Source organism: Paenibacillus sp. PAMC21692 (assembly GCF_014303795.1).
In the GTDB taxonomy this organism is placed as follows: Bacteria; Bacillota; Bacilli; order Paenibacillales; family Paenibacillaceae; genus Pristimantibacillus; species Pristimantibacillus agaridevorans.
Map to the genome: position 1 here is coordinate 629,043 of NZ_CP060293.1, position 57,671 is coordinate 686,713.

Below are 57,671 nucleotides of genomic sequence, written 5' to 3' on the forward strand. Positions count from 1 at the left end.
CGAAGGCATGCTCCTGAATCTTCTTGATGCGAGCCGTGTCCAAGGTGCCCATGATGGGGAGAATCGCCGTATGTTCATACAACGGAATGACGGGAACAGATAATTCCTCGATCATAACGCGTTGATTCCGCAGCACTTCGTTCTTGAACTCGGCATAGCTGGATGCGAAATGCTTCAGGTAGGTGTCCAGCGTATAGTTGATCTGCCTCTCCAGCTGAAAAAACTCAATTTCGGTCTGTTCTACATTGGCATAGTAGTGGTGCAACAAATCCCAATAGGTTTTGCGGAGCATCTGGATCCATTCCAGCTTCAGTATCAAGTCCAGGTTATGGCTGGCCCAATTCCTCCCATGTTCCTTGGCGTGCGAAATAAGACCTTGCTCGTTGCGTTCATTCAGCAGCATCACGACGGTATTTGCCGATTCCAGTATGGAGGCAGGGCTTATATCGGACACATTAATGAGCTCGAAGATTTCTTTGCCCTGCAGCTTGAGCGTCTCGAGAAACTCAGGCTGATTCGTTAAATAAAATTCCGGAAAGCTATGGTTCTGAACATACTTTACGTTCATAGGAATTGCCTCCCACTGATTCGATGTCGGATGATGAACCGGAAATTCGATAGAAAACTCCGTTCCTGCTCCCACCTCGCTTCTGACCCTTATGATCCCGTTATGCTCGTATACGGAAGCGAACACTTGCGTCAGTCCCATCCCGGTGCCCTCTGATTTCGACGTATAGAATGGCGTGCCCAGCAGCTTGAGCTTCCCCTCCGGGATCCCGACGCCCGTATCCGAAACCTTCACGAACAGTTTGTCGCCCGATTTATAATGCTTGACGGTTATGGTTCCGTTGTCGCCAGTGGCTTCGAAGGCATTTTTGAGCAGGTTAAAAAAGGCTTTTTTCAACTGATTCCGTTTGCCATAAATTCTCGTATCGCAATCCGAGAATTGTTTTTGAATGGATACCTCATAGGATCGTTCTTGAAAGAGGTACAGCAAGGCTTCCAGCTCGGAACACAGTTGGATGTCATCGAAGGGCTCCTCCTCCAGATCCGGCTTCGAGACATGCAATAAATTTTGCATGGTATCGATAGCGTTTTCCAGCTCCGCGTAGGCGAAGTCCAAATACTTATGCGGCGCTTCGTGTTTAAGCAATTGAAGAAAGCCTTTAACCGCGGTCAGGGGATTCTTTACCTCATGGGCGATGCCCGCGGCGATCTGGCCGACAGATGCCAGCCTGTCCAGTCTTAGATCGGACTCGCTGACTTGATGTTGCTCGCGTTCTTGAAATGAAGACAATTATTGTACCTCCTTCTTAAGGGATATAGACAAAAAGGCCCAAATAGCAGCTCTCTTGTTCGCAGAGCTTCTATCCAGGCTTATGTCCAGCACTGTCTCTGGTACATTAATACCTTTTATGTTATGGGTTGCAGAGCGAAGACGATGACGCTCTTAGCGAGATGCGCATCCCAATCTACGAACACATCGTTAATCCTGGCGCGCAAGAAAGGCCCCAGCCGATTGCTGTTATTACTGACTTCACTTGCTCACCTAGGGATCATCCTTGCCTGAAGGCCAAAGCGTGTTGTCTTTCGCCCATTTTTATTGTACTCATACTGGGGATGGCGTTCAACCACTTCTCGCTCATTTTGTCACATTTGACAACGCTTTTTCCGCGACAAGACGCATATGGTTTCATCCGCGCCTTTAAACAACAAATAAATCCCTACTGCCGGCCTCGGGATATTTTTTATTGACAACCCGCCGATAAGACTATATATTTTATGATTATGATAATCATTATCGTTAATAAGCTTTATTATCCCATGAATTAGCGTTAGCTAAAATATATTTCAAGATAAGGAAGGTACACAAATGAATTCCAAACGCAAGTACTCATTATCCACGTTGTTCGTTGCCGCATTGCTTGCCATCGCGCTGGCAGGCTGCTCCAGTCAAGCCTCTAATTCCACTCCGTCGCCTTCCCCGACAACAAGCGCTGAAGCGCCTGCCGCTGCGACTGAAACACCGGCTAAAGACGATACGCAATATCCGATCGTCATCAAGCATGCTCTCGGCGAAGCGGTTATCGAAAGCAAGCCTGAGCGAGTTGTAACCATCCAATGGGCGAACCATGACGTTGCTCTTGCCTTGGGCGTCGTTCCCGTCGGCTTCTCGGCAGCGAACTACGGCGTTCAAGACGACAGCGGGTTGCTACCTTGGACAGCCGCGAAGCTCAAGGATCTCAACGTTACGGAGCCAAATATCTTCCAAGATACAGACGGCCTGGACTTCGAAGCCATCTCCGATGCGAATCCGGACGTCATCCTTGCCGCTTACTCCGGCATTACTCCGGAAGACTATGAAACGCTGAGCCAAATCGCTCCGGTTGTCGCTTACCAATCCAAGCCGTGGGCAACAACATGGCGCGAGCAAGTTCTCTTCTCGGCGGAAGGCATGGGCATGAAGGCAGAGGGCGAGCAGCTCATCAAAGACACCGAAGCTTTGATCAAGGAAAAAGCGGGCAAATACCCGCAAATGCAAGGCAAAAAAGTCGTTTGGGTCAACTTCTCGGCTAAAGATATGTCCAAGCTGCACCTGTATACGCCTGCAGACCCCCGCGGCGCATTCCTGATCGAGCTTGGCATGGAATATCCGGAGAGCGTCACGAGCCAAATCACAGACCCATCTGCCTACTCGCTGTCTTTGAGCGCCGAGAATGCCGAGGCGCTGAACGATGCCGATATCATCATCGGTTATGGCGACGAGAGCTTATATGAAGCAGTAAAAGCAGACTCCCTGCTGGGCAAAATCCCTGCGATCCAACGTGGATCCGTCGTGTTTATCGGCAACGGTACGCCGCTGGCCGCATCCGGCAACCCGAATCCGCTCTCCATCGCTTATACGATGGACGAATACTTGGCATTAATCGGCGGAGCAATCGACAAGCTCAATGAGTAGCTCTTCGATTCCGAACACGGGCAAGCTTAATTCGCATATGCCCAAAAACTTCGCCCTGGTTCTGGTCGCTTGTATAGCCTTGCTGGTCGTATGCGTGTTGGCTTCGCTGGCCCTGGGCTCCAAGCCCCTGAGACTCCACGAAATAATGGACGGATTATTTCGTTCCGACGTGGACTCCTACTCGGCCAACATCGTACGCAAGCGAATCTCCCGCACCGTCTTCAGCTTATGCTGCGGAGCGGCGCTCGGAGTGTCCGGAGCGCTGATGCAAGCCGTCACGCGCAACCCCATTGCGGATCCCAGCATTTTGGGCGTCAACATGGGAGCTTCGTTATTCGTGGTGTGCGGCATCGCGTTCTGGAACATAAGCACGGCGAATCAATATATATGGCTAGCTTTGGCCGGCGCTGCGATTACTGCGGTGTTCGTGTTCGGAATCGGCTCAATGGGGCGTGGCGGTGCCACGCCCATTAAGCTTGTTCTGGCAGGGGCGGCCACAAGCGCCGCTCTCGGCTCTCTGGTTACCGCTATCATGATTCCGCGCTCTTACGTGATGGACCAATTCCGGTTCTGGCAAGTCGGCAGCGTGGGCTCGGCCAGTTGGAGCGGAATCGGCACATTCGTCCCGTTTTTGGTCGTCGGGCTCCTGATCGGGTTCCTTGCGGCTCCCGCACTCAATGCATTGGCGCTGGGGGATGACACGGCGACCGGTCTCGGCGTTCGAACGGGAACGCTCCGCTTTACCGCGGCGCTCGCCGGCGTGTTATTATGCGGGGCGACTACCGCGCTGGCAGGACCGATAGGATTTATCGGACTGTTATCCACTCACGTCATCCGCTTAATGATAGGACCCGACCTGCGTTTTGTTATCCCGATGTCAGCCATTGCCGGCGCCGGTATTCTTACCATAGCGGATGTGGGCGGCAGGCTGATCGGCAGACCCGGGGAGCTTGAGGTTGGCGTCGTGACGGCGTTTATCGGAGCCCCCATACTAATCATAGTCGCTATGAGATCGAAAGTGCGTTCATTATGACCAATAACAATTCGACGATTACTCTAATTATGGCAGGCCGGCGACAGAGACGCGGCCGATGGATGCTTGTGACGGGTTTGCTTGCGGTGCTGGCATGTATGTTGTGCTGCGCTATGCTTATGTTAGGCAACACCATCTACCCCGTACAGGACATTATCCGAGCGCTGTCGGGCGAACAGCTCAAGGGCGTATCCTTTGCGGTTAGCACGATTCGCCTGCCGAGAATGCTGGCAGGGCTTTTTGCAGGATTTGCATTCGGCATTGCGGGATATACGTTCCAAACCATGCTGCGCAACCCGCTGGCCAATCCCAACGTGATCGGCATTACGTCAGGCTCCAGCGTGGCAGCCGTCTTCTGCATCGTTATTCTTCAAGCCAGCGGGGCCGTCATATCGATAGCATCCGTCATTGCGGGACTTGCCACCGTCATCTTGATCTATGTATTGTCCCGAGGCAGGTCGTTCTCGATTGGAAGGCTCATTTTAGTCGGGATCGGCATACAAGCCATGATCGATGCCATCATCTCTTACCTGATGCTGGTCAGCGCGGAACAAGATCTCCCCGCGGCAATAAGGTGGCTTACGGGCAGCCTTAATGGCGCCCAGATGGACAGGCTGCCGCCCCTGATGATAACCGTATTGATCTGCACGCCTATCATCATGGTGCTTGGCAAGCAGTTGAATCTATTGGAACTCGGTGAACAAGCGGCTACTTCCCTTGGCGTCGCCACGGACAAGACCCGGATCGCGCTTATCGTGGCCTCCGTCTGCATGATTGCTATCGCGACCGCCACTACAGGTCCAATTGCTTTCGTCTCCTTTCTTGCCGGACCGATAGCAAAGCGCTTAGTCGGAATCGGCTTCTCGAACATCATTCCCGCCGGGTTGGTAGGCATTAACCTGGTACTGGCGGCGGATCTCATCGGACAATTCGCTACCCCTTACAGATTCCCCGTAGGCATCATCACCGGATTGCTCGGAGCGCCTTATCTCATCTTCTTGTTAGTCCGAATGAATCGGAAGGGAGAATTATAATGAAGCCGACACATCACTTCCAGGTCGAACGGATTGTAGCAGGCTATGAGAATCGAACAGTCATTCACGGCGTGGATCTTGTCATACCCAGCCATAAGATAAGCGTCATTATCGGCTCCAACGGGTGCGGCAAGTCCACGCTGCTTAAGACGATGGCGAGGCTGATCAAGCCCGAGTCCGGCACCATCACGCTCGACGGGAAACCGCTGAGCAAAATTCCGCCCAAGCAATTGGCCCGGGTGGTTGGACTGCTGCCGCAATCCCCCATCGTCCCTGAGGGTATTACCGTGACGGACTTGGTCGGGCGGGGGAGGTTCCCCCATCAGTCCTTGTTCGGCAACTGGACGAAGAAGGACTACGCGGCGGTAGCCGAAGCGATGGAAACGATGCGGATTACCGAATTCGCCAACCACAATATCGACGAGTTGTCGGGCGGTCAGCGGCAACGCGTCTGGATTGCGATGGCATTGGCGCAGGAAACGGATATTCTATTCCTGGACGAGCCGACGACCTTCCTGGATATTACTTATCAGGTCGAAATTCTGGACCTGCTCACCGACTTAAACCGCAAGGCAGGCACAACGATCGTCATGGTCCTCCATGACATCAACTTATCCGCGCGATATGCCGATCATATTGTCGCCATGCACGAAGGCAACCTCGTGGCCGAAGGCATCCCGTCCGAGGTCGTGACCAGCACGCTCGTAAAGGACATCTTCGGACTGGACTGCACGGTTATACCGGACCCGATATCGGGATCCCCTATGGTCGTGCCAAAGGGACGGTATCATGTGCAGGCGGACTATCCTGTTTGAACAACTTAACAACATATCCCCATGGATGGAGAAGAATCGCCTCTTAGCACAAAACAAATCCCCGACCTCAGGGTCGGTTAGACCTTTTCCAAGCCTACGCGGGCATACTGCCAATCCGGCGCATGGTATCTCTCCATCAGCTCGCGAAGCTTGGCTTCATACTGCTTATGAAGCTCCTCTTCGCGAACGGGCTTGCTTTGCTCCGGATCAGTCTCAAGATCGTATAACAGATGTTCGTCGGTTGCGTTATGATGCGACTGTGACGGTCTGGGTACCCGGTAGACCGGCATCGTCGTCTGCGGCAGGAAACGGTCGATCTCGCAGACCTCGTATTCGGTCGGCTGTCCGCCCGAACGAACCGGCACTGCCGTGTGATGGTACGCCAGGCTTCCGGGAAGCGGCTTGCGGCAGTATGTAAAACGGCCATCCGACAAGTTGATGTCTTTGCCGAAGTAACCATACAGCACCGCATCGTGATGAGGCTCGTCGCGTTCGAACAGATGGAAGAACGATTGGCCGTGCACATGGGCCGATGGCTGCGCTCCATGGCATTGAAGCAAAGTGGGCATGATGTCCATCGTCGAAGTTAATGCGCTCACTCTGCCTCCGTTCATGGGGGCGCCAGGCATATAAGCGATTAATGGAATGTGGACGAGCTCCCGGTAATCGAACATATAATTTTTGGCCCAGTATCCGTGCTCGCCAAGCAGATGCCCGTGATCCGTCGTCAAGATGACCGCCGTATCCCGCCACATATCAAGCTCGTCCATCTTGTCGAGCAGCTTGCCAAGCCAAGCATCCGCCATCGTCAGCGTGCCGGCATAACTCTTGCGAATATGCGCGATCGCCGCCTCGTCCTCCTCCTTCGCGTCCACGGGAGCATACGCCGGCCAATCAAAGTGATAGCGGTTGTTCCAAGTATCGTTGTAAAGCTCGCGATACTTGGACGGGCACATGAACGGCTCATGAGGGTCGAATACCTCCAGATGCAGATGCCAGTTATCCTCTTGGCGATTGCGCTCAAGGAACTTGATGGCCTGCGAGAAGCATTGCGGCGTCGGATAGTCTTCGTCGCGTTCGGAATCCATCCGGCTGCGGTTGACCCAGTCCTGCCGCTTGCTCTTGCCGCGGAACTTCGGCACTTCCGGCTCCTTAACCCCGGGATGCCAGGGATCGCCTTCCTGGCCTCGCATGAACTCCCAGGTATGGAATGGCGTGTGGTAGCCCCAGCCATTGGACTCGAAGTAATGATAATGATCCGTAATCAGATGGCTGTAGACGCCCGACTGCCGACGCAGCTCCTCGGGATACGCTTCGTCGAACGGCTGCAGCGGGCTCCATTGCGATTCGAGAAAGTTGAGCCGTCCCGTCATCAGCTCTCGCCGCGCGGGCATGCAAGGCAGCGAACCGCTGTAATGCCGGTCGAACACGATGCCCTTGGCCGCCAATCGATCCAGGTTGGGCGTCTGCACCCAGCTTTCCCCGTAACAATTAAGATAATGGCGATTAAGGGAGTCCATTAGTATAAAGATCGTCTTCATCACACATCTCCCGGCTATAGAATTTTATTTTTTCCTGGAATGCAGTCAGACTTTATAGACAAGCTATAAAGTCCGACTCGTACTTCTATTCGATTATAGTCCTTCTTGTTGTTTTACGAAATCATAGATGTCTTTGGCCAGGAATGCCGTATCCTGGTTCTCTGCATACCAGTTCTTCATCCATTCCTCGGCTTCCGGTCCTCTGCCTTTCTCCCATACCTTTTGCGCTTCCTCCAGGGCCTGCGCCACCGAATACGAGGAGCCGCTGACGATCGCCTTGACCCACAGCTCGCCGATCGTTTTGTTCGTCTCGCCAAGCGTAATGCTAAGCTCGTTAGGCAGCTGCGGCATATGCTCGGAATGCGTAATTTCCGCATATGGACGGTTCAGATCGAAGTAGATATCCTTGCCCAGCTCGAACATATCGAGCCCTTCCTTCTCAATCGGGATCTCCGGGTTGAACATATTGGCGGTGCCGCACTTGCCCTCCAGCACCAGCATGGACGATGACAGCATCGTAGCATCCGTCATGTAGCCAACTTCACCCTTCTTGTCGCCTTCGGTCAAGACCGGGCAGCCGGCGGTGTCTAGCTCATGATGTACGCCTTCCAATCCGAATTGCAGCGCTGTTCCTGTAGACGGCTTCGCCAGGAAATCGATGTAATCCATAACCGCTTTCGGATCTTTTGTGCCTCTGTTCACGGCCGCCGTCATTTGCACCGGATTCTGGAACGTCGGGTTAAAGGATCCTGCCGGGCTTTCCGGATAAGCGATCGGAATGATTTCCGCATCGGGAACATTTTGCTTCAAGGTGACATATTCGTTCTTCATGAACTGTTCCCACTTCAGGAGAACCGGATAGATGCCCAGCTTCCCTGTTACGAAGTCTTGCTTGGCCTTTTCGCCGTTCTTGTCGTTTAGATAATCGCGATCAATGATGCCTTCATCGTACAAGCTCTTCCGGAATTCGGCAGCCGCTACTGCGCTGTCCCAAGCGCGTACGACCTCGCCGTCCCGCACAACAAAGCCCATGTTCTGGAAGATTTGGTCTACCGTAATGGCAGACTGATGGCTTATCGCCATACCGTAAGTGTCGTCCTTGCCATTGCCGTCAGGGTCCAGTTTCGTGAAGGCCTTAGCGACTTCGAACATCTCTTCGGTCGTGGTCGGCACCTCCAGATTGAGCTTCTCCAACCAATCCTTGCGGACGAAGATGGCGCGGATTGGCGTTACCTCGTTCAGGCGGCCGACGTAATAGAGCTGGCCGTCGCTTAATGTTCCGGCTTTCTTGAGATAAGGATATTTCTCGAGCAGCGCCTTATATTCGGTGCTGTGTTCATTGATGAGATCGTCAAGCGGCATTAATTGCTTCTGTTGATACCAGGTATCCTTCGGTCCGGCAGCGTATTCGAACAGCAAATCCGGCGCCTTGCCGGAAGCGAACAAGGTATTGAACTTCTCCGTCGATTCCCAGCGCGGTATAGGCACGTACTTGACATTGGCAGGTCCGTTCTCGTTCAGCCACTTCGTCCAGCGGTTATCCTCCATCGTGCCTTCCGCCGCTGGAACGCTGCCGCGGTCGTACAGCGAGCTTGTAATATTGCCTCTAGCTTCTCCGGAATCTTGTTCTCCTGCTCCCGCGGCGTTATTATTATCTTTTGCCGAGCATCCTGCCAGAAGCGCGCCCGTCATGCAGGCCGTTGCCCCCATGATTAACCATTTACGTCCTGTTGCCATATGAATCCCCTTCCCTTTGTTGGAATGTTATATATCACAGACAATCCGCTCGGTCAAGCCAGGCCATTCCCCCTCTCATTAACCTTTGATGGAACCAATCAGCACGCCTTTCACGAAGTACTTCTGCAGGAACGGATAGACGAGAAGCATGGGGATGACCATGACCATAACCCCTGCCGATTTGATGGATTGCGGCGTAATGTTCTGAATATCCTCGAGCTGCGTGTTGTTCAGATCCTGCATAACCGACTGGCTTTGCACCATCTGCTGTACGAGAACGGATAGATTGTATTTGCCCGACTCATTAATGTAGATCAATACATTCATGAACGCATTCCAGTACGTCACCCCGTAGAACAAGGACAGCGTTGCAATCATGGGCAGCGATAGCGGCATTATGATCCGGGTCAAAATATTAACTTCGTTGCAGCCGTCAATCCGTGCCGCTTCTTGCAGCTCCTCCGGCAAATTCTCGAAGTAGCTCTTCATCACCAACATATTGTAGGTGCTGATCAGGCCAGGCAGCCAGAGGGCGAAGTACGTATCGACCAGGCCCAGGCTCTTCACGACCAGGTAGGTCGGAATGATGCCCGCTCCGAACAGCATGGTGAACACCATAAAAAGGGTGAATGCCTTTCTGGCGTAGAAGTACTTGCGGCTAAGCGGGTACGCGGCGAGAATCGTAAACAGCATGCTCATCACGACGCCAACCAATGTAATGATCAAGCTGTTCTTGAACGCGCCCATCACATTGGTCCCCTTTAATAGCGCTTCATAGGCCTCGAGCGAGAATCCTCGCGGCCACAGCGTGACGAGACCCGACATAATCGAGCTCGAATCGCTTAACGATAAGGCGATAATATGGATCAGCGGGAACAAACAAGTTAAGGCTATAATCGTAAGAACGATATAATTGACCGTGTAGAATACTTTGTCGCTGTAAGTTGCTTTCATGTCATCGTCCCCCTAGAACAATCCTTGATCGAATCTGCGAGCCAGCCAGTTGGCCGACAATACGAGTACCAGTCCGACCAAAGCTTCGAACAATCCCATGGCCGAGCTCAGACTGAACTGAGAGCCCTTGATGCCCACCCGGTAAATATAAGTGCTGATGACCTCCGATATATTGGCGACGACCGGATTCTGCAGCATGAACACCTGATCGAAGCCGACTTCCATAATATTGCCGGTTGCCAGGATGAATAAGATGATGATCGTCGGGCGAATGCCGGGAAGCGTGATATGCCAGATCTGCCTGAACTTGTTGGCTCCGTCCAGACTTGCCGATTCATAGAGGCTGGGATTGATCATCGTAATGACCGCCAGATAGATGATCGTTCCGAAGCCCATCTCCTTCCAGATCCCCGATGTAATGAAGATGCTGATCCAGGAGAATGGTTTGTACAAGAACGGATATGGCGATCCCGCCATCTTCTCGATCCAGTGGTTAATAAAGCTGGATTCCATGGAGAAGATCGTCAGGACGATGCCTCCGATAATGACCCAGTTGAAGAAGTGGGGCAAATAAACGATCGTCTGGACCGTCCGCTTGAAGATCATCTTCCTCGCTTCATTGAGCAAAATGGCGAGAATGATCGGCGCGGGGAATCCGAATATCAGTTGCAGGATGCTTAGTACCAAAGTGTTGCGGATAATGGCCAGCGTCTGGGTCTGGCTGAACAGCAGCTCGAAGTTATGAAACCCTACCCACGGACTTCCGAAGACGCCGTCGAAGAAGTTGTAATCTTTGAAGGCGATGATGTTGCCCGCGATCGGCGCGTATTTGAAAATGGCGTAAAAAAGGACAACCGGCAAAAACATCATCAGTAGCGGCAAGTTCTGCTTAAACCTTCTCTTCCGGTGCAGCTTCCGCGAGTACTTGCCGAGTTGTTCCGCATCTATCGGATTAGGCTGTGCTGGTTGCATGGCTGTCATCAATCCACCTCTCCACTATGTCGAACACGGAATGTCTCGTGCTTCGCATCAAATTCGATAAGGTAATTGTATTGGTTCGCATGACCGAATTCCTTGAAATATTATCTCTAGAACTAGAGAATTTATCGTTTTTGCCCGCTGAACAGCAATAACCCGCCATCCGGGTATGAGGGATGGCGGGTTATTGTTCCCTATTGATTATTGGAATGCTTGCGATATTCTCTTGGAGAATGTTTGACGAATTGCTTGAATACCGTCGTGAAATAATTGGGATCGTCGTATCCGACGGACTCGGCGATTTCGGCGATTTTCATATTGGTATTGCTTAACAATATTTTGGCTTTATCCATTCTGACGCTCGTCACATAGTTGACGAAGCTTTCGCCTTTTTCCTTTTTGAACAGGTTGCTGAAGTAGTTGTGGCTTAGATGCACGACCCCCGCAACTTCCGTCAAGCTGCAGCTCTCCATGTAATGGTCTTCGATATATCGAATCGCCTTGGCGATAATATTCTCGTTCTTGTGCTGAAGCCAGCTCCCGAACTCGCGGTAGAACAGCTCCGCCTGCCCCGACGTCCACGTCAGCACATCATCCGGCTCGTTCATGAGCCGAAGGGCGCTCAAGGGCTCGCCGATATCAAGGATGGATTGCTCCTGGCTGAATTCCTTCTGAATGATGACATACAAGGACAGTACGAGCGTCAATGCTTCCAGCTTGGCCTTCTCGATGGGCAGAGCCTTCAGACCTGCCGTATAGTCGGCCACATACTCCTTCATCAGATCGGACTGGCCCAGCATAATCTTGGACATGATCTCGTCCTGCACGGCTCTCACTTTATTTTGATTAACCGTCTGCAATTCCAGCGTCGAATCGGGCAGGGCATCCGTACGGCTGCTCTCGCTCGCGACGGCCTCGTAACAGGCAGGCAATTGGGCCACATTCTCGATATAGCCCACGGGATGGATGACGTTCGGAATGCCCAACACCTGATCCAGCGCATCCCCCAGCGACCCGGCGAACTCCGGTATCGAGGGGTGAGCTTCCAGGAAGACGGCGTATACATCATGGATAACAGGCAGCAGCTTGCCCTTCAGCCTGAACGTTCCTATCAGCTCTTCCACGATATTCGTAAGGGCGAATTGCAATAAAGGCAGATCGCTTTTCCTGTAGGACTTGGTATCTGGCAAATAGGTCGTGACCTTCAGCATTAGCAATTCCTTGCGCGCGAACTTCCCGTGAATGTCCTCCAGCTTGTTCGGATCGTAAGGCAGCCTCAGCATGAGAGAACGGACGACATGTTCTTCGATTAATTGCTGCTCCAGCAAGTGGACTTCCCTCTTCTGCAAATCCTGCATGATCAACCGGCCAGCCTTATCGAGAACCTTGAGCAATTCCTGCTCCGGGCAAGGCTTTAGCAGGAAGTCCAGGACGCCGTATCGGATCGCGGCTTGCGCATACTCCAGATCCTTGTAGCCCGTCAGGATGACGACCCTCGTTCCGGGGAAGGTTTCATGAACATGCCGGGACACCTCTATGCCGTCCATATGCGGCATGCGCACATCCGTCATCACCAAGTCGGGGCTTAGCGTCCGAATCTGCTCGATAGCCTCAACGCCATTTCTCGCTTCCCCGATGACGCTCCAGTTCGGAGCATTTTTTTCGATTAATTTGGTGAGTCCTTTGCGAATCGTAATTTCGTCATCGACAATCAATACTCTGCAGATTTTCATCGTTGCTCTCCTTTGTCGACAGTCTCCGTCTGATACGGCAGGATCAGCTTCATCGTGGTTCCCGTTCCAAGCCCGCTGACCAGCTCCAGACCGTACGGAGCCCCATAGACAAGATCAATGCGCCGCAAGACGCTCTTTACTCCTAGCCGCTCGCGTCGCTGTTGTTCCGCCGTGCCAGCGCTTCTGAGCATGATTTGCTCCGCGGTATCCGAATCGATTCCGCAGCCGTTATCCGTGATTTCGATTCGCAGCTGATCGGCATGCCGGTAAGCATGGATTTCAATAAACTTGTCGAGCTCCTTGTCTCGGAAAGCATGGACGAACACGTTCTCCACGAGCGGCTGAAGCAGCAGTCTGATCAACAGACAATGCTCCACGTCTTCGTCGATGCGAATAACCGTTTGTAGATCATCCTTTAACCTTGCTTTCTGGATATTTAAATAATTTTCAATTTGATGAATCTCATCCTTCACGGTGATCATCTCGTTGACGGGCTCCAGCGCGAACCGTAAAATTTCCGACAATGACAAGACCAGCTTCGCGGTCTCCATATCATCCTTAAGATAGAGCTCCCAGTAGATCGTATCCAACGTATTGTACAGAAAATGCGGATTCAGCTGCGCCTGCAAGGCCTTGAGCTCCGCTTCCCGCTCGTTTAATTGCCGCTCATATACTTCGTGGATCAAGGAATTGATATTAGCGGCCATCGCGTTAAAGCTTTGTCCGATCAATGCCAGCTCGTCTTTGGTCTGAATCTCGATATGCGTCTCGAAGTTCCCTTGCCGGAGCTGCTGCATGCCTCTCATCAACAGCTTCAACGGCCGCAGCAATTGCTGGCTGGTGACGGTGACAAGAATCCAGGCAAGGATGATGCTCAATATAGCGGAATAAACCGCCACTTCAACAATCTTCTGGCTGTCCTCCTGCATATCCTTCAGAGAGACGGAGCTGACCAGCGAGAAAAAAATTTCTTCGGAGCGGCTCTTGGTAAACAGATGCGGATTCTCGTCCACCGTAAGGATATCCGTCTGGCGCAAATCGAGCAGGTCGGTTGCGGCTATGCGATCCAGTTGGGGCTCATCGGTGTAGAGCAATTGATTTCTTGGATCAAACAAGTAGACTCTTCCGGTCTCCTTCTCCTTCAGCGAGGTCAGAAATTTGGAAAACAACGTCTCGTCGAAGATCATCACCATGACGCCATAAGTGACCAGATGCGGCGTCTTCATCAGACGGGAGGCGACAATTACATCCCTGAACCCGCTTTCTTCTACGGAGCTGGGCAGCGCCACCCTGTCCCATACGATCCCACCGTCGGTTCCCTCCAGATTGGCTGCGATGATCCGGTATTTCTCATCTCCCAAAATGTTGACGGCTAGGCTGTTGTTCGTGTAGATAGGCTGACCGTTCAGATTGTACAAGTATAAGGACCGGAGCTGGGGAGCGTCGAGCTTGACTTTGTTCAAGAGCTCGTCCAGCTCTATCCGATCCAGATATTGCTGATATTTTGCATCATCGCGTTCGCTCATCGAATTCATGATGATTTCCTCGACGTAGGGATTAAAAACAACGTAATCGGATATGCGATAGATATCTTGAATCCGAAGCTCCAGTCTGAGCAAAGCCTGCTCATTCGCCTTAGCGAATTGTTTGCTTAATTCCGTCTCGAAGATGTCAAGATGGATACGATAGGAAATATAGCCGCTCAAGCAAAAAACGATCAAAATGACTGCGGATAAACTGGCAATCAGCTTCATTTTGAAGCTTCTGCGCGAACGAAAGCCTTTGGGTTGTGCTTGTGCCACAGCTCACACTCCATTAATCGCGGTTAATCCTAATCCCTCTCCGTTTTCATCAACGCCTCCTGCTCCCGAAAAGCCGAAGGGGACAGGCCGTACTTTTTCTTAAACAATGTCGAGAAGTATGTCGTATTGTAAATACCGACCGATTCGCTGATTTTTGCGGCCGTCTCGCTCGTAGAAGTCAGAAGTTCCTTGGCCTTCTCCAATCGGATACAATTCAGATATTCACTAAACGATTGTCTTGTCGATCCCTTGAACAACTTGCCCAGATAACTTGGAGACAAGTCTGCAATATTAGATACGAGCTCCAGGGACAAATTGGGTTCCGCGTAATGCTCCTGAATATAGTTTTGAACCTTCTCAATAACAATGTTGTGCTTTTGCGCGTTTATCCAGTGGTTTTTCTCCTCGATCAGACTGCGAATATTGGCGCAATATCTATTGAAGAGGTTCTTGATTTCCTCCAGGTTCCCGGCAGCCTCGATTTCGGTAACCGCGTCCAGATACTCCGTGAAGTTAGAGTCGGGAATATGCCGCAAATAATCAAAATGTTTGAGCAAGGAAAGCATGATTTGCGTGCTGTACGTAATCACCTGATTGACCGAGCCGTCTGAAATTTGCTCGATAAACTGTTCGGCGGCTTCCCGAATGGCGTCCGGTTTGCCGGATTGAACGGCTTCGATCAGTCTCTTCTCGCAATCGGTCGGATAGCTTGTGGTCGTCATAATATGCGGGCGGGTTATCTGGGCGTCCAGAATCGACTCTTTTCCATAGATCAGTCGATACTTCACGTACTGCTGTGCCGAGTTATAGGAAAACGAGATGTTTTTTCTGCCATAGCTTATATCGCCAACCCCTATAGAGACCGTAAGCTTAAAGTATCGCTTCAGGAAACTCTGTACGTTGCGCAAGGCGGGTACCAGCTCCTCTGGCCGCTCGTTTTTTGCATACTGGCAAATGGCTACCCCTTCGTTCTCCCCTGTAGTCAGATAATCGCATGTACCGAGAGACTCCAGCATCTCCTTCGCAATATTGCCCAGGGCGAAGCGCAGCAGCGACTTCTGTCCGCTTTCCGCCCCTCCTCTCGCCGGCTCCAAATCATCGAACTTGAACACGATCACGCAGAAATAGGACCCGGCAAGCTCCTCGTCGATGTCCCGAATGAGTTCTTCGGGCACGGAGGTATCGGGCGATTGGCTTCTGAGCAGCGAATGCAGATAATGGTCTCGAATCGTTCGCGACGATCGGTTAATCACGAATTGCATCGACTTTTCTCTTTCCTCCTGCGAAGCGAACATATCGGCCATGACCTGGTATTCGTCGATAAACGATGACTGCGGAGCGGATGTTTTCTGCATGATTTTCTCGAACAACGCGGATAGCGGCCTATAGATGCTTTTGCTCAGAAAAATGGATACAAGCAAGCCGATCAGCACGATTACTCCCGTCACAAGCAGCGTAACATTGCGAAGATGGTTAATGTCAGAGATAAGACTGGAGTAGGGAGTAACGCTCACAAAATACCAGTCCAGTTCCCTGGACTTTACATAGGCCACCAGATGCTTCTTATGATCAATCGTCGTCGTAAAGCTGTTCTCCGTCTCATCCTGACCCAAAATCCGCTGCACGTACCCCGTACCCGACAAATCGTCCAGAAACTGATTCGAATCCGTATGAGACAGCACCTTGCCTTCCTTGTTGATGACGAACACGTTGTTGGTTGAATCCGTTTTTCCGATTTTGCGGATCGTCGTCAGGATGGACTGCTCTTCTACATTAATGTAGATAAGCGGATTATTTGTGGCTCGCAAAGAGAAGTCCGGGTACAACAGAAAGGTCAGGAACTGCAGCGGCGCCCTCTGATTGCTATTAGGAACGGTCAGACTCCTCGGGTAAAACTCCATATATTGTTCGGCGCTGATGGCGTAGAGCGAAGAATCAAACGGAAGCCCTGCCGTATCGACGACCGTCGCCGTGGACGGTCGATAAATCCCGATACTGTGGATATACGGATACGAGCTTTGAATCTGGGACAATTGTTGAAAGACATGGTAATTCCTCGTCTTATCCTCCTGCGTATCATGCAAAAATGAAGTAATCTCCGGTTGGGTGAGCAAGGAATTGCCGATCGTCATGGCTTGGTTATAGACGACATCGGATGCGTAGCTTATTTGGGATAACACGGCTTTGGAATTGCGATCTATTTCTTGGATAGCGCTCCTCGAAAAAAAATAAAAGAGATAGGTGGAGAGCAGACTGACTGTGAGAAGGATGAGCAGGAAGTAGGAGATGGTCAGCTTCTGGAATGCCTTATATCGAACAAGCCGATCCATAGTAAGTCGCATGAGAAGCCTCCGTTCCAGTTAGCTAGTGTAATCTAACCAATATAGAATAAACCCGCTTAAAAAGATACTTCATTCCTTATAAATGATGGTCATTTCGGATATTTGAAAGCCAATGTACGAATAGTGAAAGCGAAATCCGGTATTTAAAATTGGCAGCACCCGGACTCTGATATAGAGTTAATGCAACGCTCACAAAACTTATAGGAGGATACGAAATTGGAAAAAAGACAGCGACAGACATTCGGCATGTTTATGGATATCCGCAAGAACGGAACGTCTTACTTGCTGGTCCTCCCGGCGATGGTTTATACATTCATTTTCGGGTATATGACTTATCCGTATATGATCATTGCTTTTCAACGATTTAATTATACAAAGGGGATTTTCAATAGCGAATGGGTGGGGCTGCAGAACTTCGAGTTTTTCTTTCGCTCCTACAAAGCCGTCACAGTCACCTTTAATACCATTTTCCTGAATTTGCTCTTTATTGCCTTTGGTACGCTGACGGCTCTTGTGATTGCGCTCGTGCTGAACGAGCTGCGCAAGAAGCTGTTTGTCAAGATCAGCCAATCGGTCATGCTTTTCCCGCATTTCATCTCCTGGATCGTGGTCAGCTATGTGCTGTATGCCTTCTTCTCCATGGATATGGGACTGATCAATAAATTGTTGAATATGCTCGGAATCGCCTCTGTCAACTGGTACACGGAGCCGGAGGTCTGGCCCGCCATCCTCACTGCGATGAACGTATGGAAGGGCGCGGGCATGAGCGCCGTCATCTATCTGGCTACCATTACCGGCATCGACGAAACCTTGTATGAAGCGGCCGAGATCGATGGGGCCAATCGATGGCAGATGTGCTTGCGCATCACCCTTCCTCTCATGATGCCCACTGTCATCATTCTAACATTGCTTTCGATTGGAAAAATTATGTATGGGGACTTCGGCATGATCTATGCCTTGATCGGCGACAACGGCACCTTGTATTCGACTACGGACATTATCGATACGTATGTCTTCCGCTCGTTGCGTCAGATCGGCGACCCTTCCGAAGCGATGGCCGTCGGGCTGTTCCAGTCCGTCATCGGGTTCATCCTCGTCTTCGGCACGAACGCGATTACCCGCAAATTTTTTAGAGACGGCGCTTTGTATTAAGATCCCGCATCGGCAGGCATCTGCCGCGGCGAGGTTTCAGGAGGATTAGTCATGAAGAAGTTTTCCCTTAGCAAGACGGTGATGTATGCGCTGATCTCGATCTATTCGGCGATCTGCTTTATTCCGATGCTGCTGGTGCTGATGATATCGATCACGGACGAGGATGCCGTATTAAAGAACGGCTACAGTCTTTTCCCGGAGAAGTTTTCCTTATATGCTTATAAACTGATCTTTACGGGCGGCTCTCAGGTGATGCAGAGCTACACCATCTCCATCTTTGTCACGGTCGTCGGCACGCTTCTGGCCATACTGGTAACGTCGATGGCCGGCTATACGCTGGCGAACAAACATGTGAAATACCGGAATCTGCTGGCGCTTTACTTTTTTATCACCATGATTTTCTCCGCCGGGATCGTGCCCTGGTATATGATGAACCGCATGCTCGGTCTGACCGACAATATTCTGGCGCTGATTATTCCGTCGCTGCTGTTTAGTCCGTTTAACCTGTTCCTGGTGCGCAACTTCATGAACGGCGTGCCCGACTCGCTTCGTGAGTCGGCGACCATTGACGGGGCCAACGATATTACGATCGCGTTCCGGATCTATCTTCCGCTGTGCACGCCCGTTCTGGCGACAATTGCGCTCTTTTACGGACTGGACTACTGGAACAACTGGTGGAATGCGATCATGCTGATCGACGACCAGGATTTGTACCCGCTACAATTTATGCTTCTGCAGCTGCAATCGGAGATCAGCATGCTTAACGAGATGACGATGCTGGCTGGGACAAGCGATATGACGCTGCCTTCGGAATCGGTCAAGATGGCGACGGCGATCGTGACGATCGGTCCGATCGTATTCCTCTATCCGTATTTGCAGAAGTACTTCGTGAAAGGCTTGGTCATCGGTTCGGTCAAAGGCTGATGGCTAAAACGGATATATTCCCTTAGGGGTTTATATAAATAAAATCTCGATATAAGGAGGTCAATTTTTATGAAAAAGCATCACGCGTTTGTATTAACAGCAGTGCTTGCCCTTTCGACATTGGTGGGATGCGGCAAGGCATCCGATCCGGAGGCCACGGGCAATACCGGCGGCAACTCTTCCGAGTCGCAGTCGGAAAATAACGAGAAGGCTGCAGAGACGGTCAAAATCAAATATTTGGTTCCGGGTACCGAACCGAAAGACTACAAGGCAGTGTATCAAAAGGTCAATGAGAAGCTGGCTGCCGACGGTGTAGGCGTTGAGGTGGAGAAGGTCTATATCCCGTGGGATGCATGGGATCAGAAGCTCAACCTGATGTTGTCCACCGGCGAGGAATTCGATCTGTTCCACGTTATGCAGGACCGTACGCCGTTCTCCAGCTACTATAATCGCGGCGCGCTTGCGGATATCTCGGATGCGATCGACAAGTATGGAGAAAATCTGAAGAAGTCCATCCCGGACGATATTCTAGACGGCGCCAAAATTAATGGAAACTATTATGTCGTTCCTTCTTATTGGGTTGAAATGGCAAGCGAAGGCCAGTTCAATATTCGTCGCGACATTCTCCGCGAGAATAATCTCGAAGAGCCGAAAACTCCGGAAGAATTGATCAGCGCTTGGGAAGTCGTCATGAAGAACTGGAAGGGAAGCAACAAGCCTTATCTGGGCACCCGGGCGGACTTCGACCCCATCTTCCTGCATACGTCTATGCTGCACCGGACTTATGATACCTTCCCATTTACAGTGAAGGATAAATTCTTTTACGTGAATCAGAACGGCGAGATCAAGTCCTGGATCGAGACCGAGGAATTCAAGAAGGATGCCGCCTTTATGCGCGAACTGTACACGAAAGGAATTACTAATCCGGATATTCTGGTCATGAAGCAGGAGCAGGTCGATGCCCAGCTCGACAGCGGCGAATGGTTCGTCCGCCTGGGAACCGGCGGAAGCCTGAACGGACTTAAGAAATACAATCCGGAAGCCACTGTAGACGATATCGGCGTGGTATGGTTTAACCCGGAGAAAGAATATATGCGCCCGCTCACCTTCAAAAACGGCAATGCCGTGCCGGTGAACAGCAAAAATCCGGAAGCGGCCGTCAAATTTATGGATTGGATGCTGGCAAGCCAAGAAAATTATGATCTGGTTCAATATGGCATCGAGGGCGAGCATTACACCAAGGACGGCGAGAAAGGCTTTAAGCCGATCCGGGATCCGGAGAACAATAACAATTCGAGATACAGAGGATCCGATTCGCAAAACGGCAACGTAAACTTCATGCGTTTTGACCTGGAGACAAGCATTCCCGACAACAACAAGGTTCTGTTTGAGCCAAATCCGAATGCCATTAACAGTATCGCGGCGAACTTCGTTTTCGACCCGACAAATGTGAGAACCGAGTACACCAACATTTTGTCCGAAGCTTCCGCGAGCATTACTCCGATTTATATGGGCGTGCAGGAATACGACAAGGCCTTCCCGGCCGCGCTGGAGAAAATGAAGAAAGCCGGTCTGGATAAAGTCGTGGCCGAATACCAGCTGCAATTCGAGGCCTATCAGGCTTCTCAAAAGTAAGCGAGCCGAAAACAAACCGGAAGGCGTTGAGAAAGTTGACCTTGAAGCAGCAAAGACTAGCATTTGAAGCGGCAAAAAACATCTACGAAAGCGCGACATTGGTCTTTCATGGCGTAGACGGGTTTGATGTTTACAATATTTCGATTCCTTTTGAACGGGACGGAAAACGTTACCTGTTCGGACGGGTTGAACGTCGGAAGGAGTGGGCCCGCTCTTGGGTCCGCCTCTTCGAGGAGACGGGACAAGATGAATGGACCGTGGTAAAAGACAGCATGATCTATACGCTGGAGGATCCTTACATCAGCGAGATCGGCGGCGAGCTTGTGCTGGGCGGGACTCATGTGCAATACGAGAGAGGGAAGTACAGCACGTTTTTCGGCTATTTCTTCCGCGGCGCCAATCTCCACGATTTGTACTACTTCACGACCGGACCTGACAAAATGAAGGATATTCGCCTTGTTCCGCTCTCGGACGGCAAGATCGGCGTCTTCTCGCGTCCGCGGAACGCCGACATGAGAAGCAAATACGGCAGCGAATCCATGATCGGCTTTACGGTCATCGACAATTTGGATGATCTGACGGCGGACGTCATCGAAAATGCGCCTTACATTCACGGCATTTTCGGAGAGGGCGAATGGGGCGGCGTCAATCAGGCTTACCTGCTCGACAGCGGCAAAATCGGCGTCATCGGCCACATTTGTTACCGAGACCAGGACGAAAATGACGGGGAATTGCGGGTGTATCTGAACATGTCCTTCATCTTTGATCCCATTACCCGGGAATCCTCGGATCTTCATCTAATCGGAAGTCGTCCCTGCTACCCGCCGGGCCCCGCCAAAATGCCATATTTGGTCGACTGCGTCTTTGCCTCGGGCATTGTGATGCGTCCGGACGGCAAGGCCGATCTGTACAGCGGCATTGGCGATTGCCAGGCTGGACGTTTAACGATCGACTATCCGTTCGCAGGACATGGTCGTCTTGTTTAGAAGAGATAGAGGAGGAAATTAATCGATGCAAAACAAGATGATTGGAGCGCTGGCGTCGAGCCCGCTCATTACCCGTCATCCGGCGAATCCCGTGCTGGACGCGGCCCGCGTTCCGTATCCCACCGCGCTGGTCTTCAATGCGGGAGTAGCCAAGATGAACGGCCGCTACGTCATGGTATTCCGCAACGACTACGGCTCGTTGGACAATAAGACGATCGAACCGTCTCATACGACGGATCTCGGCATCGCCTTCAGCGACGACGGCCTTAACTGGACGGCGGGACCGAAGCCGATCTTCAAGATGCGCGACGAGGAGATCGTGCGCGCCTACGATCCGCGTCTGACGGTCATCGACGGACGATGCTACATGTGCTTTGCCGTCGATACAAAACACGGCATTCGAGGCGGCGTCGCGGTGACGGACGACTTCGAATCCTTCGAAGTATTGAGCTTGTCGACGCCGGATTTGCGCAACATGGTGCTGTTCCCGGAGCGAATCGGCGGCAACTACGTCCGGCTGGAGCGGCCGTTCACGGTATACAGCCGCGGCGGAGCAGACCGGTTCGACACCTGGATCTCGGAGTCGCCGGATCTGGTCTATTGGGGCCGTTCCGAGCTGCTGCTGGCGGTGGAGCAGGTGCCGTTCGCCAATGACAAGATCGGCCCGGCCGCGCCGCCCGTTAAGACGGATAAGGGTTGGCTCACCACGTTCCATGCGGTGGATATCGATCCATCCAGAGGGAAAAACGGCTGGGAGCCGACCTGGAAGAAGCGGTATACGGCCGGCATTATGCTGCTCGATCTCGACAATCCGAAGAAAATCCTCGGCATGAGCTCATCGCCGTTGCTGGCGCCCGAAGCGCCGTACGAGACGGACGGAGGTTTCCGTAACGACGTCATTTTCCCAGGCGGCATGGTGCTGGAGGAGGATGGAGAAGTAAAAATCTATTACGGAGCCGCCGATACGGTGGAATGTCTCGCTACCGCCCATGTGGACGACCTGATCAGACTCTGTCTGGAAGGGTAAAACCAAAAAGCAGCTCCTTCCCCTGAGCGGGGAGGGCTGCTTTTTGTTATGGTGTTGTGTACCCTTCAATCTGAGGCAGTCACGGGGACCAAAGCACGAGCTTCTTGCCGAATGTCCTCTCGATTAATTGAACAGGAACCTGGAGCTCCATCGAATCTCCGATATATGCGCCTATAGGATCGTCTAACGGCGTGCCGTTCCATATCGCTTCATTGCCCCAGCTTCGGACAACCAAGGTCGCGTCCCCACGTTTAAATACCGCCTCGCTCTTCTCCTCGGTCCATGACAGATTTGCGCGGATCTCCTCCGCAATGTACGACGCGGGTAGTCTCGTGACGTTATAAGCTTCGATCTCTTTAACCGATGAGACCCCGTCCATCGCCTCGCCGGGGATCTCGAAGCTCGCGGTCGAGCCCGTAACCGGATGAGGGAAGCTAAAGATCAGCTTGTCCAGCAACAACGACTTCGACTCTCGAAGCGCCATTACCGAATGGTACATATTGGCCAGATCAGCCTCTTCCGCCGGCCGCTCCATATTTACGACTAGATCGAATGGCAGTCCTGTCGTACCGTAATGAGGCACTTCTCCCCGAATGGAGGCATAATCATATTCGGCGACCTTGCAACAAGAGAAATCGATGTGGATAAAACGGGCGTATTCGGCCTGTACGGTCTGCAACAGCGACTCCGCTTCTAGCTTCGCCTGCTTCTTCCATACCGTCGTGGCGTAGTCATCCGATAATCCTTGCTCGCGATTTTTATTGACATACACGTTGAATTCCAGCGAAGGATCCGAGGCAGGCTGCACGGTCGCGACAAGCGGCTCGATGTTGTCCCAGAGGTAACGAGTGCTCACCACCTTCATTGACTCATCGTAGGTTTGCGCCAAGTAACGCTCCGTCCGCTGCTCGAATCGGAACTTCTGATAGAAACCTTTTTGGAATTCCACATACAGCAGGATTGGAACAAGCACGATCGCGGCGATTCCGATTACGACTATTTTGCCAAAATTACGTTTCATGAAGGTTCTCCTTTAGCATTAGGCCGTGGTTATACCCTCATTAGACGGGGCAACGCTTCGTTTTGTTGCCTCAGGCTGCACTGCCGGCCTCCGAAAAAAAAGGGACTTCCCTTTTCAGGAAACCCCTAATTGCTTATTATTTACCTTTACTGAAGGCTTGAAGCCACCTCGACCAACCGTTCCTTTGTCATACTGGCCGAATCCGACTCTACATGATGGACAATCGTTTCGCCTTCCTTCTCTTCCATCCACATGATTCCTTGCAGCACGTTGCTCTCTCCGAACAGCGATTGATCATTTTTGGTGTAATGCGCCTTATATCCGTCTAAATCCAGCTCTTCGTATACGGTTGAAGGCGAAGTTAAAGCTTCCGTCTTTATGGAAGCATCGCTAATAATCTGCCAGGTATAGTATAGAGCCTCGTCATTGACATCCCTGTAGACCGAAGTGTAGTACGACTCCGGACCTTCGGAGGACGGCTCCGTCAAGCGCCACAAGGGTCCATCACCATTCGTAGCATTATGTTCGGCTATCATTTCATTCATACGATCCATGGCATCCAATCCCATAAGAACATGGAACGGACTTTTCAAGGACCCTGCCTTCAGGGTGTAGGCGCCTCCAAGCAGGGAGTCCGGCAACGTTTCCGTCACGCCTTTTCCCTCCAATACGGCTCGCCACTCCAGGGCTCCGGCAATCCAGTCCGGACTTGTGACTCCGATAGGCAATGGAGCGCCACGGTACTCCGAGAAAACCTCCGGCAGATAAACAACAGCCGTAGTATCCGGCGCCAGTTGATCTTGTACCATCTTTAACGACGCCCGGGCATTATCCAACGCTTCGGGGCTAATTGTCAGCGCCTCATTCGATTGCATACGAATGGAATATTTGCCTAGCGAGTCCGAGAATAACAGTTGTGTGCCCGCATAACCGAATCCGCACAGAACCGCTATGACAGCAGCAATAATGGCAACCCTTGATAAACCTCTTTTGTTTTTCATATGAATATTTCTCCTTCCGTCCATCGCCATCCGTCCATAATCGGCCATGATTCGCTCATCCAGCGAAGGAGGGCATTCCAGCTCGGCCTGATCGCGCTTGAACGCTTCCATTAACTTCCGTTCAATAGACATAGCCATTTCTCTCCTTTCCCCCCTGGATCTCCTCGAATCGACGGCGCAACTGCTTCAGGGCGTGATGATGTCTCGATTTGACCGTTCCCAAGGGGATGTCCAGCAGCTCCGCAATCTCTTCCAGCGAACAGTCCTGGTAGTACCTGAGAACAAGGATCTCCCTTGCTTTATGGGATAGAATTCCCAGAAGCGGCTCAAGCTCCATTCGGTCGCCTACAGCGGACAACCGCGCTTCGGCTCGGCCATCCCAGGACTGGCCCGCTACCGTTTGCAACTTCTCCGCAATTCGAAAAATTCTCCAGCTCTTCCTCTTCCAATTACGCACTTGCCTGACAATCAATCCGTTAAACCATGCTGTAAAAGGCTGCTCCGATCGATACTTGTCCGCGCTTCTCATCAACTCGATATAAACCTCGCTCATGATGTCCCCCACATCTTCCTTGCGGGGAGAGAGATAATGAATCAGCCTGTAGGCATGATTGCGCGTCGCCTCGTATACCTTTCGGAATGCCTCCTCATCGCCCTTGCTCATCCGGATAAGCCATGGGCTCCAATCAATATCCTTCATAGGACCGGCCTCCATTCAGGTGTTACATTATCTATTGGTCCGTTTTGGATAAAAGGTTCATTGCTGCAGAAAAAGCTACTTAAGATCTTATAGCATATAGAAGAAGCCAGGTTAAATTTTTTTATAACCGTTGTATCCTTGGAGAGTCTAAACGCTGTTGCTTATAATAAAGGTGATGCTCAATTAAATTTAGGGGGAGTCCGGAAGATGGATATTACCGTTCAATTGGTACGGGAACTTATAGACAACCAGTTTCCTCAATGGAAAAATCACAACATTACCCCAGTCGATAAAAGCGGACATGACAATCGCACCTTCCGTCTGGGCAGCGAGATGTCCGTCAGGCTGCCAAGCCATAAACGGTATGCTGCGGCTGTCGAGAAAGAGATACAGTGGCTGCCTGTCTTCAAGCCTCTGCTGTCCTTGCCGATCCCCGCGCCTATTGCGAAAGGAGAACCTTCGAAAGATTATCCATTTCCTTGGTCCGTCAACCAATGGATTGAAGGCGAAACTGTCACGCATGGTAATATCCGCAGCCAAAACCAATTGGCCCAAGATCTTGCGCGATTTCTGCTCGAGCTGCAGGCCATAGACGCAAGCAAGGGGATCCCCGCGGGCGTTCAAAACTTTCATCGCGGAGGAAACCTCAGAATCTACCATGACGAAACGTTATCCGCCATCGCTAAGCTCGCCGGCTCATACGATCGGAAGTTGTTGTCGGACATTTGGGAGCTCTCCCTATCTACAGGATATCAATCCGCTCCGGTATGGTTGCATGGCGATATCGCCGTAGGCAACTTGCTCGTCCAGGAGGGACGCTTGAGCGGCGTTATCGATTTTGGAACCATGGGAGTGGGAGACCCGTCGAGCGACCTTGTTATGGCTTGGACATTTTTCGACGATGACAGCCGCGCTGTCTTTCTGGAGCACATGAACGTTGACGAAGCTATGATTAATCGGGCACGGGGATGGGCTTTATGGAAGGCTCTCATTACCTATGTCGGGAACGAGCCGGGTTCGGAGCTCTCGGTGTGGGGGCATCACGTAATAGATGTTATTATTGCGGAGTATAAACAGCGGCGTCAACTTCGTCATTCTGAAGGCTGACCCTATAATTCGAAGCAGCGACAGCCAAAAGGACGAGAAAATAAAGTCCTGGACTGTCGCTATTTTATTGAAACCGCTGACCGCATCACACCGGCCGCCGCGCCATTAGGGGTTAGGAGAACGGTGCCCAATCAGTCACTTCACTAGGTGGCATCCTGCTGTTCCAGCCATCTTATAATCACATGGTTTGTTTCTTCCGGCTTTTCTTGCTGGATCCAATGACCGCAATCCAGATTGACCACTTCCACATTGGGCACAAACTTTGTCAGGTTTTCAGACCTCTGGACCGCATCCCGGTCGCCGTAGATCATGAGTGCGGGTTGTTGGATGATAGGGTCAGCGTCCGCCAATAAACGCCAGTTGCGGTCAAGGTTCCTGTACCAATTAATGCTGCCCGTGAACCCCGCTTTTTCGAAGGCAGAGACGAAAACGGCCAACTCGCCGTCGCTCATCAAGGGCTCACCGAGCGGTGTTTCTGCTCTGGCGAGATTGATCATTGCCATGCCCGGCTGAGGCTCTGTGGGGGGCACGTTCTTCCGGTACAGGTTGCGAAGGAACCGGAACGTATTCTCTTCCAATATGGCGTCTGCGACGCCTGGCTGTCGATTGAAGTGGACGAAATAGAAGTCGCCGCCAAGTATTTGTTCCATGAACTCGATCCAGGGTTTTTCTCCACGCTCCTGGTAAGGCAGGCTCAGATTTATCACTCTGTTTACACGGCTTGGATGCAGCAAGGTCAGCCCCCAAACAACCATCGCACCCCAATCATGACCCACAAAGGTGGCATCGTCGTAGCCGTAGTGATCGAGAAGCGCGACGAGATCACCCGACAAGTGTTCAATGTCATAGTCTGTTACTTCGGTCGGACGGGATGAGTTTCCGTAACCCCGCTGGTTTGGGACGATGACATGGTAGCCCGCTGCGGCAAGGGCGGCCACCTGATGGCGCCAAGAAAAGGCATGCTCTGGCCAGCCGTGACAGAGGACAATGGGTTTTCCGGCATTTTGTCGGCCTGCTTCAAAGACTTCGAGTTCAACACCGTTGACTGAAATAAGGGTGGGCTTGGGGAAATTGGTTGAATTAAACATTGAATCAAAACCTCCTTCTTGTGATACATGTAGTATAATGGACAAAAGGTGACATCTTATTGTCACCGTTCCGAAATCATGTAGAAAAAAAGAGGGCGATTATGGACAAAGTGGAGAGACTCATTTCGATTATCATGATATTGCTGAAAAAAGAGGTTGTTTCTACAAAGGATTTCTCGCAACTATTCAATGTTTCCAAAAGAACGATCCTTCGCGATATGGAAACATTGAGCTTATCGAACATCCCGATCTACTCTGTCCATGGGGTCAAAGGCGGCTACGGCATAATGGATGAATACAAGGTTGATAAACGCCTTTTAAGCAGCTCCGATTTACAGAATATATTAACTGCGCTCGGCGGATTGGAACAAATCCTCTTTACTGAAGAAGTTGAAAGAACGATAAAAAAAATAGAGGCAATGGTTAGTCCATTGTCTCTAAATCGTTCCATTCATCTGTCGTTTTATGATTGGGAAGGTCGGGCCGAGATCCTTGAAATCTTAAAAGCATGTCAAGAATCCATTTCAAAGAAAAGGCTGGTTTCGTTTGATTATACAGATAAAGAAGGGGCTGTAACGAATAGAATGGTCGAGCCCTATGAGCTGCATTTTAGCGAATCGAGTTGGTACTTGAAAGGATTCTGTTTACATCGACAGGGATATCGCACATTCAAGTTATCCCGAATCGATCATATGACTATGGATGAACGCGCGTTTCATCCTAGAGACGATTGGTCAGAGCAAGGTCGCGTTGCAAGTTATCTACCGCAATTCGTCACGATTAAGGCATGGATATCGCCTAGCATAAAAGATCAAATCATCGAAAGGTATGGTCGAAGAAGTATTGAAGACCTTAGTTCCGGATCTTTATTAGCAACCATTTATGTCCCTCAAAATCGTATGGGATTTCAATTACTAGCAAGCTTCGGCACTCATCTAAAAGTTGTAGAACCCAAAACCTACGTTGAAGACTTTCGAAATTATTTATATCAAATGATGGAGAACTATTCCTGATAAAGGTCTCGTCTCGGCATAGTGTCTCGTGTGTCGTTTAGAATCCGCTCCAGTCCATATGCTATACATTAGCCTTTAAACCCGCCGTCGATACGCGTAGTCCGACCTTATGAAGATGGGAGACCTGGCCTAGACCGGTGCAACGCGGAACGGCCCAATGCGGACTTCTTTCCTCCAATAGAATGGTCGTCACCGAACTTGGAGGGAGCCAAAAGCCGGACCAAACAAGCGGGAACGGAAGCTCTAACAAATGCGATAGCCATGTAAGTCCGAAGCCCATGTGGCAAAAGACGGCAAGCGTTTCTTCGTTCGAAGCGTCGATTCGGTAGCGCCCGCCTTCCCTTGAGTAACCGTGCCGCCGCAAAAAATCGTCAGAATCCCGTTTGATGGTATCGTAATGATCAGTGAAGTGCTTGTAAGGCGTTTGCCCCGGCCAAATCGAATGATCCGGATAAGGCAAGCCGGCACGCACCTTTTCGCCTGGAATGTCCCATGCTGCCACAGACTCTTCTTTTTCGCCGGAAGCTTGCCAGCTTAATTCTCGGGTCCATGGCTCAATGACCGGTTCAATGTTAAGTAAATCAGCAGTATATCGCATGGTATGGACAGCACGATTAATCGGCGAGGAATAGATGCGGTCGATATCCATACTCTGCAAATGATTAGCAAGCGCTTGAGCTTCCAGATGTCCTGCCTCCGTAATGGTGTCATTAGGATAATCAGGCTCAGCATGACGAATTAACAAAATTTTCATATCTCTCTCCTAAATTCATTATCATGGAAATAAATAATTGACTGGGTATTGGCGGGTTCCCACCTTGTACGATCACGTGCGTTTCAGAATAAAGTTAAGGCCGTTTACGCTTCCGGAATTGAACCACATCAGAATATTGGCCCCTGGCGAAACTGAACTGGAGGCAATGTCCAGGAATAAACCGCTACCAGCGTTGATCAGGTTATATTTTGTCCCGTTCTGGACGATCCACCAACGCTGTGCCGCTGTATCGTTGCTTTCGTTCTGGGCAACCGGATTGCTAAGAACATTGACGCCGTTCTTATTCTCCATCACCTTACCGGTGAGGAAATTGGTGATTTTGTAAGATCCGTCGCTTTGCCGCTGGAACAGGAATATCTGCTCCTTGGAGTTGACCGTTCCTTTTGCGGCAGTTTTGAACTGCGTGCCGTTGTTCGAATCGGCTATGCTAATATTTGTTGCGTTGGTGTTGTTCGTGATGAAATAATACGCGTCTAGTATTTTCACAGGAACGATCGGCTTCCATACGGCGTACAAGGTGACGCTGGAGTCCGCCGTATAGACCTGTTTCGGCTGGTAGACTCTAGTCGTTCCCGCGCTGCTGGTATCCCATCCGTCAAAGTAGTAGCCCGCACGTGTCGGGATCTCCCCTGACAGATTCAAGCTGACGCCGTTAACCTTCATCTGCGGCGCAGGCGCGCCCGTTCCGCCGTTTGCGTCGTAGCGTATGGACAATCCCGCCGGATTCAAGGCGAAGTTGAGACCGTTCGCGCTTCCGGAGTTGAACCACATCAAGATATTGGCCCCCGGCGCGACCGAACTGGAGCTGATATCCAGGAATATACCGCTACCAGCGTTGATCAGGTTATATTTTGTCCCGTTCTGGACGATCCACCAACGCTGCGCCGCGGTATCGTTGCTTTCGTTCTGGGCTACCGGATTGCTCAGAACATTGACGCCGTCCTGGTTCTCCATCACCTTACCGGTGAGGGAATTGGTGATCTTGTAAGATCCGTCGCTTTGCCGCTGGAACAGGAAGATCTGCTCCTTGGAGTTGACCGTTCCTTTTGCGGCAGTTTTGAACTGAGTTCCGTTGTTCGAGTCGGCTATGCTAATATTTGTTGCGTTGGTGTTGTTGGTGATGAAATAATATCCATCCTCCGCTGTCGCAGGAACGATCGACTTCCATACGGCGTACAAGGTGGCGCTGGAGTCCGCCGTATAGACCTGTTTCGGCTGGTAGACTCTTGTCGTTCCCGCGCTGCCGGTATCCCACCCGTCAAAGTAATGGCCCTCGCGGGTCGGGACCTCCCCCGATAGGTTCAAGCTGACGCCGCTAACCTTCATCTGCGGCGCAGGCGCGCCCGTTCCGCCGTTTGCGTCGTAGCGTATGGACAATCCCGCCGGATTCAAGGCGAAGTTAAGACCGTTCGCGCTTCCGGAGTTGAACCACATTAAGATATTGGCCCCCGGCGCGACCGAACTGGAGCTGATATCCAGGAATATACCGCTTCCCGCATTGATCAGGTTGTATTTCGTACCGTTCTGGACGATCCACCAACGCTGCGCCGCGGTATCGTTGCTTTCGTTCTGGGCGACTGGATTGCTAAGAACATTGACGCCGCCCTTGTTCTCCATCACCTTCCCGGTGAGGGAATTGGTGATCTTGTAAGTTCCGTCGCTTTGCCGCTGGAATAGAAAGATCTGCTCCTTGGAGCTGACCGTTCCCTTCGCGGCAGTTTTGAACTGAGTGCCGTTGTTCGAGTCGGCTATGCTGATATTGGTTGCATTGGTGTTGTTGGTGATGAAATAATACCCGTCCTCCACTGTCGCAGAAACGATCGACTTCCATACGGCGTATAAGGTGACGCTGGAGTCTGCTGTATAGGCCTGATTCGGCTGATAGACTCTAGTCGTTGCCGCGCTGCCGGTATCCCACCCGTCAAAGTAATAGCCCTCGCGGGTCGGAATCTCCCCTGACAGGTTCAAGCTAACGCCGCTAACCTTCAGCTGCGGCGCAGGCGCGCCCGTTCCGCCGTTTGCGTCGTAGCGTATGGACAATCCCGCCGGATTCAAGGCGAAGTTAAGACCGTTTGCGCTTCCGGAGTTGAACCACATCAAGATATTGGCCCCCGGCGCGACCGAACTGGAGCTGATATCCAGGAATATACCGCTTCCCGCATTGATAAGGTTGTATTTCGTACCGTTCTCGACGATCCACCAACGTTGCGCCGCGGTATCGTTGCTTTCGTTCTGGGCAACCGGATTGCTCAGAACATTGACGCCGTTCTTATTCTCCATCACCTTTCCGGTGAGGGAATTGGTTATCTTGTAAGATCCGTCGCTTTGCCGCTGGAACAGAAAGATCTGCTCCTTGGAGTTGACCGTTCCCTTCGCGGCGGTTGTAAACTGAGTGCCGTTGTTCGAATCGGCTATGCTGATATTGGTTGCGTCGGTATTGTTTGTGATGAAATAATATCCGTCCTCCACTGTCGCAGGAACGATCGGCTTCCATACGGCGTACAAGATGACGCTGGAGTCCGCCGTATAGACTTGTGTCGGCTCGTATACCCTAGTCGTTCCCGCGCTGCTGGTATCCCACCCGTCAAAGTAATAGCCCTCGCGGGTCGGGATCCCCCCTGACAGAGTCAGGTTGACGCCGCTGTGCTTCATCTGCGACGCCGGCGCGCCTGTCCCGCCGTTTGCGTCGTAGAAAACCTGGTTTGCATTGAACTTTAAGTCAACAAGTACCGGATAATGGTCGGAGGCATTAATTGCGCTATCGTTTACATATACCCTATGAGTCAGGGCGGTAAAATGGCTGGGATTATAGAAAATCAGATCTTCATTGACTCTATGTGTCTCTCCAATGCCAACAGTATGGAATGTACCGTATCCCGGGGTGTACTGGACTTGAGCGTTGTCGGTCGCATCTAAATAACCGTTCTGGATGACATGATCATAAGGCGCATGACCTTTCCAGAAGTACCAGTCTCCGCTAAGGATAACGGGAATCTCTCCGAACTTAGCCAGCAATTCGTTAACTCTATTGATCGTTTGCTCGGAAAAGATTGTAAACTTTCCTCCCGGCATAGACTGATCTCCATAATGGTTGTTCGAGACAAGGAAAACGCGGTTTGTCGCCAGTTCCTTGAACAATCCCCATGTATGGTGATGAAAGTACACTAGCTCCCCGCCGTAAAGCCTGTAACCCGAGTCGATGACCTCATATTTTCCGGTACGGTATGCGATCGGAGTTTCATGATAGGACCCTAGTCTCGGGTCATCCAGTCCTGACAAGTCGTATACGTTCTCGAAAGGAGCCTTATCAATCGTATAATAATCTTTAATTAAATCAGTAATTCGATAGGATATATCATTTAAATATTCATTGAAGGTAATGATGTCTGGCAATGTCGCAAGGTAGATATCCGCTGCCAGTTCTGCGCGTTTCTGGAATGAATAACCGTTCACGAACTCCGGCGAAGGGAATAAGATATTGCTTTGCATCACTTTCATATTCGTATCGACGGGAGACACCGCAAAAGCCTCAGCTTTGCAATCTCCGGACAGATCTAGGCCGGTTCCTATTTCCAGGCCGCTCAGTCCGTTCATATAACCTTCAAATGCGTCTTCCGCCTTGTCTGCCGACATCTTGCCTTGGCTTACGATAAGAAGCTTATCTCCCGCGGGCTTAATGGTGTAATAAACATTGGGCCTGTCGTACGCCGTATAAATGTCTCGGCTTGCCTGTCTTGATGTGCTTCCCACAAGGATTTCATAGCTGTTTTCCGGTTCGGAATCGGGCACGACCTCTAAATTCGCCCCTGTTTTATTCAGGAGCATGTCGCGCACGTTGTTTGCCGCTTCCTTTGAAAAAACCAATTTCGAGTTATAAACGATTTTATATGCCGTGATCGGATTGCCATTAATGGTGTAGTCCGAAATGCCGCTGTCCCATGTGTCTTCGTCCTCGCTGTCCTGCATGATAAGACCGGCGTATACCTTGATGTTTTTTATGGCGGACTTTACCGTACCCGGAGCGGTGGTATCGGCAAAGACATCTTGAATAGCCAAGGCAAGGACATCGCTGGTATATCCGGATTCAAGATGTCTTTGCAGCGGTTTGCCTACATCCCCAGTAAGAAGCTTGACTCCGTTGATGTAAACGGTCATCTGATAACCGTCGATTTCAAGAGCCACATTATTGAAGCCATTGTCAACATAAATACTGCCAGCCTGCTTCATAGCGTCGTCATAATCGACGTAGGACGCGTAACCGTTAGGATTCTGTCCATACAATAGGGTGCCTTTACCCTCGGGATTGTCCTCGAAGCCGGCCGAACTTACATAAGAACCGTTGGTGCTTATGCGAAGCCCGGTACCTGCGTCAACAGGCATTTTATTTTGATACGTTATGGTATATTTGGATCGAGAGTTAAGAGAGAGATTGGTATAGCCCCCGAATAAAGCTTGGTTCGCAACATAGTGTCCGTATAACGTTTCGCCTACGACGCTTTTATTCAAAGTCGATATCGTTGCGCCCTCAACCGCGTCATAAGAATAGGTCGCCATGTCTGCGGAAGATTGGTGAGAGATACCTGGCGTATATACTGCCCCCTGCGCTCCGGTTGCAGGCTGCGTTAAATCCGATAGATCAAGCAGCAGCTCGCCGTTTTCTACAGGCGTTATGCCGCCGCGAACCAACAAGCCTTCGTATACCTTTACGTCATTAAGCCTCACAAAAACGTCGGCGCCAAATGTAAACAGGATCATCGATAAATTCTCGGTGCCAAAATCCAAAACAGGGGTAGCCCCGACAAATTTATAAATGCCGCCCGATTTTATATAACATGAGATTACGCCTGTTTCGCCGTCTACCTCATACTTAAAGTATTGAGTCGCTCTTCCGTCTTGATCGATATCAGTATCCTTGTCCGGATAAGTAACAAAACGATAACCTTCAGGACCTTGTTCGCGACTGCCGATTTGATACCGTGCCACATACATCTGTCTGGAGCCGAAGGTATGAAATCCATAAGATACAGCGCCGTTGCCGTTAAGGTTCTGCGAATCGTTAAAGGTATGGACGCCCGCGCTTCCCGAAGCTTCATCCATACTTCGAGTAATCGAAAACTCAACTGTATAGCTATTGTTCTTAAGCGGCATATTCGGAATTTCACCGCCCCAGAAGTACCCGGATCCCGCGGCTCCGGTAATCGTCACCGAAGAACCGTCCTGTGACACGGCTACATCTGGCGTTCGCAAGTCGGCTTTACTCCTAAATCCCCAGATAGAATCATTGAAATTTGCCTGATACAACAATGCTCCTTCCTGAGATTCGAGAGCATTGGCCGATGCCGGGGCTGATGGGAATAGCGTAAGAATCAAGAAACCCGTGAGCAGAATGGAGATCAACTTATTATTCATAATAATTCCCTCCTCGATTAGCCATTCATGAAGCCACATTTGAATTAATATCCAAGTATCTTCCAGCTAACTTATTCATACTCGAGTAATACTCGCCGAGTGGGTCGTCCATTGTTGCGTGTGCTGTCATACACCGCGGCTGTTATGCCGCCTGGGCCTACCTCCACTACCCAATAACAGGTGCGGGTTCGTCCGTCCACAATCGATCGCAAGGTGTGATAGCCAATGCCGTTCTTCACGCTCTCATGCCCGGTGTGCATATGTCCCTGAAGCACCACCACGGATTTATTGCAGTTCTCCAGTGTGCGGCGCACCTCGGGGGCGTTTTTGATCACATGGGGGTCCTCGAGATCATCCAGCAGCGCGTGCACCATCAACACCACGACGTCCGACTGCGCCGCCGCCAAATCAGCCTCTAGCCAACGTAGTTGAGGATGAGGCAGGTAACATTCGTCCCATTTGTTCGCCTCCGGCTGGTAGGGTATGCCCTGAGCGTTGAAGTTACAATCTAGCGCAACGAAGTGCACACCCTTGTGATCGAAGGAATACCAGGTTTGTCCGCCCGGCATCTCAAACAATGCGGCCAGTTCGGCGCTAGGCACCGAGTCTACATCGTGATTACCCAACAGATAATACATGGGACCACGAAATTCACGCATCACCGGCATGATGGCGGCCAGTGCCTCCCGGCCCTTGTCCGGCCGATCGGGCCAGTCGATGAGGTCTCCCAGGTGTACGCAAAAATCCACCGACATGCCGTTGAACTTGTCCATGCATTGACGCGTTTTACCCAGGGCGTTCCGGTAATACCGCCCCATCCGCATGGGGCGGTCTGCATATTGTATGTCTGCCAGTAGACCAAAGCTAAACGGTTCCATCTCATTGCTCCTTTGATCGTGGGTTTGTGACCGGGCCGCTTGTAACAACAAAAACCAGTCCCAGAATCCCGAGGCTGGTTTCCGTCATTTCATATCATTTCACTTCATTTTATTTGTCCAAAAAGGCTTGAGCTTCTTTCTGTGCCTTCTGAAGCGTTGCAGTAATGTCGGCATTGTTCAGATAACTCTCATCCAGCGCCAATTTGAAGGTGTTGGACACTTCGGCGAAATGACTTGTGATCATAAAAGGACTCCTCAAGATCGGAAGTAACTCTAATGTCGTAGCGAACTGAGGTTTCTCCTCATACATGGCCTTCATCTCGGGCAGCTCATAGGCAGATTGACGAGGTCCGAAGTACCCGCTGGCAAGCATCCATTTGGCGGAAACTTCCGGACTGGTCATGTATTTCACAAACTCCCAGCTGGCATCTATCTTTTCTTGAGGGTGCTCGCCGATGATGATGAAGCCGCCTCCGCCCAAGAGGGCAACGGGTTCTTTGCCGTCGCCAGCAGGAAGTTTGGCAATGCCCCAGTCGAAAGTCGCGGTGTTGGTCACATTGCCCAAAGAGCCGCTGGAGTTTGTCATAATAGCGGTGGTCTCGGCCAGGAAATTCTCCGCCGCGCCGCCGTAACTGGTGTTATCCTCGGCCAGGCCGGAGTCCATCAGACCTTTGAAAAAAGAGACGGTTTCGATGAGTTCGGGATTATCAAGGGACATGGTATCCATATCCTGATGGACGGCGCCGCCGTTGGAGAGCGCCAGAGCCTCGGTCATCCAATTGTCGCCCATAAACTCAAAGGGTACCAGGCTGGCATCGTGGGCCTTGATGGCCTCGGTGGCCGCTTTCAACTCGCTCCAGCTTGCAGGAGGGTTCTCAGGGTCCAGGCCTGCGGCTTTAAAGATATCTTTGTTATAATACATAATCGTGCCGCTGTGCTGGAAAGGCATGCCGTACAGCACATCGCCAGGGTATTCGAATAAGGTGAAGAAGCCCGGTATATAATCGTCCAGAAAGTCCTTCGGCTCTTTGGCGATCAGAGTGTTCAGATCCACCAACGCGTCAATGCTAAGCAGGTTGGAGAGACTGTAGCCGCTGAGAACCACATTCGGGGCATTGCCGCCAGAGATGGCCGTCAAGGTCTTCTGCATGGTTTCATCGTAGTTGCCTGTGAAGGTGGCGGTCACGCGGACTCCGGTATTCGCCGCGTTGAATTCTTTCACGATCCCCTCCATAGCAACGGCCAATGGTCCCGAGGTCTGAGTAGGGAAATAATAGACCAGTTCAACCGCTTTGCCGTCACTTGGGGACTTAGTGGACGAGTCGACTGAATTGCCGTCACCGCACCCCGCCAGAAAAACGATCGTCAGGGACAACACGGTGCCGAGCAGTGAAAACCTTCTGTTTTTTTTCAAGGAACTTTTCTTCATGAATGATTTCCTCCATTCGATATTTTATTACACACGCCAACGTGCATAATACAAGTTACAGGCATCGCATATCCTGGGCTTTATTAATGGCCGGCTACTTGATGCCCGAGGTGACGAAACTGTCCACCAGTTGACGCTGGAAAAACACAAAGGCCACTAAGAGAGGCAAAACTACCAGAATCGCCGCCGCCATGGTCAGTCCCCATTCCGAGGCGCTTTCCGCCTGGATGCCAAAGTAGGCCATGCCTACGGCGAGGGTGCGCTTTTGCACCGATTCGGTGATGACCATGGGCCAGAAATAGTTGTCCCATTGATACACCAGTGATGTGATTGAAAACGCGATAATACGAGATTTTATTGTAGGAATGCCTATCACCAGCATGTACCTGAAGTCGCCGCAGCCGTCGATGCGCGCACTGTCTTTCAGTGCGGCTGGTATCTCCAGAAACGCCCCGCGAAATATGATGATGGCAATGGCCGAGGCAATGCTCGGAAGGGCAATGCCTAGCAGGGTGTTGTACAGGTTCAATCCGTTGATGGTAAGGTAGTTGGGCAACAGCAAGCTCTCTGGGGAAACTAGCAGCCGCGCCAGCACAAACAGGTAGAAAAAGCCCATAAACTTGAATTTAAAGCTGGCAAAGGCATAAGCAGCCGGAATGCTGATACAAAGCTGGGCCACCAAGACTCCCACCGCCACGATGATCGTGTTTTTGTAAAAAACGCCCCAGGGCGCGCGGCGCAACACCTCCTTCATATTCTCCACAAACATAAACTCCGACGGGATAATGGCGAGCGGCTGCTTCAGCACGTCCATCTGGTCTTTCATACTGGTGATGATGATCCATGCCAAGGGCAACAGGAACAAAAGACTGACAACGAGAATAATGGCGTTAACGATCACAGTGGCTGCGATTTTTTTGCGTTTGGCCACCGCGCCGCTTTTGTCCCAGTCAACATTTGTTGCTTTAGCGCTCATATTCCACCCTCCTCTCACCAAACTTCAGATAAACGATTGTGAACGCAACTAATACCAGCAGGAATATCGTGCTCATGGCACTGCCATAACCAAGACGTCGATTGATGATGCCTTCCTGATAGATGTAGTACATCAGCACATTGGAGGAATGGCCCGGACCGCCCTGGGTCATAATCGCAACGAGATCCATAGATTGGAAGCTGCTGGTGACGCACAATAGACACACGACAAACAGCGTGGGCATCAGCATAGGCAGTGTGAGCATGAAATAACGTTTGACATGGTTGTTTGTTTCAAGCGCCGCAGCCTCGTAATACTCCTTAGAGATGTTCTGCATCCCCGCCAAAATCAGCAAAAAGCTGAATCCTAGCGATTTCCATACCGAGACAATAATGAGTGCAAGCAGAGCGTAGTCATAGCTATTCAACCACTGGATGCGGTGGTCCAGCAGCAGGTTAATGGCGCCGCGAGAAGGATTGTACAGGTAGATCCACACCATAGCGGCCACCGCGATGGGCAACACATAGGGGTAAAAGGCCGACAGCCGGAATAATGTGCGGAATTTAACCATATTGCTGTTGGCCACCGCCGCAAACAGCAGCCCCAGCCCCAAGGTGAGAATGACCTGGGAGAAGCCGTAAATGGCCGTGTTCCCAACAACGCTCCAGAAGTGCCTGTCCGAAGTCATGTCCGAATAGTTGCCAAGACCGACAAATTGCATTTGGGTCGCGATAGCGTTAGTTTCCATAAATGATAAAAATACGGTGCGTAGCATGGGATATACGCTAAACACCCCAAAGATGACAACCATAGGCAAGATATATAGATACGGTTTAACCGACCATTTGGCCAATGATCCTCTGCTCAATAGCTTCCCTCCGTCCCAAACGATTGACCGTTTGCGCAATATGCAATATCCTTTGATAAAGCTTGTCATTCATAAAGAACTACCTTGATGAATGCTTACACCTCCTCATTCGACAATTTAATCGCTTGCTTTATTAACGAAATGTAAACGCTGTTATAAATTTAAAAGAAGATATTGTCAATCACGCGGATCCGGTATCAGAGAGCGAATGCACGTCTTTAACGCTGTAGAAATGTTTAATAAGCATTTTCTCATTCCGTTCTACTTTTGTCTTATCGTCCTCAATCAACCTAGATCGAGCACCTTTTTACATTCAGAAAATCTTAACATAAATTAATAATAAATTTACAAATCCCTTATAATAACTATCGTTTAACCCTTCTAAATCATAACGCACTTATTCTAAGCAGGAAATATCAACAAGTAGTCTGTTTTTAGCATTTAGTAGTTTGTTCATTTAGCCCTTGTGGGAGGCGTCGCAATATGCAGGAAACACCCGTGGAATTCATAGATTTGTGGTACTACAAGCCGGATGGTTTTGCCGAGCTCGGCGGTGTATGGCCTGTCCGTATTGGAACTAACATCGCAAAGCCCAATTATCGGAACGGGCCGCGTCAAACTCCCTATTGCAATATTCATTTCATCCATGAAGGAAATGTGGAATTTGTCTATAACGGAGAGAAAGTCGTGTTAGGCAAAAGAGACATGTTTTGTAAATTCCCGAACACGATCTATTCCTATCAAATTGTGAATTCAGAGCATCCTCTTCGAATGACATGGATCACATTCGACGGCCACCAGGCCCGGCAAATATTGTCGATGATTGGTTTTTCCGAAGAACAGCCCTATCAGAGGGGCACAGTGGATAAAGACATGGAGTTGTTGCTGCAGCAAATTTTTCAGTGGTGCAAGGGAGACAGCCGTAAACATCTGATGACGATGTACAGTCTGATGTATCGTATATTCAGCAAGCTGCTGCCCGACGCTCGTTCAAGTTATACTCAATCGCAAAGCGAATGGGTAAGCAAGTGCCTGGATTTCATCCATGCCTATTATACGGAAAAAATCACCGTGGATGATCTGGCGAAGTATGTAGGCCTGCACCGAACATACCTGTCAAAAATTTTCACCAAGGAAGTCGGCATGCCGCCTTCCGAATATTTAATAAAGACAAGACTTGAACAAGGCAAGAAATTACTTCTGGAAAGTTCATTGTCCGTAACCGAAATAGCCTTGTCCGTCGGCTATCCCGATATCTATTCGTATACCCGCGCATTTACGCGCCAATTCGGTTGTTCTCCGAATACAATTCGCAAACAGGGATAAGCTGCGAAAGGTCCATTAATCCATTTGTCATCGGGCGAAATCAGTAAATACGAACGAAGCCTAAAATCTGGTGATAGACACAATCACCAAATTTCCGGCTTCTCTGTTTTCGGATTTATGCTTGCCAGTTTATGAGTTAAACATTGCTTAACTCTATTGAGTCAGACCCGCGCGTAAATACAATCATTTTGCGATAAAATGATGGATACTTTAAAAATCTTTTTTTCAATTGTCCTGCATCTGCGACTTATACGATTGCAATTTTCTTTGCGTTCTCCTATACATCAGATAGTCGAATAGATTGGCTGCGCATATAACGCCGAGCACAATTCCCAAAACAGGCACAAGCTCACCCTTATCATCCACGCTACTGCCCGGGAAAATCATTAATAATGCCATAAAGAAAGCAGCCACGATAACGGCAATCAGGTTATTGATAAAAAAATAGGTTCGAGCTTTGGCCAAACTAATGGGAAGCAGCGCCGTCAGCCACTCTGTAATTAATCCAATGAGGAAACCGATGCTCCCGCTGGCTAATACGCTGATCAGCCTAACGTCGCTTGGAACAGCCTCATGGTTATACATAAGCAGCGCTACGCCAATGCCGATACCGAGAAAAAACGATTTTATTACGTTTGCCAGGTTCATATTTTCCATGTGGTTTCCCCTATAGGTTGAGTGTGTGCCTAAGCTTCTTCGAGAACATCTTGGATACTTCCAATTCGGCGCCATTGTCCATTCTCAGCATATATCTGGAATTAAACCAAGGAATGATTTCTTTGACATGCAGCAGATTGACAAGCTGCGATTTATTGATCCTTATGAACCCTTTGGCTGCCCTAGCGCAACTACACCGGCTAATATCTTTATTCCTCTCCTCATAAAGGCACCTCCGTCTCGACTTTGCTTCCACCCCAATGTAATCCGGAATCCAACAATTTAATATGCTTTTGGACTCAACGGTCGAAATTCGGGGTTAAGCCGTCTTTTTCGTGCTACGACCGTCGACCAAGACAGTAGGGCATGGAGACCGTGACGCATCATAACAGCTCTTTACAACCTCTTGCATCCTTTATTTCCCTAAAGTTAACGCTTACACATGCTCCGACACAAAAATTACAGGGAAATGCTTGTTTTTTCACGCTGAACTGCGGCTAAATTTGCAGAGATCATGTATAATAAACAATTGAGTAACAATTGGACAGGAGATTGGAAGACGAGCCTGCCGGGAACTGCCTGGTTTGTTAGCGCGCTGGTATGCAAACATGCCAATGAGGAAGAGACTAAGCTGAAGAAGGATCCCGCAGACCGTAACCCGATCGGGAAGTGCGGCAAGACCATAGAGCAATGATCTAAAAAACACAATGTAGGAGGCAATCAACAATGGCATTGGAATCTATGAAGGACATGCTGAACAAAGCGCTTAAAGAAGGTTACGCGGTAGGACAGTTCAATATCAACAACCTGGAGTGGACGCAAGCGATCCTCGACGCGGCTCAATCCGAGCAATCTCCGGTAATCCTCGGCGTATCCGAAGGCGCGGCCAAATATATGGGCGGCTTCAAGGTCGTTACGGCTATCGTTAGCGCCCTGATCGAAGAATCCAAAATCACGGTTCCGGTCGCTATCCACCTCGACCACGGCTCCAGCTTCGAGAAGTGTAAAGCGGCTATCGACGCCGGCTTCACTTCCGTTATGATCGACGCTTCCCACCATCCGTTCGAAGAGAACGTAGAAACGACGAAAAAAGTCGTTGAATACGCGCATTCCAAAGGCGTTTCCGTTGAAGCCGAGTTGGGCGTTGTTGGCGGACAAGAAGACGACGTTATCGCTGACGGCGTAATTTATGCGGATCCGAAGGAGTGCTTCGAGCTTGTTCAACGTACGGGCATCGATTGCCTCGCTCCCGCGCTGGGCTCCGTGCACGGTCCTTACAAAGGCGAGCCGAACCTGGGCTTTAAAGAAATGGAAGAAATCTGCCAAGTGATCAAACTGCCGCTCGTTCTTCATGGCGGCACTGGCATCCCGACGGATCATATCAAAAAATCTATCTCTCTTGGCACAGCTAAGATCAATGTAAACACCGAGAACCAAATGGAGTTCACGGCAGCTGTTCGCAAGGTTCTAGCTGCTGACGGCGAAGTTTACGATCCGCGTAAATTCATCGGCCCGGGCCGCGAAGCTATCAAACAAACGGTTATCGGCAAGATCAGAGAATTCGGATCTTCCAACAAAGCTTAATAATCGGACAGGCTCATGCCTGCCGAGCCAAGGTGAGACGGCTGTCGTCGTCCTTTGGCGGCGCCAAACAGCCCGAAAATCCTGTTGCAGGATTTTTGGGCTGTTTTTTGATTAGCGTACGATGAGAAACTCGTTGCCGGGGCTGTACATGGCTTGGCCCGGAAATCGGCTTCTCTGCACATTTGTGCATTTATCCCTATTTTTTCAACAAATGGAGTCCAGTACAGAAAATTTGTACGAAAATACACAAATTATCGCTTCCTAACGTCGTTCGGGACCTCTTTGAACCAATAATTGTGTATATATGTACCGATAAATGGCCCTTCCCTCATCTTAATTGTGTATTTTCGCTCAATTGTTGTACTGTTTGTGAAATTATCCAAACCCCAGGATTAACTCGCTTATACCTATATTTTAAAAGATACAGTCGTCCCCACACCCGGTTCGCTAACAATGTTAAGACCGGCTCCGTACAAACGATTAAGCCGAAGGTCTATATTGCGCAAAGCGATACCTTGACCGGCACCAGATTTTAGCAGGACATCCGCTTTTTCCTTCTCCATACCTATTCCGTTGTCGATGACCGATATTACGACTCCATCTTCTTGCTTTGCGATCTTGATCCGAACCGTAGCGTTTTCTCTGCGCCTTATCAAACCATGACGGATCGCATTCTCCACAAGAGGCTGAATCGAATAAGGCGGAATTCGCAGCTCCAGACCCTCCTCTTCTATCTCCCATTCCACGCGCAACCAGTCAAATCTGGTCTGCTCAATGAACAAGTAGGAGCGCACCAGCTTGAGCTCATCTCTCAAACTGACCAAATCGCCAACACTCTGGAACTTGAACTTTTCTCGCAAATAATTGGCCAAATGTTCAATCAGCAGCAGCATCTGCCCGGGATCAACCGCATGCAAGGCGGCAATCGAATTTAAAGTGTTGAAGAAAAAATGAGGCTCGATTTGCGCCTGCAGCCACGCCACCTCCATGCGAATACGTTCTCGCGACGAGCCGGTAAGCTCAGTCAGAGCCTGCACTCTGACGCGCAACTCTCTGGCATTAACCGGCTTGGTGACATAATCATTGGCGCCTGCCAGGAAGCCTTGCTCAATATCCTCCGGCCTTGTACGAGCAGTCAGCACCAGCACTGGCAGATCAGACATCGTATATCGCTCTCGTATTCGCCGCGTAAGCTCATACCCTGTCATTCTCGGCATCATAATGTCTGTAATGACAAGGTCCCATGACTGTTTCAGAAGCATTGCCAAGGCGTCGTCACCACTTGTAACGGTCGTTACCTCATACGCATCGACGGAAAGCAGGGATACGAGCACCTTCAAGTTCAAAGAGTCGTCGTCTACAGCCAATATGCGAGGCCTACCCGTCATATTGCGTGCGGTCGGCTGAGCCTGGACCGTCTCTGCATTTATAGTTGGAACATAGTCGATCGGTTTCCCATATTCCTGATTCGCTTTCTGGACAGAAACCAAGCTGGCAAACGCGGTCTGTGCTCCAGCCCCCTTTGCCTCAACACCATGCTCAAGCGCCATCGTAAAAATAAACCGAGAGCCTTGGTTGGGAACGGAGTGCACCTCGATCGATCCTCCATGAATTTCAACCAACTGTTTGCATATGCTCAGCCCGAGGCCGAAGCCGCCCTTATAGCCGTTTATCGCGGCTTGCTCGTAGGGCTCAAAGATTCGAAGCAGTATCTCCTTATCTATGCCCACGCCTGTATCCGATACGGTGATAACCGCTCTGTTCTTTTCCGTATGCGCCCCTACAACGATCTCGCCTTGGTGCGTGAACTTCACTGCATTATGAAGCAAATTAAATAATATCTGAATGAGACGGTTCTCATCGGCCAGAATATTCGGGAACTCTTCGGACACTTGATTTTTTAAAATAATCGGCTTGCCGTCAGCTATAAATCGAACCATGTCTATTACTCCATTGACGACCGGCTGCAGAGCAACACCTGTTAACTGAAGCCGTAGACTGTTATCCTTCAATCGTTCAGTGTCGAGCAGATCATGCAGCATAAGCGACATTCTACGACCGACTTTCAAGATCGTATCCAATTCGTGGATGCTGGTATCGCTGATGATCTCCCTCTCGCGCTTCAGCACAACCTGGGACATGCTGATCATCCCATGCAGCGGATTGCGCAGCTCATGGGACGTATTGGCCAAAAACTCATCTTTTCTCCGGTTGATCTCTTCCAGCTTCGCGGCAAGCTCCCTCTGCTCGGTATACATGACGTAGTAGCGCTTAATCCAGATCGAAGATAACAGAATCATAGCTAAAATCAGATCAAAGGGGTAAGACATGGTTTTGGTACCGGTATAGATTAATAACAGCCACCAAAATATTTGATTGGCAAACGCCAAAAAAGCCAGAAATTGCAGCAAACTGTTTGTAATGCCCCGCACCGACTTGCGTAGCGCAGACACGGTTAGAATCAAGATCACCGGCGCAGCGCACAGAAAGATAGCGTACTGCAAGGCATCGCTGCTCTGTGGCGGCAACGCAATGCTTGCAGCGATGCCGATGACGGCCAACACGCTGTAAACACGCCTTACAGGAACCCGCCATGCCGCTGCCATCTGATCGATGGTTATTCGCAGCAGCGAATACATCAATACGGTAAGGGACAAACATAAAATTTTGTAGCCCCAGGCATAGGAAATTTGCAGCCATTGATGCAATAATTTATCATCGCTGCTGTTTAACATGATGGTGGTATAGCTTAAAATAACGAGGGCAAAGTATAACCAAAATTGCTTCCGTTCGATCATAAAAAAGATGATCAGGTAAGCTGCCTGCATGATAAGCGCAGCGGCGATCAAATATTGTGTCGCCAGGGAGAGCTGCCTTTCACGATATATCGCTTCGTCTGTTCCGAATCTAAGTGATCGCACCAGTCCCCCGCTTCGCGGGTCGGAATAATTGGCAACCTGAATGACCAGCTCGATTGTACGTTGCTCGTCCGCCATGAAGGTCGCGGTGTAAGGCAAATTTTCCGCCCGATACTCCTGCTCCGTACTCGCCGGACGACCGGAAGAGGCCATCCGCCTGCCGTTAATATACAGCTCCGACGAAGTGCGAGCGCTAGGTGGTAATCGTTCCAGCGGACGCCGCTTTCCAGCCATGCAAATCAAGCCTTCCGTTTACAGCGTAAGGCTGCTCGGAAGGCTTAAAGAGATCGAGCCAAACAAGTCGGCCAATCGTCAGTAAGGAGACGAAAACGAAGATCGTAATGAAGACATGGTGTTTTTTCATAAAGTTCTATATTCCGTAAAACCGGCTATAGTCCTTCTCCAAAACTTGGAGTAATTTTTTTTTTTGAAATTACCTATTGCTTATTGCGATTTTTGTGATAATATATCCTAGTGGAAGTGAGAAAGCCGATATTCAATATATCCTGATCATTGAAGCAGATAATTTTTGACCACAACCCATCGGGGGAGTTAAGGCCATACGGACAGCCGGGTCAAATGCCGATTGGCAACTTTAGTTGCCTTATTGATTGAGTTAAGAGCTCAAATTTTATAAGTTGGTTACTTTACAACCTGTGCATCCGCACATCAACTTGTGAAACGGTCAATAAGAGTGGTAAAAGTGATTATTTGCTATATAGACTCTGATCAAATGATGATATATCCGAATATTAAAGAGCTTCCTTACCGAAGTCTGTTTATTACTGATGTACTGATGTAATAAGACAGCCCCGAGCTTTTTAATTGGTGATGATATCAAAGCAAGTGTGATGCGCGACTAAGCGTATTTGCATTTGCTTTTTTTGCTTATTGGACGTTGATGGCAAATGATGGCAGGTAGCAGATACAAAGGCGACTCGGAATGATATGGAACGCAGTTCCACCACAACCCACAACGTTAGGAGCTAAAAACAATGAGCAAAGCACTAATCATCGGCTGCGGCGGCGTAGCCTCGGTAACGATTCACAAATGCGTACAGAACAGCGACGTTTTTACGGAAATTTGCATCGCAAGCCGGACGAAGTCCAAATGCGACGCTTTAAAAGAAAAACTTGATGGCGGCAAAACAAAAATTTCGACGGCTCAAGTTGATGCCGACAACGTGGATGAGCTCATTGCGCTGATCAACGATTTCAAGCCGGACATCGTCATGAACCTGGCGCTGCCTTACCAAGATCTTACGATCATGGACGCATGCCTTGCAACAAAAACGCATTACATGGACACAGCTAACTACGAGCCGGAAGACACGGCTAAATTCGAATACAAGTGGCAGTGGGACTACCGCGAGCGCTTTGAGAAAGCCGGCATCACGGCGCTTCTGGGCAGCGGCTTCGACCCTGGCGTAACAGGCGTATTTTCCGCTTACGCGCTCAAGCACTATTTTGACGAAATTGAATATATCGACATTCTGGACTGCAACGGCGGCGACCATGGCTACCCGTTCGCGACCAACTTCAACCCGGAGATCAATATCCGCGAGGTTTCGGCTAACGGCAGATATTGGGAGAACGGCGAATGGATCGAAACCAAGCCGATGGAAATCAAACGCGAGTACAACTTCGCCGAGGTTGGCCAAAAGGATATGTACCTGCTGTACCACGAAGAGCTGGAATCCCTTGCGGTGAACATGCCGGGCCTAAAGCGTATCCGCTTCTTCATGACTTTCGGCCAGAGCTATCTGATGCACCTCAAGGCGCTTGAGAATGTCGGCATGACTTCCATCGAGCCGATTGAATACGAAGGCAAAAAGATTATTCCGCTTCAATTCCTGAAGGCGGTATTGCCGGATCCGGCTTCGCTTGGACCTCGCACGGTGGGCAAGACGAACATCGGCTGCATCTTCCAAGGCAAGAAGGACGGTCAAGACAAAACGTATTACGTCTACAACGTCTGCGACCACCAAGAGTGCTACAAAGAAGTGGGATCCCAAGCGATTTCCTACACAACGGGCGTTCCTGCCATGATCGGCGCTGCGATGATTCTGACTGGCAAGTGGAACAAACCGGGCGTGTTCAACATCGAAGAGTTCGATCCGGATCCGTTCATGGAAGAGCTAAACAAGTGGGGACTGCCATGGGTCGAAGATTTCAACCCCGTGCTGGTCGACAACGATCACGCCGATTCTAAGAAAGCGGAGCTGGTTCGCTAAGATGCGCTTCGAAGAACTCCCGACTCCTTGTTACGTAGTTGATCACGAGCTCATCGAGCGCAATCTGAAGATCCTGAACGGCGTCATGCAGCGGACCGGTGCCAAGATCGTATTAGCTCAGAAAGCCTTCTCGATGACGGCCATGTATCCCTTGATCGGACAATATCTTAGCGGCACCACGGCCAGCGGCTTGTACGAAGCCCGCTTGGGCCACGAGGAGATGGGCAAAGAAAATCATGTCTTTGCCCCTGCCTATCGTGAAGACGAGATCGACAGAATCATCGAGATTTGCGATCACATTATTTTCAACTCCTTCTCCCAACTGGAGAAGTACAAGGACAGAGCGCTTGCGGCCGGCAGGAAGGTCGGCCTCCGCATCAACCCGGAGTGCTCCACGCAAGTCGGACACGAAATTTACGATCCTTGCTCCCCGGGCTCCCGCTTCGGCGCCAAGCGCGACCAAGTACGTCCGGAGCTGCTGGAAGGCGTAACGGGCCTGCACTTCCATACGCTGTGCCAACAGAACTCGGATGATCTCGCCACGACGCTGGATGCCGTGGAAGAGAAATTCGGCGAGTTCCTGCACGGCATGGAATGGATCAACTTCGGCGGCGGCCATCATATCACGAGAGAGGATTACGATCTCGAGACGCTCGACGCCTGCATCAACCGCATGAAGGACAAATACAATCTTCAAGTATACCTGGAGCCGGGCGAAGCCATCGCGCTGAACGCGGGCTACCTGGTTACCTCCGTTCTGGATCTTCATGAGAACGGCCTGGACATCGCCATCCTCGATACGTCGGCAACCTGCCATATGCCGGATGTGCTGGAGATGCCTTACCGCCCGCCGCTCGAAGGTTCGGGCGAATCCGGCGAGAAACCTTACACGTACCGTCTCGGCGGGCAAACTTGCCTGACGGGCGACGTGATCGGCGACTATTCGTTCGACCAGCCGCTCAAGGAGGGCGACCGTCTCGTATTCGGCGACATGGCGATTTACTCCATGGTTAAGACCAACACCTTTAACGGCATGCCGCTTCCGGCGATTGCCATCAAGTACGCCGACGGCGACTGCAAGGTTGTTCGCGAGTTCGGTTACGAGGAATTCAAAGTTAGACTTGCATAAAAGCTTAATCTAGAAAAACCCAGCTAGACGTTCGGGGAATCCGAATTGCCTAGCTGGGCAGACGTTTGGCGCCGAGTGCCTGGTGATGTGACCGGGTACTTGGCGTTTTGTTGTTTGACGTTGGGTGCTGGATGATGGGGACGTTGGCCCTGAACTTAGTGTAACGCGCTAGTGGTGCCACGCTAATGGACATCAGCGACGCTATTCAACGCATTATGGGTATTCTATAAACGTAACGGACATGAGCGCCTCTATTTGTACGAAACAAGCCGTATTCCGCTTGATTTCGCTGCAATAGAGGCTTTTATGAGACTGTCGATTAATTATGCATAAGTTAAATTGTAGGCATGTGTCTGGTAAGAAATGAACGGAGCAACTGTAAACGGAACTGAAAGGCTTTATTTAATCAAAAAGCGCGATTTCGCAATTCTAACGGAACTGACAGCCCTTAAGAGGGGCAAAAGTTCGCGGTTTGCCTAGATTTCTCACGAATAACGTCGCCCAGTTCCATTAGATTCTAGTATCACGTCAAATGATCAAAATAAGGCTTCTCAGTTCCTTTACAGGTTGTCGATGATCGATTATAGCTTCATTTCCGGCTTTGCACACAATGAATCGACAGTCTCTTTATGTCTGTTAGAATGTGGAATGCGCCATAAATCCGATTTTAGCGTCTCTCATGTCCGTTAGATTTCTCAACTCATTCAAAGCGGGCTGTAGGCGCCCAGTCCGAGACGCTGTGACAACAGCGCTCAAGGGAGGAGTCAGCCTCGTTCCAGTCCCAATCGAACATACTGCTCCTCCGGGGAGTCGTGCTCGGCCATCAATTCTAGCATCAATTTGATCATACGACGCTCGAGCTCTTCATCTTGGATCGGATGCTGCTGCCGCGGGTCTTTTTCGACGTCGAACAACATCGTGCCATAGCCATGGAAACGGTCCGACCGCGCCGACTCGATCTTGAGGAGCGAGACGCCTTTAGTAAAGGCGAACGGCGGCTGCAGCTCAATCTGCTGCAGCTCTTGCACAGAGAAGCGGCTGCGCATATGCGTTGGCATCAGGGTGTAGTTATAGAGCGGCATGTTGTCCGGCGATACTGGGGCGCGCATATAGACATATCGTCCATCCGTGACGTTGACATGCGCGCCATGGACGCCAAACAACGCAGCTTCACGAACCGGAGCATCCGAGGCGATTGCATCCTTAAGCGGCTTGCCGGTCATATCGGGCGGGATGTCGACGCCAAAGAATTCGAGTAAAGTAGGGGCAAGATCAATGTTTTGCACCAAGCTTTGTCTTCGCTCGCCGTGCGCGCCGCAGCGGGGATCCCATATAAACAGAGGAGTATGGGCAACCTCGTTATAAAGCGGTTGGATGCATTTTGCCCACCAGTCATGCTCGCCGAGCAGAAACCCGTGATCCGTATTTACGATGAGCATGGTGTCCTTCCACATGTCGTTCTCATCCATGAGATCAAGCACTTTGCCCAAATAATGGTCGCACATCGAAAGGAGCGCGGCGTATTCGTAGCGCATATGCTCGACGTCCTCCGGCGTTTCATTGACTTTGTCGTAAGGCGGCCAATCAAAGTGTTTGCCCGAGTAGTCATGCGGATACATTTGACGATATCGCTCAGGAGCAAGGAAAGGCTCATGGGGATCAAACGTCTCCAACTGCAGAAACCAACGATCCTCCTGCTGATTTGTCCGAATAAAATCAAGACCCGCTTCGAACGTTCGCGCCTGCGGGTAGTCCGCCTCGTCTTTCAAATAACCGCGATTGACCCAGTCCTGGCGATAGATGCCGGTTAATGGTCGCTCCAATGTTTGTGGGGGAATCTCGGGATCTCGCAGCTGGCCTCTCCACGGGTCGCCTTCTTGACCGCGGATGAGATCGTAAGTACTGTATCTCGTATGATACGTGCCGCCGCCATCTTCCCAATAGTGCTGATGGTCCGTCACCAGATGGGTATGTACGCCATTGGTTTTTAAAAGCTCGGGCATTGAGTCATCGTACGGCTCCATCGGACCCCAGCTGCGATGAAGAAAGTTGTAGCGCCCGGTTTGCAAGTCCTTTCGGGCTGGCATGCAGGCCATGCTTCCGATATAACTGCGATCAAAGACAGCCGTTTTTTCGGCCAGCCTGCTAAAGTTAGGCAGGTGCGTCCAATCGCAGCCGTATGGAGGCAGCATATGCCGGTTTAGCGTATCAAACATCACCATTATCGCTCTCATATAAGCACCATCGCTTTCCGTTAATAGTGGCCTTCTCCTAAATGGTAACGCAGCGCATGCTTGGCAAATAGGGAGAGAATAATGATATTCTAGTAAAAAACGAACATGACTCGGCTTGTATAAAGGGCGGTGCAGCAGTGAGCTTAAGCGATAATTACAAAGCGACGATCAGGTTCGCCTTCGAATGGCAAAGGAATGCGGAATGGAACTCCCCTGTCTACAGCAACCCGAATGTTACGTTTTGGTATGTGCTGGATGGCGCCCGCAGTCTGATCGTCAATGGACAAGCTTACGAGCTTAAGGCTGGCGACTTGGTCGTTATTCCTCCGAACGCGGCATTTACAACACATTGGAGCAGAGGTCGGTGTATGCCGTTCCATTATTTGTCCGCATGTATCGCTGTGTATGTGCACGGTATTGAGTGGTCCGAATTATACGGCCTTCCTAAGCTTTGCAGGTCTACTTTGGAGTCGCAAGCCGCCGAGCTGACCGAAAGCTGGCAGGAGCTTGTTTACTCATGGAAGCGGACTAAAGCGGCAATCGACACGGATAACATAAGAGATTCGCTATCTATTCGGCAAGTGACTGCGCAATTGAAAATGCAGGCCGTCTGTTTGAGCTGGCTATCTCATCTCATGGCATGGATGGAGCCGCATATGGTTACGACAGATCCGGTCATCGATGAGCGGGTTCGGCGGGTATGCGCTTATATTCGGGGCGCTTATGCAAGCCCGATTCGACTTTCCGATATGGCGGGCGTCGTCAATACGAGCGAAGGACATCTGCGTTTGCTTTTCCGCAATAGCATGAACATATCTCCCTATCGTTTCTTGCTGCGGGTAAGGATCGAAAAAGCCGAAGAGCTGCTGCTCGCAACGGAAGCTTCGCTTGCCGATATCGCCGGCGATGTCGGATTTGAAGATTACAGCCATTTTAAGGCGACCTTCCGCAGGCTAGTCGGCGTCTCTCCTTCCGTTTATCGCAAAACCAACCGTATGTACGAGTAACCCGGAAACGTTGGAGAATCCCGTATTCAAATATGAGTATTTTACAAAAAAGGCTGAGTCGAATCCATACAAGCCCGGCAAGCTCCCCCAGTATAATGAGTAAGACATCGATGAAATCGCTTGCAAGGGAGGATTCAACTCATGATCGAAGGTTCTGTTCCGAAGAAACGCCCGCTGCTGCGGCAAGTTCTTAAAAATCGCACGTTGTATTTATTTTTACTGCCGGCGCTTTTGTATCTTGGTATTTTCCAGTATGCGCCATTGTACGGCCTGCAGATCGCTTTTCGCGACTTTGTTCCAGTCCAAGGCGTCTGGGGAAGCGAGTGGGTCGGCTTTAAGTATTTCGAAAACTTTTTTAATTCGTATTCGTTTTGGACCTTGCTAAAAAACACGCTGCTCCTCAGCTTATACGAGCTGCTTGTTTCGTTCCCCTTTCCCATATTGCTTGCTTTGGTGCTAACGTATACGCCGATACCTTGGCTCAAAAAAGTGACGCAAACCGTAACCTATGCGCCTCATTTTATTTCAATTGTGGTGCTCGTCGGCATGCTGTTCGTTTTCTTGTCGCCTTCGAGCGGCATCATTAATATTGTTATTCGCGCATTTGGCGGCACGGAAATTGATTTTCTCGGCGATCCGGGCATATTCAGACATTTGTTCGTTTGGTCCGGCGTCTGGCAAACGGCAGGCTGGGCCTCGATTATTTATATTGCCGCGCTGGCCAGCGTCAGTCCCGAGCTTCATGAGGCTGCCACGGTGGATGGGGCAAGCAAGCTTCAGCGGATTTGGAATATCGATATTCCTTCCATCCTGCCTACCGCCATTATTCTGCTCATTCTCAATGTCGGCCAGGTCATGAATGTTGGCTTTGAGAAAACATTTCTTATGCAAACGGCTCCCAACCTGTCCACGTCTGAGGTGATCAGTACCTATGTGTACAAAATAGGCATACAAGGCGCTCAATTCAGTTATGCCTCCGCCATAGGACTGTTTAACAACGTGATCAACTTTATCGTATTGATTGCGGTTAACAAGCTGGCTAACAAGACGACAAAAAGCGGACTATGGTAGGAGGGAAAGCTATGTTTGCGCGTGAAAGCAAATCGGATATCCTGTTTAATATTATCGTTACGGCAATCGCCTTGGTGGCGCTGCTGGTTACCTTTTACCCTTTGTACTTTATTACGATTGCCTCCATCAGCTCGCCCGAGGACATTCTTTCCGCTAAAGTTATTTTTAAGCCGTCTGGCGTCGATTTTTCCGCCTATCAGTTTATTTTTGAAGATGAGCGGATTTGGAAAGGTTATGCCAACACCATTCTGTATACCGTATGCGGGACATTGTTTGGTGTAGGGGTGACGACGCTCGCGGGCTACGCTCTATCTCGCCAGGACCTGGCCGGACGCGGGTGGCTGATGAAAGTTATGGTATTTACGATGTTTTTTAACGGCGGTTTGATCCCTACTTATATGGTTGTCAAAGAGCTGAATCTGCTAAACACGCCTTTTGTACTCATGATATTGGGCTCCGTTTGGGTCTATAATATAATCATTAGCAAAACCTTTTTTGAACAGACGATTCCGAAGGAGCTGCTGGAAGCGGCATTTATCGACGGCTGCGGCAATTTCCGTTTTTTTATGTCGGTCGTTCTGCCCGTTTCAAAATCCGTGATTGCCGTAATCGCATTGTTTTATGCGGTCGGGCATTGGAATTCTTACTTTAACGCATTGATTTACGTGACGGAACGTAAGCTGTATCCTTTACAGCTGATCTTGCGAGATATTTTGGTGCAAGGTCAGACGCTGCCGGCGCCAAGCGATGCATCGGAGCTGGAGGCGCTCGCCGAAAAGCAGCGTATTGCCGAGGTGATCAAATATGGCGTCGTTATTGTATCGTCCCTGCCGCTTCTTGTTATCTATCCGTTCTTGCAGCGCTTCTTTGTAAAAGGAGTTATGATCGGCTCCGTTAAAGGTTAATTACGAAAAAGTATTCATTCTGTCAGCAAGGGGGAGCATTCGTATGACCTACCGTGTGATGTTGATCGACGATGAACCGTGGGCAATGGTTTATTTGAAGCAAACGTTTAACTGGGAGGATAGGGGCTTCGTTATCGCTTCCGAGGAGAGCAACGCCAAAGATGCGCTTGATTCGGTAAAGGACGTCCGGCCGGACGTTATCTTTACCGATATTCGAATGCCTGGTTTGACGGGGCTCGAACTGATGAATGAGGTTAGGACGCTCGGGATAGAATGTGAATTCGTCATCATGAGCGGCTTTGCCGAGTTCTCCTACGCGCAAGAAGCAATAACGCTGGGCGCCTTTGAATATTGCCTCAAGCCGATTGCCGCCGACAAGGCGGATCGGCTTCTTGTACGTCTGCGAGAGCGGCTTGGCGCCAAACCCAAGTCTTCGGAGGAGCCTTACGGCCTTGCGCTCCCGAACGAACGCAATCTGAAATTCGAGGATATGCTGGACTATATTCAGTCCAACATTCAAGATAAGCTGCATCTGAAGGAGCTCGCCAATCAGTTTTATTTGAATTCAAATTACTGCTGCCACCTGTTTAACAAATATACCGGCAAAACGTTTACTGAGTACGTCACCGAGCTGCGTATGAAAAAAGCGGCCGGGTTATTGGCGAACCATCGTCTCACCATAGAAGAAGCGGGCAGCGAGTCCGGTTATCCCGACTACTTTTATTTTAACAAGGTATTTAAAAAGTATTATGGACAAACCCCTTCGGAATATCGAAAGGCAGTCAATCAACCATGAAAATGAAATGGAACTTTTCCAGCTGGCGAATACGCACGCAGTTCGGTGCTATATTGGCAGTCTCCATGCTGCTTATTCTCATCATCCAGATGATTTATTATTTCCAAATGACGAAGGTGACCAAAGAACGTGTGGAGCTGTTTACAAAAAGCAGCATCAAACAAGTTGTCGATACCACCGACATTATTTTTGAAAAAGTGAGCAAAGCAGCGATTTATTTCTCGTACAACAGTTATTTGCAAACGTTTCTTGCCATCGACGACCCCTTTGAAATTTTTCAGGCCCAAAAGTACATCGAAGACATGATTACGACGGCTGTCGAGATCAACTATGAAATCGAAAATGTAGTCATTTTAGATCCGGCATTGAAACGAAAGTATTATTATAACTCCATTCAGGTATCCAGTGCGCTCGATCAAATAGAAACGACTCTTCGTGAAGGCGACGGATCGAAGGGTTTTATTTTTTTGCAGGGCGATGAGATAGAAAATCGGGATTATCTCGCCTATGTCATGCCAATCGTTTATAGTGCGCCTGATGCGAGACGCGGGGAAAATTTGGGGACGATGATCATCTTTTTGAAGCTGGATGCCTTGCGAACGATTATGCATGAAGCCGCGCCGTCAGACGAAGTAGATCTCGTGATTGTTGATTATAAGGATAGGGTCGTAGCATCGAACTCGGAGCAAATCGTTCCGGGATCGGTTCATCAGGGGTCGCTTCCCTCCAAGCCTTCGGAAGGTATTGCGATCAGAGAGAAGATCGGCAGTACAGGCTGGAACATGGTAGGCGTTATTAAGATACCTAATGTTGTTAAAGATTACGAGTTTTTAAAAAGCTTTTCGATGATCGTCGGCATTAGCATGCTTGTTTTGCTCGTTTTGTTCGGCCTTGTGTTCCATCGCAGCTTCGCCAAGCCGTTATCCAGGCTGCTCGACGAAATTCGAAAGGTTGGCGTCGAAGACTTCGGCAAACGAATTCAGGCATCTTACCAAAGCGAAATTGGAGGGATTGCCCTCTATATCAATCGCATGCTTCAAAAGCTCGAGCTCATGAACCACGATCAGCTATTGGTGCAAAAGCGGATGTACCAGATTGAAATCAGCAAAAAGCAGACTGAGCTTTATGCCCTGCAAAGCCAAGTCAACCCGCATTTCCTGTTTAACACGCTGCAAAGCATCGGCGGAATCGCTTATGCCAAGCAGGCGCCGGAAATTGTAGATATGACCGTCTCGATGGCCGAAATCTTTAATTATGGCATTAAAGGCAACGACAACGTGACGATTCGAGACGAGCTCCATATTGCTCGGCAATATTTAAATATTATCGATATTCGCTTTAACGGCCGATTCCAATGGGAGATCGATGTACCCGATGCGCTGCTGGAGCTGAACACGATAAAAATGATTCTTCAGCCTATCGTCGAAAATGCCGTTTATCATGGGTTGGAAAAGAAGCTTGGCCAGGCAAGTTTAAGCATTGCCGGATGGCTAGAGCAGGACGGCTTGTGTATCCAAGTGAGGGATAACGGTCCCGGGATGACGGGCGTGGAGCTGGCGCGCATCAAACAAATGATTGCCGACATGGCTGAGCTTGAGCTCGGAAGCGCAGGCAGACAGAAAATCGGCATCGCAAATATCCAATGGAGAATTCGGGTAAGCTACGGCGAGCCATACGGTCTAACGGTCGATAGCGTCGAAGGGGAAGGGACAACCGTACAAATTAGAATTCCCATTCTTGCAAACAAGTGAGTTCATGACAAAGAGCGCTGAGTTCTGTCCATACAAACGCGATTTTAACTTGCCTATAATAAAATAGAAGTCGATTGAAAACGTTTTCTTCAAGGAGCAAAAGGAGGGCTACAGCACAGATGAAGATGCAACAATGGAACAAAAAAGCAGCGACAATAATGGCCGCTACGATGTTGACTGCCGTAGTGTCAGGCTGTTCGGGCGACGGAAACGGGAATAAGGAAGGGGATTCCGGAAAGGAGATCTTTAATGCGACGGGCATGCCGATCGTAAATGAGCCGATTACCTTAAAGCTGCTGGTGTCCAAGAGCGATACAGATCGGTCGAGCTGGATGGATAAGGAAGCCATTAAAATCATTGAAAGAGATACGGGCATCAAGCTTGATATTACAGAGGTTCCGGCCATGGCATGGAACGAGAAAATCGGGGTGACGATTGCATCAGGCGATTTGCCGGACGTCATTATCGGCGGCATTCCTAACTTGACGTTAAACAAAGGTTCGCTAATGCCGCTAAACGACTTGATCGAGCAATACTCTCCAACTCTGGTGGAGCTGTATGAAAAACATCCGGAGTACAAATTCGCGGGCACCCTCCCTGACGACAATCTTTATTCGTTGCCGCTGCTTCAGACCAAAAGCGGAAACACGGGGGTTAACTTCTCGATCAACCAGGAGTGGCTGGACAAGCTGCAATTAAAGGTGCCCGAGACGACGGAAGAGCTCTATCAAACGTTAAAAGCGTTTAAAGAAAAGGATCCTAACGGCAACGGCAAGAAGGATGAAATTCCGTACAGCTTTTATACGGACGAAAACTACGGTCTGGACGCGATGCTGTGGCATTTTGGTTTAGTCAACGACGAAACGGCGCATGTCATGGTCGAAGACGGAAAGGTGCTGTTTGTTCCGGCCGACAATAGATATTTGGACTATTTGCGTTTCCTTCATAAGCTATATGCCGAGGGTTTGATCGATCCGGATGGTTTCGTGCAGAAGAGTACGGACCTGTACACCAAAGGCAACAAAGGACTGCTTGGACTTTTTAATCATCACTCCTATGCCGATATTGCCGTTGGCACTGAAAATGCAGAGCATTACACCGATATTCTCCCGATGAAAGACGCCAATGGAGAAATTACGGTT

General features: G+C 50.2%; 44 protein-coding genes (2 of these 44 cut by a window edge). 21 read left to right on the forward strand and 23 right to left on the reverse strand.

The features are described 5' to 3' along the window. Positions 1-1,297: the 5' portion of an ATP-binding protein gene (locus tag H7F31_RS02540; RefSeq protein WP_187102878.1), read on the reverse strand. 260 nt of this gene lie to the left of the window's left edge; only the first 1,297 of its 1,557 coding nucleotides appear in the window; its start codon is at positions 1,295-1,297; the stop codon falls past the left edge of the window. Positions 1,298-1,873: 576 nt separating this feature from the next. Between H7F31_RS02540 and H7F31_RS02545 the strand changes: the two genes are divergently transcribed. Genes H7F31_RS02545 through H7F31_RS02560 form a run of 4 tightly spaced genes read left to right on the forward strand, consistent with a single transcriptional unit; the run spans position 1,874 to position 5,841 of the window. Then, positions 1,874-2,959, forward strand: coding sequence for an iron-siderophore ABC transporter substrate-binding protein (locus H7F31_RS02545; RefSeq protein ID WP_187102879.1), 1,086 nt, complete (start codon positions 1,874-1,876; stop codon positions 2,957-2,959). After that, positions 2,952-3,992, forward strand: a complete 1,041-nt coding sequence (locus H7F31_RS02550) for a FecCD family ABC transporter permease (protein WP_187102880.1) — start codon at positions 2,952-2,954, stop codon at positions 3,990-3,992. The genes H7F31_RS02545 and H7F31_RS02550 overlap by 8 nt, the downstream gene beginning before the upstream one ends. Then, positions 3,989-5,026, forward strand: a complete 1,038-nt coding sequence (locus H7F31_RS02555) for a FecCD family ABC transporter permease (protein ID WP_187102881.1) — start codon at positions 3,989-3,991, stop codon at positions 5,024-5,026. Before H7F31_RS02550 ends, H7F31_RS02555 begins: the two co-directional genes overlap by 4 nt. Then, a complete protein-coding gene (locus H7F31_RS02560; RefSeq protein WP_187102882.1) occupies positions 5,026-5,841 on the forward strand; it encodes an ABC transporter ATP-binding protein in 816 nt (271 codons plus the stop codon). Before H7F31_RS02555 ends, H7F31_RS02560 begins: the two co-directional genes overlap by 1 nt. A gap of 77 nt (positions 5,842-5,918) precedes the next feature. On the opposite strand, the gene H7F31_RS02565 is transcribed toward H7F31_RS02560, so the two are convergent. From H7F31_RS02565 to H7F31_RS02595, 7 genes are all read right to left on the reverse strand, one after another. Continuing rightward, entirely contained in the window at positions 5,919-7,382 is a 1,464-nt protein-coding gene (locus H7F31_RS02565) for a sulfatase (RefSeq protein ID WP_187102883.1), read from the reverse strand. 93 nt (positions 7,383-7,475) lie between these two features. After that, positions 7,476-9,119 carry an extracellular solute-binding protein gene (locus tag H7F31_RS02570; RefSeq protein WP_261800279.1) on the reverse strand — a complete coding sequence of 548 codons (1,644 nt, stop codon included), beginning with the start codon at positions 9,117-9,119 and terminating at the stop codon, positions 7,476-7,478. 78 nt (positions 9,120-9,197) lie between these two features. Beyond that, entirely contained in the window at positions 9,198-10,073 is an 876-nt protein-coding gene (locus H7F31_RS02575) for a carbohydrate ABC transporter permease (RefSeq protein WP_187102884.1), read from the reverse strand. Between the two features lie 12 nt (positions 10,074-10,085). Beyond that, positions 10,086-11,045 carry an ABC transporter permease gene (locus H7F31_RS02580; RefSeq protein WP_397374640.1) on the reverse strand — a complete coding sequence of 320 codons (960 nt, stop codon included), beginning with the start codon at positions 11,043-11,045 and terminating at the stop codon, positions 10,086-10,088. Between the two features lie 200 nt (positions 11,046-11,245). After that, positions 11,246-12,784, reverse strand: coding sequence for a response regulator transcription factor (locus H7F31_RS02585; RefSeq protein WP_187102886.1), 1,539 nt, complete (start codon positions 12,782-12,784; stop codon positions 11,246-11,248). Continuing rightward, positions 12,781-14,586 (reverse strand): sensor histidine kinase, encoded by a 1,806-nt coding sequence (locus tag H7F31_RS02590; protein ID WP_187102887.1) that lies wholly within the window; start codon positions 14,584-14,586, stop codon positions 12,781-12,783. The genes H7F31_RS02585 and H7F31_RS02590 overlap by 4 nt, the downstream gene beginning before the upstream one ends. A gap of 29 nt (positions 14,587-14,615) precedes the next feature. Further along, positions 14,616-16,928, reverse strand: a complete 2,313-nt coding sequence (locus H7F31_RS02595) for an AraC family transcriptional regulator (RefSeq protein ID WP_187102888.1) — start codon at positions 16,926-16,928, stop codon at positions 14,616-14,618. Positions 16,929-17,174: 246 nt separating this feature from the next. Here H7F31_RS02595 and H7F31_RS02600 point away from each other — a divergent pair, with 246 nt between their 5' ends. The 5 genes from H7F31_RS02600 (at position 17,175) to H7F31_RS02620 (ending at position 22,652) form a co-directional block, all read left to right on the forward strand. After that, positions 17,175-18,080: an ABC transporter permease gene (locus H7F31_RS02600; RefSeq protein ID WP_087568501.1), complete on the forward strand. Its 906-nt coding sequence runs from the start codon at positions 17,175-17,177 to the stop codon at positions 18,078-18,080. A 51-nt stretch (positions 18,081-18,131) separates the two neighbouring features. Then, entirely contained in the window at positions 18,132-19,004 is an 873-nt protein-coding gene (locus H7F31_RS02605) for a carbohydrate ABC transporter permease (RefSeq protein ID WP_087568307.1), read from the forward strand. 69 nt (positions 19,005-19,073) lie between these two features. After that, positions 19,074-20,639: an extracellular solute-binding protein gene (locus H7F31_RS02610; protein WP_187102889.1), complete on the forward strand. Its 1,566-nt coding sequence runs from the start codon at positions 19,074-19,076 to the stop codon at positions 20,637-20,639. A 41-nt stretch (positions 20,640-20,680) separates the two neighbouring features. After that, positions 20,681-21,625: an MTP-1 family protein gene (locus H7F31_RS02615; RefSeq protein WP_261800280.1), complete on the forward strand. Its 945-nt coding sequence runs from the start codon at positions 20,681-20,683 to the stop codon at positions 21,623-21,625. Between the two features lie 25 nt (positions 21,626-21,650). Beyond that, on the forward strand, positions 21,651-22,652 hold the full coding sequence (locus H7F31_RS02620) for a glycoside hydrolase family 130 protein (RefSeq protein WP_187102891.1): 1,002 nt from the start codon (positions 21,651-21,653) through the stop codon (positions 22,650-22,652). Between the two features lie 79 nt (positions 22,653-22,731). On the opposite strand, the gene H7F31_RS02625 is transcribed toward H7F31_RS02620, so the two are convergent. The 3 genes from H7F31_RS02625 to H7F31_RS02635 all read right to left on the reverse strand — a co-directional run bounded on the left by H7F31_RS02625 (position 22,732) and on the right by H7F31_RS02635 (position 25,374). After that, positions 22,732-23,673: a stalk domain-containing protein gene (locus H7F31_RS02625; RefSeq protein WP_187102892.1), complete on the reverse strand. Its 942-nt coding sequence runs from the start codon at positions 23,671-23,673 to the stop codon at positions 22,732-22,734. A gap of 146 nt (positions 23,674-23,819) precedes the next feature. Then, a complete protein-coding gene (locus tag H7F31_RS02630; RefSeq protein ID WP_187102893.1) occupies positions 23,820-24,806 on the reverse strand; it encodes a hypothetical protein in 987 nt (328 codons plus the stop codon). Beyond that, complete coding sequence (locus tag H7F31_RS02635; protein WP_187102894.1) at positions 24,796-25,374, reverse strand: sigma-70 family RNA polymerase sigma factor; 579 nt, start codon at positions 25,372-25,374, stop codon at positions 24,796-24,798. The genes H7F31_RS02630 and H7F31_RS02635 overlap by 11 nt, the downstream gene beginning before the upstream one ends. Positions 25,375-25,581: 207 nt before the next feature. Between H7F31_RS02635 and H7F31_RS02640 the strand changes: the two genes are divergently transcribed. After that, on the forward strand, positions 25,582-26,481 hold the full coding sequence (locus H7F31_RS02640; protein WP_187102895.1) for an aminoglycoside phosphotransferase family protein: 900 nt from the start codon (positions 25,582-25,584) through the stop codon (positions 26,479-26,481). Between the two features lie 143 nt (positions 26,482-26,624). Here the strand turns inward: H7F31_RS02640 and H7F31_RS02645 are convergent, their stop codons facing one another. Beyond that, on the reverse strand, positions 26,625-27,569 hold the full coding sequence (locus H7F31_RS02645) for an alpha/beta fold hydrolase (protein WP_187102896.1): 945 nt from the start codon (positions 27,567-27,569) through the stop codon (positions 26,625-26,627). A gap of 101 nt (positions 27,570-27,670) precedes the next feature. Between H7F31_RS02645 and H7F31_RS02650 the strand changes: the two genes are divergently transcribed. Next, complete coding sequence (locus H7F31_RS02650; RefSeq protein ID WP_187102897.1) at positions 27,671-28,582, forward strand: helix-turn-helix transcriptional regulator; 912 nt, start codon at positions 27,671-27,673, stop codon at positions 28,580-28,582. A 61-nt stretch (positions 28,583-28,643) separates the two neighbouring features. Here H7F31_RS02650 and H7F31_RS02655 read toward each other — a convergent pair whose 3' ends face one another. The 6 genes from H7F31_RS02655 to H7F31_RS02680 all read right to left on the reverse strand — a co-directional run bounded on the left by H7F31_RS02655 (position 28,644) and on the right by H7F31_RS02680 (position 38,917). Continuing rightward, positions 28,644-29,336 (reverse strand): histidine phosphatase family protein, encoded by a 693-nt coding sequence (locus H7F31_RS02655; RefSeq protein ID WP_187102898.1) that lies wholly within the window; start codon positions 29,334-29,336, stop codon positions 28,644-28,646. Positions 29,337-29,408: 72 nt separating this feature from the next. Continuing rightward, on the reverse strand, positions 29,409-34,766 hold the full coding sequence (locus H7F31_RS02660) for an RICIN domain-containing protein (protein WP_187102899.1): 5,358 nt from the start codon (positions 34,764-34,766) through the stop codon (positions 29,409-29,411). A 71-nt stretch (positions 34,767-34,837) separates the two neighbouring features. Continuing rightward, a complete protein-coding gene (locus H7F31_RS02665) occupies positions 34,838-35,644 on the reverse strand; it encodes a metallophosphoesterase (protein ID WP_187102900.1) in 807 nt (268 codons plus the stop codon). A 109-nt stretch (positions 35,645-35,753) separates the two neighbouring features. Beyond that, entirely contained in the window at positions 35,754-37,073 is a 1,320-nt protein-coding gene (locus H7F31_RS02670; protein WP_187102901.1) for an ABC transporter substrate-binding protein, read from the reverse strand. A gap of 94 nt (positions 37,074-37,167) precedes the next feature. Beyond that, positions 37,168-38,049 (reverse strand): carbohydrate ABC transporter permease, encoded by an 882-nt coding sequence (locus tag H7F31_RS02675; RefSeq protein ID WP_187102902.1) that lies wholly within the window; start codon positions 38,047-38,049, stop codon positions 37,168-37,170. Further along, positions 38,039-38,917 carry a carbohydrate ABC transporter permease gene (locus H7F31_RS02680; RefSeq protein ID WP_187102903.1) on the reverse strand — a complete coding sequence of 293 codons (879 nt, stop codon included), beginning with the start codon at positions 38,915-38,917 and terminating at the stop codon, positions 38,039-38,041. The genes H7F31_RS02675 and H7F31_RS02680 overlap by 11 nt, the downstream gene beginning before the upstream one ends. 483 nt (positions 38,918-39,400) lie before the next feature. Between H7F31_RS02680 and H7F31_RS02685 the strand changes: the two genes are divergently transcribed. After that, positions 39,401-40,243, forward strand: coding sequence for an AraC family transcriptional regulator (locus H7F31_RS02685; RefSeq protein ID WP_187102904.1), 843 nt, complete (start codon positions 39,401-39,403; stop codon positions 40,241-40,243). A 225-nt stretch (positions 40,244-40,468) separates the two neighbouring features. Here the strand turns inward: H7F31_RS02685 and H7F31_RS02690 are convergent, their stop codons facing one another. After that, positions 40,469-40,900 (reverse strand): hypothetical protein, encoded by a 432-nt coding sequence (locus H7F31_RS02690; protein WP_187102906.1) that lies wholly within the window; start codon positions 40,898-40,900, stop codon positions 40,469-40,471. A 10-nt stretch (positions 40,901-40,910) separates the two neighbouring features. Next, positions 40,911-41,156, reverse strand: coding sequence for a LytTR family DNA-binding domain-containing protein (locus tag H7F31_RS02695; RefSeq protein WP_261800281.1), 246 nt, complete (start codon positions 41,154-41,156; stop codon positions 40,911-40,913). A 470-nt stretch (positions 41,157-41,626) separates the two neighbouring features. On the opposite strand from H7F31_RS02695, the gene H7F31_RS02700 reads away from it, so the two are divergent. After that, positions 41,627-42,484 (forward strand): class II fructose-bisphosphate aldolase, encoded by an 858-nt coding sequence (locus H7F31_RS02700; protein ID WP_087568330.1) that lies wholly within the window; start codon positions 41,627-41,629, stop codon positions 42,482-42,484. A gap of 407 nt (positions 42,485-42,891) precedes the next feature. Here H7F31_RS02700 and H7F31_RS02705 read toward each other — a convergent pair whose 3' ends face one another. Both H7F31_RS02705 and H7F31_RS02710 read right to left on the reverse strand, forming a co-directional pair. Continuing rightward, a complete protein-coding gene (locus H7F31_RS02705) occupies positions 42,892-45,636 on the reverse strand; it encodes a hybrid sensor histidine kinase/response regulator (protein ID WP_187102908.1) in 2,745 nt (914 codons plus the stop codon). Further along, positions 45,596-45,766: a hypothetical protein gene (locus H7F31_RS02710; RefSeq protein ID WP_187102910.1), complete on the reverse strand. Its 171-nt coding sequence runs from the start codon at positions 45,764-45,766 to the stop codon at positions 45,596-45,598. Before H7F31_RS02710 ends, H7F31_RS02705 begins: the two co-directional genes overlap by 41 nt. Before the next feature lie 631 nt (positions 45,767-46,397). Between H7F31_RS02710 and H7F31_RS02715 the strand changes: the two genes are divergently transcribed. Together H7F31_RS02715 and nspC are read left to right on the forward strand one after the other, a co-directional pair. Then, the gene (locus tag H7F31_RS02715) at positions 46,398-47,636 is read left to right on the forward strand and encodes a saccharopine dehydrogenase family protein (protein ID WP_187102912.1); all 1,239 of its coding nucleotides are present in this window, start codon (positions 46,398-46,400) and stop codon (positions 47,634-47,636) included. 1 nt (position 47,637) lies between these two features. Continuing rightward, positions 47,638-48,765, forward strand: a complete 1,128-nt coding sequence (gene nspC, locus H7F31_RS02720; protein WP_187102914.1) for a carboxynorspermidine decarboxylase — start codon at positions 47,638-47,640, stop codon at positions 48,763-48,765. Positions 48,766-49,529: 764 nt separating this feature from the next. On the opposite strand, the gene H7F31_RS02725 is transcribed toward nspC, so the two are convergent. After that, a complete protein-coding gene (locus tag H7F31_RS02725) occupies positions 49,530-50,999 on the reverse strand; it encodes a sulfatase (protein WP_187102915.1) in 1,470 nt (489 codons plus the stop codon). Positions 51,000-51,136: 137 nt separating this feature from the next. Here H7F31_RS02725 and H7F31_RS02730 point away from each other — a divergent pair, with 137 nt between their 5' ends. From H7F31_RS02730 to H7F31_RS02755, 6 genes are all read left to right on the forward strand, one after another. Continuing rightward, positions 51,137-52,006: an AraC family transcriptional regulator gene (locus tag H7F31_RS02730; RefSeq protein WP_187102918.1), complete on the forward strand. Its 870-nt coding sequence runs from the start codon at positions 51,137-51,139 to the stop codon at positions 52,004-52,006. 141 nt (positions 52,007-52,147) lie between these two features. Then, on the forward strand, positions 52,148-53,077 hold the full coding sequence (locus tag H7F31_RS02735; protein WP_087568337.1) for an ABC transporter permease: 930 nt from the start codon (positions 52,148-52,150) through the stop codon (positions 53,075-53,077). 11 nt (positions 53,078-53,088) lie between these two features. Next, on the forward strand, positions 53,089-53,982 hold the full coding sequence (locus tag H7F31_RS02740; protein ID WP_187102919.1) for a carbohydrate ABC transporter permease: 894 nt from the start codon (positions 53,089-53,091) through the stop codon (positions 53,980-53,982). Between the two features lie 43 nt (positions 53,983-54,025). Then, positions 54,026-54,778 carry a response regulator transcription factor gene (locus H7F31_RS02745; RefSeq protein WP_187102922.1) on the forward strand — a complete coding sequence of 251 codons (753 nt, stop codon included), beginning with the start codon at positions 54,026-54,028 and terminating at the stop codon, positions 54,776-54,778. Beyond that, the gene (locus tag H7F31_RS02750) at positions 54,775-56,529 is read left to right on the forward strand and encodes a sensor histidine kinase (RefSeq protein ID WP_187102924.1); all 1,755 of its coding nucleotides are present in this window, start codon (positions 54,775-54,777) and stop codon (positions 56,527-56,529) included. The genes H7F31_RS02745 and H7F31_RS02750 overlap by 4 nt, the downstream gene beginning before the upstream one ends. A gap of 119 nt (positions 56,530-56,648) precedes the next feature. Then, on the forward strand, positions 56,649-57,671 hold the 5' portion of the coding sequence (locus H7F31_RS02755) for an extracellular solute-binding protein (protein ID WP_187102934.1). The gene runs 588 nt beyond the window's last position; only the first 1,023 of its 1,611 coding nucleotides appear in the window; it begins with the start codon at positions 56,649-56,651; its stop codon lies off the right edge, out of view.

Coding starts and splice junctions, on each gene's coding strand:
- H7F31_RS02545 (WP_187102879.1), top strand. CDS start 1,874: ATGAATTCCAAACGCAAGTACTCATTATCCACGTTGTTCGTTGCCGCA.
- H7F31_RS02550 (WP_187102880.1), top strand. CDS start 2,952: ATGAGTAGCTCTTCGATTCCGAACACGGGCAAGCTTAATTCGCATATG.
- H7F31_RS02555 (WP_187102881.1), top strand. CDS start 3,989: ATGACCAATAACAATTCGACGATTACTCTAATTATGGCAGGCCGGCGA.
- H7F31_RS02560 (WP_187102882.1), top strand. CDS start 5,026: ATGAAGCCGACACATCACTTCCAGGTCGAACGGATTGTAGCAGGCTAT.
- H7F31_RS02565 (WP_187102883.1), bottom strand. CDS start 7,382: ATGAAGACGATCTTTATACTAATGGACTCCCTTAATCGCCATTATCTT.
- H7F31_RS02570 (WP_261800279.1), bottom strand. CDS start 9,119: ATGGCAACAGGACGTAAATGGTTAATCATGGGGGCAACGGCCTGCATG.
- H7F31_RS02575 (WP_187102884.1), bottom strand. CDS start 10,073: ATGAAAGCAACTTACAGCGACAAAGTATTCTACACGGTCAATTATATC.
- H7F31_RS02580 (WP_397374640.1), bottom strand. CDS start 11,045: ATGCAACCAGCACAGCCTAATCCGATAGATGCGGAACAACTCGGCAAG.
- H7F31_RS02585 (WP_187102886.1), bottom strand. CDS start 12,784: ATGAAAATCTGCAGAGTATTGATTGTCGATGACGAAATTACGATTCGC.
- H7F31_RS02595 (WP_187102888.1), bottom strand. CDS start 16,928: ATGCGACTTACTATGGATCGGCTTGTTCGATATAAGGCATTCCAGAAG.
- H7F31_RS02600 (WP_087568501.1), top strand. CDS start 17,175: ATGTTTATGGATATCCGCAAGAACGGAACGTCTTACTTGCTGGTCCTC.
- H7F31_RS02605 (WP_087568307.1), top strand. CDS start 18,132: ATGAAGAAGTTTTCCCTTAGCAAGACGGTGATGTATGCGCTGATCTCG.
- H7F31_RS02610 (WP_187102889.1), top strand. CDS start 19,074: ATGAAAAAGCATCACGCGTTTGTATTAACAGCAGTGCTTGCCCTTTCG.
- H7F31_RS02620 (WP_187102891.1), top strand. CDS start 21,651: ATGCAAAACAAGATGATTGGAGCGCTGGCGTCGAGCCCGCTCATTACC.
- H7F31_RS02625 (WP_187102892.1), bottom strand. CDS start 23,673: ATGAAACGTAATTTTGGCAAAATAGTCGTAATCGGAATCGCCGCGATC.
- H7F31_RS02630 (WP_187102893.1), bottom strand. CDS start 24,806: ATGTCTATTGAACGGAAGTTAATGGAAGCGTTCAAGCGCGATCAGGCC.
- H7F31_RS02635 (WP_187102894.1), bottom strand. CDS start 25,374: ATGAAGGATATTGATTGGAGCCCATGGCTTATCCGGATGAGCAAGGGC.
- H7F31_RS02640 (WP_187102895.1), top strand. CDS start 25,582: ATGGATATTACCGTTCAATTGGTACGGGAACTTATAGACAACCAGTTT.
- H7F31_RS02645 (WP_187102896.1), bottom strand. CDS start 27,569: ATGTTTAATTCAACCAATTTCCCCAAGCCCACCCTTATTTCAGTCAAC.
- H7F31_RS02650 (WP_187102897.1), top strand. CDS start 27,671: ATGGACAAAGTGGAGAGACTCATTTCGATTATCATGATATTGCTGAAA.
- H7F31_RS02655 (WP_187102898.1), bottom strand. CDS start 29,336: ATGAAAATTTTGTTAATTCGTCATGCTGAGCCTGATTATCCTAATGAC.
- H7F31_RS02660 (WP_187102899.1), bottom strand. CDS start 34,766: ATGAATAATAAGTTGATCTCCATTCTGCTCACGGGTTTCTTGATTCTT.
- H7F31_RS02665 (WP_187102900.1), bottom strand. CDS start 35,644: ATGGAACCGTTTAGCTTTGGTCTACTGGCAGACATACAATATGCAGAC.
- H7F31_RS02670 (WP_187102901.1), bottom strand. CDS start 37,073: ATGAAGAAAAGTTCCTTGAAAAAAAACAGAAGGTTTTCACTGCTCGGC.
- H7F31_RS02675 (WP_187102902.1), bottom strand. CDS start 38,049: ATGAGCGCTAAAGCAACAAATGTTGACTGGGACAAAAGCGGCGCGGTG.
- H7F31_RS02685 (WP_187102904.1), top strand. CDS start 39,401: ATGCAGGAAACACCCGTGGAATTCATAGATTTGTGGTACTACAAGCCG.
- H7F31_RS02690 (WP_187102906.1), bottom strand. CDS start 40,900: ATGGAAAATATGAACCTGGCAAACGTAATAAAATCGTTTTTTCTCGGT.
- H7F31_RS02700 (WP_087568330.1), top strand. CDS start 41,627: ATGGCATTGGAATCTATGAAGGACATGCTGAACAAAGCGCTTAAAGAA.
- H7F31_RS02705 (WP_187102908.1), bottom strand. CDS start 45,636: ATGGCTGGAAAGCGGCGTCCGCTGGAACGATTACCACCTAGCGCTCGC.
- H7F31_RS02710 (WP_187102910.1), bottom strand. CDS start 45,766: ATGAAAAAACACCATGTCTTCATTACGATCTTCGTTTTCGTCTCCTTA.
- H7F31_RS02715 (WP_187102912.1), top strand. CDS start 46,398: ATGAGCAAAGCACTAATCATCGGCTGCGGCGGCGTAGCCTCGGTAACG.
- nspC (WP_187102914.1), top strand. CDS start 47,638: ATGCGCTTCGAAGAACTCCCGACTCCTTGTTACGTAGTTGATCACGAG.
- H7F31_RS02725 (WP_187102915.1), bottom strand. CDS start 50,999: ATGAGAGCGATAATGGTGATGTTTGATACGCTAAACCGGCATATGCTG.
- H7F31_RS02735 (WP_087568337.1), top strand. CDS start 52,148: ATGATCGAAGGTTCTGTTCCGAAGAAACGCCCGCTGCTGCGGCAAGTT.
- H7F31_RS02740 (WP_187102919.1), top strand. CDS start 53,089: ATGTTTGCGCGTGAAAGCAAATCGGATATCCTGTTTAATATTATCGTT.
- H7F31_RS02745 (WP_187102922.1), top strand. CDS start 54,026: ATGACCTACCGTGTGATGTTGATCGACGATGAACCGTGGGCAATGGTT.
- H7F31_RS02750 (WP_187102924.1), top strand. CDS start 54,775: ATGAAAATGAAATGGAACTTTTCCAGCTGGCGAATACGCACGCAGTTC.